At 41.2% G+C, this 49,582-nt stretch carries 60 protein-coding genes; 17 read left to right on the forward strand and 43 right to left on the reverse strand.

From position 1 onward, the window contains the following. The first annotated feature begins 114 nt into the window (after positions 1–114). Together ACFQ3S_RS15185 and ACFQ3S_RS15190 are read left to right on the forward strand one after the other, a co-directional pair. Complete coding sequence (locus ACFQ3S_RS15185; RefSeq protein ID WP_377165956.1) at positions 115–1,884, forward strand: DUF885 domain-containing protein; 1,770 nt, start codon at positions 115–117, stop codon at positions 1,882–1,884. Between the two features lie 5 nt (positions 1,885–1,889). Continuing rightward, the gene (locus tag ACFQ3S_RS15190) at positions 1,890–2,606 is read left to right on the forward strand and encodes a DUF2071 domain-containing protein (RefSeq protein WP_377165958.1); all 717 of its coding nucleotides are present in this window, start codon (positions 1,890–1,892) and stop codon (positions 2,604–2,606) included. A gap of 80 nt (positions 2,607–2,686) precedes the next feature. Here the strand turns inward: ACFQ3S_RS15190 and ACFQ3S_RS15195 are convergent, their stop codons facing one another. Together ACFQ3S_RS15195 and ACFQ3S_RS15200 are read right to left on the reverse strand one after the other, a co-directional pair. Continuing rightward, the gene (locus ACFQ3S_RS15195) at positions 2,687–2,878 is read right to left on the reverse strand and encodes a hypothetical protein (protein ID WP_377165960.1); all 192 of its coding nucleotides are present in this window, start codon (positions 2,876–2,878) and stop codon (positions 2,687–2,689) included. Positions 2,879–3,012: 134 nt separating this feature from the next. Next, positions 3,013–3,462: an SRPBCC family protein gene (locus ACFQ3S_RS15200; protein WP_377165962.1), complete on the reverse strand. Its 450-nt coding sequence runs from the start codon at positions 3,460–3,462 to the stop codon at positions 3,013–3,015. Between the two features lie 116 nt (positions 3,463–3,578). On the opposite strand from ACFQ3S_RS15200, the gene ACFQ3S_RS15205 reads away from it, so the two are divergent. Next, a complete protein-coding gene (locus tag ACFQ3S_RS15205; RefSeq protein WP_377165964.1) occupies positions 3,579–5,417 on the forward strand; it encodes a UbiD family decarboxylase in 1,839 nt (612 codons plus the stop codon). A gap of 326 nt (positions 5,418–5,743) precedes the next feature. Continuing rightward, positions 5,744–7,858, forward strand: coding sequence for a gliding motility-associated C-terminal domain-containing protein (locus ACFQ3S_RS15210; protein WP_377165966.1), 2,115 nt, complete (start codon positions 5,744–5,746; stop codon positions 7,856–7,858). Between the two features lie 76 nt (positions 7,859–7,934). Here ACFQ3S_RS15210 and ACFQ3S_RS15215 read toward each other — a convergent pair whose 3' ends face one another. The 8 genes from ACFQ3S_RS15215 to ACFQ3S_RS15250 form a co-directional block, all read right to left on the reverse strand. Further along, the gene (locus ACFQ3S_RS15215) at positions 7,935–8,258 is read right to left on the reverse strand and encodes an FtsB family cell division protein (protein WP_377165967.1); all 324 of its coding nucleotides are present in this window, start codon (positions 8,256–8,258) and stop codon (positions 7,935–7,937) included. Positions 8,259–8,299: 41 nt separating this feature from the next. Beyond that, the gene (locus ACFQ3S_RS15220; protein ID WP_377165969.1) at positions 8,300–9,619 is read right to left on the reverse strand and encodes a DEAD/DEAH box helicase; all 1,320 of its coding nucleotides are present in this window, start codon (positions 9,617–9,619) and stop codon (positions 8,300–8,302) included. Between the two features lie 161 nt (positions 9,620–9,780). After that, positions 9,781–10,455, reverse strand: a complete 675-nt coding sequence (gene can / locus ACFQ3S_RS15225; RefSeq protein ID WP_377165971.1) for a carbonate dehydratase — start codon at positions 10,453–10,455, stop codon at positions 9,781–9,783. Positions 10,456–10,519: 64 nt separating this feature from the next. After that, a complete protein-coding gene (locus ACFQ3S_RS15230) occupies positions 10,520–11,974 on the reverse strand; it encodes a TolC family protein (protein ID WP_377165973.1) in 1,455 nt (484 codons plus the stop codon). Between the two features lie 22 nt (positions 11,975–11,996). Next, a complete protein-coding gene (locus ACFQ3S_RS15235; protein ID WP_377165975.1) occupies positions 11,997–13,367 on the reverse strand; it encodes an HlyD family secretion protein in 1,371 nt (456 codons plus the stop codon). Further along, complete coding sequence (locus tag ACFQ3S_RS15240) at positions 13,360–14,364, reverse strand: ABC transporter transmembrane domain-containing protein (RefSeq protein ID WP_377165977.1); 1,005 nt, start codon at positions 14,362–14,364, stop codon at positions 13,360–13,362. Before ACFQ3S_RS15240 ends, ACFQ3S_RS15235 begins: the two co-directional genes overlap by 8 nt. A gap of 356 nt (positions 14,365–14,720) precedes the next feature. Continuing rightward, positions 14,721–16,328 (reverse strand): SulP family inorganic anion transporter, encoded by a 1,608-nt coding sequence (locus ACFQ3S_RS15245; protein WP_377165979.1) that lies wholly within the window; start codon positions 16,326–16,328, stop codon positions 14,721–14,723. A 60-nt stretch (positions 16,329–16,388) separates the two neighbouring features. Beyond that, the gene (locus ACFQ3S_RS15250; protein ID WP_377165981.1) at positions 16,389–16,673 is read right to left on the reverse strand and encodes a hypothetical protein; all 285 of its coding nucleotides are present in this window, start codon (positions 16,671–16,673) and stop codon (positions 16,389–16,391) included. Positions 16,674–16,823: 150 nt separating this feature from the next. Here ACFQ3S_RS15250 and ACFQ3S_RS15255 point away from each other — a divergent pair, with 150 nt between their 5' ends. The 3 genes from ACFQ3S_RS15255 (at position 16,824) to ACFQ3S_RS15265 (ending at position 19,540) form a co-directional block, all read left to right on the forward strand. Continuing rightward, positions 16,824–17,240, forward strand: a complete 417-nt coding sequence (locus ACFQ3S_RS15255) for a GNAT family N-acetyltransferase (RefSeq protein ID WP_377165983.1) — start codon at positions 16,824–16,826, stop codon at positions 17,238–17,240. Between the two features lie 204 nt (positions 17,241–17,444). Further along, positions 17,445–18,563 carry a M42 family metallopeptidase gene (locus ACFQ3S_RS15260; RefSeq protein WP_377165985.1) on the forward strand — a complete coding sequence of 373 codons (1,119 nt, stop codon included), beginning with the start codon at positions 17,445–17,447 and terminating at the stop codon, positions 18,561–18,563. Between the two features lie 80 nt (positions 18,564–18,643). Continuing rightward, positions 18,644–19,540, forward strand: a complete 897-nt coding sequence (locus tag ACFQ3S_RS15265) for a nucleotidyltransferase family protein (RefSeq protein ID WP_377165987.1) — start codon at positions 18,644–18,646, stop codon at positions 19,538–19,540. 52 nt (positions 19,541–19,592) lie between these two features. Here ACFQ3S_RS15265 and ACFQ3S_RS15270 read toward each other — a convergent pair whose 3' ends face one another. Beyond that, the gene (locus ACFQ3S_RS15270; RefSeq protein ID WP_377165989.1) at positions 19,593–20,264 is read right to left on the reverse strand and encodes a hypothetical protein; all 672 of its coding nucleotides are present in this window, start codon (positions 20,262–20,264) and stop codon (positions 19,593–19,595) included. 136 nt (positions 20,265–20,400) lie between these two features. On the opposite strand from ACFQ3S_RS15270, the gene ACFQ3S_RS15275 reads away from it, so the two are divergent. Both ACFQ3S_RS15275 and ACFQ3S_RS15280 read left to right on the forward strand, forming a co-directional pair. Continuing rightward, a complete protein-coding gene (locus ACFQ3S_RS15275) occupies positions 20,401–21,720 on the forward strand; it encodes a hypothetical protein (RefSeq protein ID WP_377165991.1) in 1,320 nt (439 codons plus the stop codon). A 98-nt stretch (positions 21,721–21,818) separates the two neighbouring features. Beyond that, positions 21,819–24,080, forward strand: coding sequence for a glycoside hydrolase family 31 protein (locus tag ACFQ3S_RS15280; protein ID WP_377165993.1), 2,262 nt, complete (start codon positions 21,819–21,821; stop codon positions 24,078–24,080). Positions 24,081–24,262: 182 nt separating this feature from the next. On the opposite strand, the gene ACFQ3S_RS15285 is transcribed toward ACFQ3S_RS15280, so the two are convergent. Next, positions 24,263–25,273, reverse strand: coding sequence for a glutamine synthetase beta-grasp domain-containing protein (locus ACFQ3S_RS15285; protein ID WP_377165995.1), 1,011 nt, complete (start codon positions 25,271–25,273; stop codon positions 24,263–24,265). Positions 25,274–25,634: 361 nt separating this feature from the next. After that, positions 25,635–27,536 carry a molecular chaperone DnaK gene (dnaK, locus tag ACFQ3S_RS15290; protein ID WP_377165997.1) on the reverse strand — a complete coding sequence of 634 codons (1,902 nt, stop codon included), beginning with the start codon at positions 27,534–27,536 and terminating at the stop codon, positions 25,635–25,637. Positions 27,537–27,804: 268 nt separating this feature from the next. Between dnaK and ACFQ3S_RS15295 the strand changes: the two genes are divergently transcribed. The 6 genes from ACFQ3S_RS15295 (at position 27,805) to ACFQ3S_RS15320 (ending at position 31,064) form a co-directional block, all read left to right on the forward strand. Next, positions 27,805–28,002, forward strand: a complete 198-nt coding sequence (locus ACFQ3S_RS15295; RefSeq protein WP_377165999.1) for a hypothetical protein — start codon at positions 27,805–27,807, stop codon at positions 28,000–28,002. Between the two features lie 204 nt (positions 28,003–28,206). Then, entirely contained in the window at positions 28,207–28,743 is a 537-nt protein-coding gene (locus tag ACFQ3S_RS15300; protein ID WP_377166001.1) for a GNAT family N-acetyltransferase, read from the forward strand. 39 nt (positions 28,744–28,782) lie between these two features. After that, complete coding sequence (locus tag ACFQ3S_RS15305; RefSeq protein WP_377166003.1) at positions 28,783–29,355, forward strand: Crp/Fnr family transcriptional regulator; 573 nt, start codon at positions 28,783–28,785, stop codon at positions 29,353–29,355. Positions 29,356–29,481: 126 nt separating this feature from the next. Next, positions 29,482–29,925, forward strand: coding sequence for a carboxymuconolactone decarboxylase family protein (locus ACFQ3S_RS15310; protein ID WP_377166005.1), 444 nt, complete (start codon positions 29,482–29,484; stop codon positions 29,923–29,925). Positions 29,926–30,006: 81 nt separating this feature from the next. Continuing rightward, positions 30,007–30,285 (forward strand): hypothetical protein, encoded by a 279-nt coding sequence (locus ACFQ3S_RS15315; RefSeq protein ID WP_377166007.1) that lies wholly within the window; start codon positions 30,007–30,009, stop codon positions 30,283–30,285. Further along, the gene (locus tag ACFQ3S_RS15320) at positions 30,276–31,064 is read left to right on the forward strand and encodes a GTP pyrophosphokinase (RefSeq protein WP_377166009.1); all 789 of its coding nucleotides are present in this window, start codon (positions 30,276–30,278) and stop codon (positions 31,062–31,064) included. Before ACFQ3S_RS15315 ends, ACFQ3S_RS15320 begins: the two co-directional genes overlap by 10 nt. Positions 31,065–31,120: 56 nt before the next feature. Here the strand turns inward: ACFQ3S_RS15320 and rplQ are convergent, their stop codons facing one another. The 29 genes from rplQ to rplC form a co-directional block, all read right to left on the reverse strand. Further along, a complete protein-coding gene (gene rplQ / locus ACFQ3S_RS15325) occupies positions 31,121–31,696 on the reverse strand; it encodes a 50S ribosomal protein L17 (RefSeq protein WP_377166011.1) in 576 nt (191 codons plus the stop codon). 152 nt (positions 31,697–31,848) lie between these two features. After that, a complete protein-coding gene (locus tag ACFQ3S_RS15330) occupies positions 31,849–32,841 on the reverse strand; it encodes a DNA-directed RNA polymerase subunit alpha (protein WP_377166013.1) in 993 nt (330 codons plus the stop codon). 95 nt (positions 32,842–32,936) lie between these two features. Continuing rightward, a complete protein-coding gene (gene rpsD / locus ACFQ3S_RS15335) occupies positions 32,937–33,545 on the reverse strand; it encodes a 30S ribosomal protein S4 (RefSeq protein ID WP_377166015.1) in 609 nt (202 codons plus the stop codon). A 64-nt stretch (positions 33,546–33,609) separates the two neighbouring features. Further along, positions 33,610–33,999, reverse strand: a complete 390-nt coding sequence (gene rpsK / locus ACFQ3S_RS15340) for a 30S ribosomal protein S11 (protein WP_377166018.1) — start codon at positions 33,997–33,999, stop codon at positions 33,610–33,612. Positions 34,000–34,132: 133 nt separating this feature from the next. Next, positions 34,133–34,510 carry a 30S ribosomal protein S13 gene (gene rpsM / locus ACFQ3S_RS15345; protein WP_377166020.1) on the reverse strand — a complete coding sequence of 126 codons (378 nt, stop codon included), beginning with the start codon at positions 34,508–34,510 and terminating at the stop codon, positions 34,133–34,135. Positions 34,511–34,582: 72 nt separating this feature from the next. Continuing rightward, positions 34,583–34,699 carry a 50S ribosomal protein L36 gene (gene rpmJ / locus ACFQ3S_RS15350; RefSeq protein ID WP_157539780.1) on the reverse strand — a complete coding sequence of 39 codons (117 nt, stop codon included), beginning with the start codon at positions 34,697–34,699 and terminating at the stop codon, positions 34,583–34,585. A 4-nt stretch (positions 34,700–34,703) separates the two neighbouring features. Further along, positions 34,704–34,922, reverse strand: a complete 219-nt coding sequence (gene infA / locus ACFQ3S_RS15355) for a translation initiation factor IF-1 (protein WP_022833270.1) — start codon at positions 34,920–34,922, stop codon at positions 34,704–34,706. A gap of 71 nt (positions 34,923–34,993) precedes the next feature. Continuing rightward, on the reverse strand, positions 34,994–35,779 hold the full coding sequence (map, locus tag ACFQ3S_RS15360) for a type I methionyl aminopeptidase (RefSeq protein WP_377166024.1): 786 nt from the start codon (positions 35,777–35,779) through the stop codon (positions 34,994–34,996). Between the two features lie 8 nt (positions 35,780–35,787). Beyond that, the gene (secY, locus tag ACFQ3S_RS15365) at positions 35,788–37,146 is read right to left on the reverse strand and encodes a preprotein translocase subunit SecY (protein ID WP_377166026.1); all 1,359 of its coding nucleotides are present in this window, start codon (positions 37,144–37,146) and stop codon (positions 35,788–35,790) included. Positions 37,147–37,152: 6 nt separating this feature from the next. Continuing rightward, positions 37,153–37,599, reverse strand: coding sequence for a 50S ribosomal protein L15 (gene rplO / locus ACFQ3S_RS15370; RefSeq protein ID WP_377166029.1), 447 nt, complete (start codon positions 37,597–37,599; stop codon positions 37,153–37,155). A 4-nt stretch (positions 37,600–37,603) separates the two neighbouring features. Then, positions 37,604–37,783, reverse strand: coding sequence for a 50S ribosomal protein L30 (gene rpmD, locus ACFQ3S_RS15375; RefSeq protein WP_377166032.1), 180 nt, complete (start codon positions 37,781–37,783; stop codon positions 37,604–37,606). Between the two features lie 6 nt (positions 37,784–37,789). Beyond that, the gene (rpsE, locus tag ACFQ3S_RS15380; RefSeq protein ID WP_377166036.1) at positions 37,790–38,308 is read right to left on the reverse strand and encodes a 30S ribosomal protein S5; all 519 of its coding nucleotides are present in this window, start codon (positions 38,306–38,308) and stop codon (positions 37,790–37,792) included. Positions 38,309–38,319: 11 nt separating this feature from the next. Then, positions 38,320–38,670 (reverse strand): 50S ribosomal protein L18, encoded by a 351-nt coding sequence (gene rplR, locus ACFQ3S_RS15385; RefSeq protein ID WP_377166039.1) that lies wholly within the window; start codon positions 38,668–38,670, stop codon positions 38,320–38,322. Between the two features lie 5 nt (positions 38,671–38,675). After that, the gene (rplF, locus tag ACFQ3S_RS15390) at positions 38,676–39,230 is read right to left on the reverse strand and encodes a 50S ribosomal protein L6 (RefSeq protein ID WP_377166041.1); all 555 of its coding nucleotides are present in this window, start codon (positions 39,228–39,230) and stop codon (positions 38,676–38,678) included. A gap of 20 nt (positions 39,231–39,250) precedes the next feature. Next, entirely contained in the window at positions 39,251–39,649 is a 399-nt protein-coding gene (gene rpsH / locus ACFQ3S_RS15395; protein ID WP_377166043.1) for a 30S ribosomal protein S8, read from the reverse strand. Between the two features lie 168 nt (positions 39,650–39,817). Beyond that, positions 39,818–40,087, reverse strand: coding sequence for a 30S ribosomal protein S14 (gene rpsN / locus ACFQ3S_RS15400; RefSeq protein ID WP_377166045.1), 270 nt, complete (start codon positions 40,085–40,087; stop codon positions 39,818–39,820). Then, on the reverse strand, positions 40,080–40,649 hold the full coding sequence (gene rplE, locus ACFQ3S_RS15405; RefSeq protein ID WP_377166047.1) for a 50S ribosomal protein L5: 570 nt from the start codon (positions 40,647–40,649) through the stop codon (positions 40,080–40,082). The genes rpsN and rplE overlap by 8 nt, the downstream gene beginning before the upstream one ends. Further along, on the reverse strand, positions 40,649–40,978 hold the full coding sequence (rplX, locus tag ACFQ3S_RS15410; RefSeq protein ID WP_377166049.1) for a 50S ribosomal protein L24: 330 nt from the start codon (positions 40,976–40,978) through the stop codon (positions 40,649–40,651). Before rplX ends, rplE begins: the two co-directional genes overlap by 1 nt. A 2-nt stretch (positions 40,979–40,980) precedes the next feature. Beyond that, complete coding sequence (gene rplN / locus ACFQ3S_RS15415) at positions 40,981–41,349, reverse strand: 50S ribosomal protein L14 (RefSeq protein ID WP_377166051.1); 369 nt, start codon at positions 41,347–41,349, stop codon at positions 40,981–40,983. A gap of 1 nt (position 41,350) precedes the next feature. Beyond that, entirely contained in the window at positions 41,351–41,608 is a 258-nt protein-coding gene (gene rpsQ, locus ACFQ3S_RS15420; RefSeq protein WP_377166053.1) for a 30S ribosomal protein S17, read from the reverse strand. A gap of 17 nt (positions 41,609–41,625) precedes the next feature. Next, positions 41,626–41,835 carry a 50S ribosomal protein L29 gene (gene rpmC / locus ACFQ3S_RS15425; protein WP_377166055.1) on the reverse strand — a complete coding sequence of 70 codons (210 nt, stop codon included), beginning with the start codon at positions 41,833–41,835 and terminating at the stop codon, positions 41,626–41,628. A 133-nt stretch (positions 41,836–41,968) separates the two neighbouring features. After that, entirely contained in the window at positions 41,969–42,391 is a 423-nt protein-coding gene (gene rplP / locus ACFQ3S_RS15430; RefSeq protein WP_377166057.1) for a 50S ribosomal protein L16, read from the reverse strand. 48 nt (positions 42,392–42,439) lie between these two features. Then, positions 42,440–43,366 carry a 30S ribosomal protein S3 gene (rpsC, locus tag ACFQ3S_RS15435; protein ID WP_377166059.1) on the reverse strand — a complete coding sequence of 309 codons (927 nt, stop codon included), beginning with the start codon at positions 43,364–43,366 and terminating at the stop codon, positions 42,440–42,442. A gap of 6 nt (positions 43,367–43,372) precedes the next feature. Next, complete coding sequence (gene rplV / locus ACFQ3S_RS15440) at positions 43,373–43,801, reverse strand: 50S ribosomal protein L22 (protein WP_377166061.1); 429 nt, start codon at positions 43,799–43,801, stop codon at positions 43,373–43,375. Between the two features lie 4 nt (positions 43,802–43,805). Continuing rightward, positions 43,806–44,072 carry a 30S ribosomal protein S19 gene (gene rpsS / locus ACFQ3S_RS15445; RefSeq protein WP_377166063.1) on the reverse strand — a complete coding sequence of 89 codons (267 nt, stop codon included), beginning with the start codon at positions 44,070–44,072 and terminating at the stop codon, positions 43,806–43,808. Next, complete coding sequence (gene rplB, locus ACFQ3S_RS15450) at positions 44,072–44,896, reverse strand: 50S ribosomal protein L2 (protein ID WP_377166065.1); 825 nt, start codon at positions 44,894–44,896, stop codon at positions 44,072–44,074. Before rplB ends, rpsS begins: the two co-directional genes overlap by 1 nt. 2 nt (positions 44,897–44,898) lie before the next feature. After that, entirely contained in the window at positions 44,899–45,189 is a 291-nt protein-coding gene (gene rplW / locus ACFQ3S_RS15455; RefSeq protein ID WP_377166067.1) for a 50S ribosomal protein L23, read from the reverse strand. A gap of 2 nt (positions 45,190–45,191) precedes the next feature. Further along, a complete protein-coding gene (rplD, locus tag ACFQ3S_RS15460) occupies positions 45,192–45,821 on the reverse strand; it encodes a 50S ribosomal protein L4 (protein ID WP_377166069.1) in 630 nt (209 codons plus the stop codon). Position 45,822: 1 nt separating this feature from the next. Then, positions 45,823–46,440 (reverse strand): 50S ribosomal protein L3, encoded by a 618-nt coding sequence (gene rplC / locus ACFQ3S_RS15465; RefSeq protein WP_377166071.1) that lies wholly within the window; start codon positions 46,438–46,440, stop codon positions 45,823–45,825. A gap of 217 nt (positions 46,441–46,657) precedes the next feature. Here rplC and ACFQ3S_RS15470 point away from each other — a divergent pair, with 217 nt between their 5' ends. Further along, on the forward strand, positions 46,658–47,275 hold the full coding sequence (locus tag ACFQ3S_RS15470; protein WP_377166073.1) for an energy transducer TonB: 618 nt from the start codon (positions 46,658–46,660) through the stop codon (positions 47,273–47,275). An 11-nt stretch (positions 47,276–47,286) separates the two neighbouring features. On the opposite strand, the gene ACFQ3S_RS15475 is transcribed toward ACFQ3S_RS15470, so the two are convergent. Continuing rightward, the gene (locus ACFQ3S_RS15475; RefSeq protein WP_377166079.1) at positions 47,287–48,588 is read right to left on the reverse strand and encodes an NAD(P)-binding domain-containing protein; all 1,302 of its coding nucleotides are present in this window, start codon (positions 48,586–48,588) and stop codon (positions 47,287–47,289) included. 155 nt (positions 48,589–48,743) lie between these two features. On the opposite strand from ACFQ3S_RS15475, the gene ACFQ3S_RS15480 reads away from it, so the two are divergent. Beyond that, positions 48,744–49,391, forward strand: coding sequence for a hypothetical protein (locus ACFQ3S_RS15480; protein ID WP_377166075.1), 648 nt, complete (start codon positions 48,744–48,746; stop codon positions 49,389–49,391). Positions 49,392–49,582: the final 191 nt, after the last annotated feature.

The following is a 49,582-nucleotide window of genomic DNA, read 5'->3' on the forward strand; positions in this document are numbered from 1 at the left end:
AATCAACCATCACTTGGTTGCAAGCATCCAAATAATTACGAGCCCGATGATTAGCATTTGCCAATTATCGCAGTAATTGCGTACGTTTATATCCAAAGCAAATTACACTGATTCGTGGTTGAAAAATTATTAACAGCAATAGTAGTACTGGCAGCAATGCTCATCGGCTGTAAAAAAGATGGCGGCAGCCCTGCCGAAATGAATAAAAACGATGCTGCCTTTGGAGGTTACAAAGAGCACTTCTTAGAATCGTTATGGAAAATGGATCCTGACCGGGCCACGCAAACCGGCTATCACCAATATGATAGTTTACTGCTGGTGCCCAGCGCATCCAACCGGGATAAGCTGATCACTTTTGCTAAAGTAGAAGCTGACTCACTGTTGCATTACGATCCTAATACGCTATCAGAATCCAATAAAATGGATTATCAGCTCATTCAAAACGAGGTGCAGGAGATACAGTTTAACCTGCAAAGTCTTAAAGCCTGGGAATGGAACCCTAATACTTACAACATCATCAGCACGTTCGCTTACATTTTAAACGAACATTATGCCCCGCTTGACAAGCGCTTGCGTAACTTTTATGAAAAAATGGAGAACATACCCTCGTATTTTAAAGAGGCGCAGAAACAGATCAAAAACCCGGTTCCTGAATTAACCAGCCTGACCATAGATCAGATCAATGGCGGCCTGAGCGTATTTGAAAAAGACTTTGCCGATTCGCTAAAAAAGACCAAGATACCTGAAGCACTCCAAAAACAAATGCTAACCCGCGCCAAGCTATCGGGCGTAGCCATTAAGGCTTTTGCCGACTGGCTTAGTAATCTTAAAAGCGCAAAGCCCCGCAGTTTCCGTTTAGGGCAGGATTTATACCAGGAAAAATTCAAGTACCAGATCCAGTCGGCCTTTACGGCACAGCAAATTTTCAATGCTGCCAACAACCGTAAAAAGCAATTACACCAGGAAATGGGCAAACTCAGCAGGCAGCTTTGGCCAAAATACTTTGGCAAGCAACCTATGCCTAAAGACTCTCTGGAATTAATTAGCCGCGTGATAGACACCTTATCTACCAAACATGTAAAACCCGATGATTTTCAAACCGCTATAGAAAAGCTGATCCCAAAACTGGTGGATTTTGTAAAAACCAAAAATCTGCTCAAGCAAGACCCCAGCAAACCGCTCATTGTGCGCAAAGAACCGGCCTATATGGCCGGTGTGGCGGGCGCGTCGGTAAGTTCGCCCGGGCCGTATGATAAAGGCGGTAACACTTACTTTAACGTAGGCAGCCTGGCTGGCTGGGCACCCGAACGTGCTGAAAGCTACTTGCGTGAATACAACCAGTATTTGTTGCAAATCCTTTGCATTCACGAAGCTATACCGGGGCACTATACGCAACTGGTATATTCCAATAAAACGCCAAGCTTAATTAAATCGGTATTGCAAAACGGTGCGATGATAGAAGGCTGGGCAGTGTATAGTGAAGAAATGATGCTGGATGCAGGTTATGGCAACAACGAACCCGAGATGCGCCTGATGTGGTATAAATGGAACCTCCGCTCGGTATGTAACGCCATATTAGATTACAGCGTGCATGTAAGCAACATGAGCAAAGAGCAAGCCATCAAACTGCTCAACCGCGAAGCATTTCAACAACAAGCAGAGGCCGAAGGCAAATGGAAACGGGTAAGCGTAAGCAGTGTGCAACTCACCAGTTATTATACCGGCTACAAAGAAATTATTGACCTACGCGATGCCTATAAAAAGAAAGCCGGCGAGACTTATTCCGTAAAGGAATTTAACGAGAAGTTCTTGAGCTACGGCAGTGCACCAGTTAAGTTAATTAAAGAACTAATGATGGGCAAAGCAGTGAAACCGGCTAAGTAAATTATATGAGGATTCCAACCATTACAGGTATTATTGAAAGGCGCATGCTTGTTAACTTTACAGTTGACCTCGATGTAGCCAAAACTATTATACCATTCCCATTCGCCCCTAAAGTATTCAAGGGTAAAGCCATCGCTGGTATATGCCTGATCAGGTTAAAACAAGAGCGCCCCAAAGGTTTCCCGGCGTTTGTTGGCATTGGTTCAGAGAATGGTGCTCATCGTATCGCGGTTGAATGGATGGAACACGGTGAAATAAAGGAAGGAGTTTATATCCCCAGAAGAGATACTTCTTCGGGCTTTAATGCGATGGTTGGTGGCAGGGCATTCCCTGGCAGGCATTATCATGCAAAATTTGATGTGAAGGAAACTGCGGATAACTATCACATTGCTTTTGCCAGTTCAGATGCCACTATAATTAGTGTGAAGGCAAAAATTGCCAACTCATTTGGATCCAACTCCATCTTTAATGATCTGGAGGAAGCTTCTGCATTTTTCCAGGCAGGTGCCATAGGTTACTCTCCTAACGGCAATAAATGTGATGGATTGCACCTTAACACATACCGATGGGAAATGAAGCCATTGGAAGTAAGCCATATACGGTCAAGCTATTTTGAGAATGAAAACGTATTTGCTAAAGGCTCTGTGAAGTTTGATAACGCTTTATTAATGACGAATATTGAACATGATTGGTCGTCAGTTCCAGACAAGCTTTGTTATTAGGGTATTTAATAATGATTACAACCGTTCATAATCCCAAACAGCTTTAAACCATAATCTGTCTTACATTTGGACAAAATGCTTTATGCTTTCGAGTTGGCCTTCAGCATTACTTTACCTTTTTTTGTTAAGCTGTAAACGGGAACTTTCTCGGATTCGTCGATATTAATCAAATTATACTTTTTTAATTCCTGTACGTCTTCTTTACTTACACCTTTGGCTGCCGTGGTTTCGGCAATAATTTTAAGGGCGGCAACTACTTCTTCATGTTTCATCGGGCAAAAATAAGCATTTCAATTGGGCTCGCCCAGTAGGCATAGTTAACTTACAAGGTTGCCGGTTGAACTTGCCGAAGATCTAACAGCGTAGAGTGCTTCGACAAGCTCAGCAAGACATGCAGATAAAAATCCTAATTGCTCAAATAGGCATGCAGATCGTTTAACGCCTTTTCCCAACCTTCCTGGTGTGGGTTAATCGATTCGTTGTCTAAAAAATTTTCTTGCGTTACTTTAAGCGTACTGCCATCGCCGTTGCCGGTAAATAATATGGTAAGTACATGTTCGCTGGGTTTAACAGCATTTGCAGGTACGCTCCAGTTCCAGCTGTAAACTAATTTTTCGTTCTCTTGTACTTCCTGGTACTCACCTGTAATTACTACAGATATTTCACCGTCGCGGCCTTCAAATTCGTACTTAAATTTACCACCTTCTATAACTTCCAATTCAACGGTTTTTAAATGGCTTTCAGATGGTTTCCACCACTGTTTCAAATCCTCCGGCGTTGTCCAGGCCTTGTATAATTCTAATACGGGTACGGCAAATTCCTTTTCGGCACCCAATTTCATCGCTGTACTTTCCATAATGTTAATTTATTTTCTTTACACTACACACAATACATGCCAAGATTTGACAAACAGGTGGATTAAGGGCACATAAAGTTTATTATTTTTGAACCATTACTAAACATACACCTTAAATGGGTTACCCAAGTTTACAAGCCTGCATTACCGATCTCGAAAAAAACGGTCACCTCATTCGCATTCAAGAAGAAGTTGATCCTTATTTGCAAATGTCCGCTATTCACCTGCGCGTATATGAGCACCAGGGACCAGCGATTTTATTCGAAAATATAAAGGGCAGCAAGTTTCCGGCAATAAGTAACTTGTTCGGTACTTTAGATCGCTCACGCTTTATTTTTAGAGATACACTGGATAAGATTAAAACGCTGGTCGACCTTAAAACCGACCCTATGAAAGCCTTTAAGCGACCGTTTAGCTATGCCAATGTAGCTTTGACTGCGCTATCGGCCCTGCCTATGAAAACCGGAAAAAGCGCCCCTGTCAATTTCGGCCGCACGCAAATTAGTGCCCTTCCACAGGTAATTAACTGGCCTATGGATGGTGGCCCATTTGTAACCATGCCGCAAGTTTATACCGAAGATGCCGACAAGCCGGGCATCATGAACGCTAACCTGGGTATGTACCGCATTCAGTTAGGAGGTAACGAGTACGTATTGGATAAAGAGATAGGTTTACATTACCAGTTACACAGGGGTATTGGTGTGCATCAAACCAAAGCAAATGCTAAAGGCCAGCCTTTAAAAGTGAGCATATTTGTAGGCGGACCGCCATCGCACCCGGTGGCGGCGGTAATGCCGCTACCCGAAGGTTTATCGGAAATGACCTTTGCCGGAGCATTGGGTAATCGTCGGTTCCGGTATTTTTATGATGCCGAAGGCTTTTGCATATCGGCCGATGCCGACTTTGTGATAACCGGCACGGTAATGCCGCACGAAAACAAGCCCGAAGGTCCGTTTGGTGATCATTTAGGTTATTACAGCTTACAACACCCTTTCCCGTTGATGAAGGTACATAATGTGTATCACCGTAAAGATGCTATCTGGTCCTTTACAGTAGTGGGTCGCCCACCGCAGGAAGATACCAGTTTTGGAGCACTGATCCACGAGATTACCGGATCGGCCCTGCCATCGGAAATACCCGGACTGCATGCGGTAAACGCCGTAGATGCGGCCGGGGTTCACCCGTTGTTATTTGCCATTGGCAGCGAGCGGTACACACCTTATTTAAAGGAACGCCGCCCGCAAGAGATTTTGACCATTGCCAATCACATCTTAGGCAAGAACCAGTTGAGCCTTGCTAAATACCTGTTTATAGCCGCTAAGGAAGATGATACTACTTTGGACATCAACAACATAGCCGCGTTCCTGAAACATGTTTTAGAGCGCATTGACCTCACCCGCGACCTACACTTTTACACCCGTACCACCATCGACACGCTGGATTACAGCGGCAGCGGTTTAAACAGCGGCAGTAAAGTAGCCATAGCGGTTGCAGGTGAAGTTAAACGAGAATTGTGGACTGAGTTGCCGTCGGGTTTTAGCCTGCCGCGCCCGTTCAATATTTTCAAAATGGCGATGCCGGGTGTGCTTTGTATTGAAATACCCAAATTTATTCATGAAGATGATATTGTTGATGCACTGGGCATTTTAGACGATCACCTGAAAGATGTAGACCTGAGCGGCATACCACTAATGGTATTATGCGACGATGCCGGCTTTACAGCCCAAACCATAAACAACCTAATTTGGGTAACCTTTACCCGCAGCAACCCATCGCACGATATTTATGGCATTCGCAGCTTTACCGAGCATAAACACTGGGGCTGCCACGGTCCGTTAATTATTAACGCCCGTATTAAACCGCACCATGCACCCGAACTAATTAAAGACCCAGAGGTAGAAAAATTAGTTGACAAGATGGGCGAAAAGGGTGGAAGTTTGTATGGCATAATTTAACATAGATAATTGTTCTATGTCGAATTAGCTATGTATATTTAGCTGCCTTATCATATCATGTATTAATGAAGAAATATGTTCTTGTTGTCCTATTTTTTTTAATTTCAACAACCCTTTACAGTCAGCGCTTTTACGCAACCATTGGTAGCCAAATTAAAAGGGTTACAGTAACCCCTACCGGTGCTAAAACCGAGGACATGACTAACTGCACCATTGCAACTTTCAACACTATTGCCGTATATAAAAATGTAATATATTACAGTAATGGTTCTCAATTGTATAGTGGAGACATCATTGGCAAAACAATAACAAATTGTAAGTTTGTTATGAGTATCCCATACTCAAATGGATTAACCGTTAATAGTGAGGGCATGTTGTATCTCGAATCAAACAGTCAACTCTACAAAATTGACCCTGTCGCCAAAAAATCAACAAATTTAGGTAACTGTCGTTTTCAAACATCGGGGGATGTCATTATTTATAAAGGCAACCTTTTTATGGCTTCAACCAGTGGCGGAATAGCTAAAATAGACTTAGCCGATCCTTCCAAAAACTCCCTGGTTATTCCAATGAGCGGTTCGGTGTTCGGCCTGGCAAGTTGCGCATTTAGCAGTACGCAAAATAAAATTTATGCTTTTGATAATGTTGGCTTTGGCTCAACTAACGTTATTGAATTAGATCTTGATAATTACAAAACCTTAGGAACATCATTTACTTTACCGTACAGTGTAGGCGACGCGGCCAGTGAAGTTGAAGACGGCAGTTTACCCGAAATGGTAATTAACAATTTAAAAGAGAGTGCTGAATGCCCGTTTGTGGGAAAGGGCACTATACAAATAATTTGTGATAACGCCTTAGTTGATTATAAGTATACCTTAAATGGCATTACCAACTCCACAGGTTTATTTAGCGGCTTAGACCCCGGCACCTTTCAAATCAGCGTATCAACCGATAAGCAAAAGAAAGACACAGTTCTAACTATTTCCAAATTTACTATTCAAAAGCCGGTAACCACCATTACCTCGCAAAACCCAACATGCACTACCCTTGGGTCTGTTACGGTATCGAGCGCTAACGACGATGGCACTTATAAGATCAGATACGGCTCAAGCAAATTTGCGCTCAACCACAAATTTGAATTTTTGAATAGCGGTTATCAACGCTTTGAGATTGTTGACAATTCCGACTGTGTGGTTGACACTATTGGGAAGTTATTGGTTCGTGAAAAATGTACCATACAATATGATCGTTTGCAGATAACTCAAGAATGTAATACTATAAGAAAAGGAAACATTCAGGTTTTAACCAAAACCCACTTCGACCTTTATACCTACATACTAAATGATAAGATTAGTAATACAACCGGTAAATTTGATCATTTAAAAGCCGGCACCTATAATATTAAAATTGTATCGAACGATGATAAGAAGGAAATTACAGCCATTATTCCAGATTACAGTTTGACTGATCCGGCGGTGTCATACATTAAAACCAATCATTACTGTGCCCAAAAAGGCGAAATAACATTTAGCTTGCCCATTAATAGTGCTAACTATAAAATTGACTACAAAGGCAGCTTTTACAATTTTGATAATAAGTTTAATAACCTAACCGAAGGAAATTATCAGTTTGTTATTTTAAAGCCGAATGGCTGTGTTCTTGATTCGGTAATGATTAATGTTGTGTACGAGCCCTGTATTGTAGAAATTGCTTCTTCCTCTGTAAACCAAGAATGCAATGTACTGGGCAAAGGTGTAATACAGGTTACTGGCATGCCTATACCCGAGCAGTACACTTATTATCTTAACAATGATATTAGTAATAGTACAGGTATTTTTAATATGCTTGAACCAGGCACCTATACGGTTAAAGTGGCAGCATCGGGGGGAAACAGCAAGCAAGTAACTATTGAGATACCCAATTACGATTTAATGCGGCCCAAGTTTTCAGTAACCACCAAAAAGCCGTTGTGCGATATACCGGGAAATATTCGCTTACAAGTTTTAACTGATCCAAGTCTTTATAGCATTGAATATAAATCTTCGGTTTACCCATATAATTTTACGTTTGAAGACTTAGCTCCGGGCGACTATAACTTCCGAATACTTAAAAAAGACGGCTGCATTGCCGAAAAAGTTACCGTGAAGCTGGAACGCGAAAGCTGCAATCCGGTTACTTTTCCAAATACATTCACACCCAACGGAGATGGAATAAATGATATATTCAGGCCTAATGAAGATAGCAGGGCTACAAACTACCAACTTCACATTTACAATCGCTATGGAAGCCTGCTATATGCATCTAAAGATCTTCATTGGGGTTGGGATGGCAAAATGAAAGGTTATATGATGCCGGTTGGCACTTATTACTGGTTAGTAAGTTATACTGATGAAATTGGAAAAGCTACTGTACAAAAAGGTTTTGTAACATTAATTCAATAAATTATTTTGAGCTTAACGTACGTATACAAGAAAGCCATTGCTTTTTCAAACAATGGCTTTCTTGTATATATAATTCTTATTCTTCCTTCTTCTTTTCTTTAACAATCACAAACACATCTTCGTTCGCTTTTTTCATGAGGTATTTCTCGCGGGCGAACTTTTCCAGTTTGGCTGGGTTGGAGGTTAACTCGTCGAGGTCTTTGCTTACCTGGGCGGTTTCCTTAGTATAAAAATCGCGCTCCTGCTCCAGTTTGATACGTTGCTGGCGTTGCTCGTATTGCGAGTACAGATCGTTCTTATCAAAAAACAGCATCCATACCACAAATACTACGGCTACCAGGAAAAACTTATTCTTCAACAGATCAACAGCGCGTTTCATATTCAATAATTTGAAATTCATTATAAATGTATGCGGAATAAATGAACCTTACAAATGCTTAATTAACTTTTTGCAGCCGGACGACGACCAGAACCTGATGGCTTGCGGTTACCACCGCCTCCACCAAAGCTGCGTTTGCCACCGCCGCCGTTAGGGTTGCCACCGCCTGAACGACCGCCACCCGAACGACCACCGCCACCCTGATTCTTCATTTCCTCACGTACCTTATCCAGATTGTTCATCTGTTTCATAGGGTAAGGATGTGCATCGTTTACCGGTATCACAATGGTAATCAGCTTTTGGATGTCTTTTAAAAATTCACGCTCTTCATGATCGCAAAACGACAGGGCTATACCACTGGCACCTGCACGGCCTGTACGGCCAATACGGTGTACATAGGTTTCGGGTACGTTAGGCAGCTCGTAATTGATTACGTGCGTCAGGTCGTCTACATCTATACCGCGTGCGGCAATATCGGTAGCTACCAATACGCGGGTAGTACGATTTTTAAAATTAGTTAACGCGCGCTGACGTGCGTTTTGCGATTTGTTGCCGTGTATGGCCTCGGCTATAATACCTTCACGGCTCAGGTCTTTTACCACCTTATCGGCACCGTGTTTGGTGCGGGTAAATACCAGTGCCGTTTTAATATTCTTATCCTTCAGGATGTGGGTGAGGAGGTTCCTCTTATCGCCTTTATCCACAAAGAACATTTCCTGTTGTATAGTTTCGGCGGTTGATGATATTGGTGTTACCTCTACCCTTTCCGGCTTGTTTAAAATAGTATCGGCCAGTTGCTTAATTTCGTTAGGCATCGTAGCCGAAAAGAACAGCGTTTGGCGTTTGGCAGGCACTTTGGCAATAATCTTTTTTACATCGTGCACAAAGCCCATATCCAGCATACGGTCGGCTTCATCCAAAACCAAAAACTTCACATGCTCCAGGTGAACAAAGCGCTGATTCATCAAGTCGAGCAAACGGCCTGGTGTTGCTACTAATATATCCACTCCGCGACGCAGGGCTTCGGTTTGCGAGTTTTGCGATACACCACCAAAAATAACCAGGTGCTTTAAACCAGTATGACGGCCGTAAGCTGCCAAACTTTCGTCAATTTGGATAGCCAGTTCGCGGGTTGGGGTTAAAATAAGGGCCTTAATGGTTTTTTGTTCTTTATGCTGAGCACGTTCGTTATAAAGTATTTGTAATAACGGTATAGAGAATGCCGCTGTTTTACCGGTACCGGTTTGGGCGCATCCTAACAGATCTTTACGGTCTAATATAATAGGGATAGATTGTTCCTGTATGGGGGTGGGTTGAGTATATCCTTCGGTTTTAAGGGCTTTAAGGATAGGCTCAATTAAATTTAAATCTTGAAATAACATGTAAAATGGATAACGTATATGTAAAAGCTGTACGGACAGTACAGTATTGTGATGAGTTTTAACGATCCGGGATTAATTATGTGGATCGATGCTGCAAATATACGTTTTTATTATATACAAAAAAAGCGGGCCAAATACGGCCCGCTTCACTATAATTAACATTACTTTTCAAACTTGTAAATGCTGTCCATTTGAGAACTATTGCTTGCGTTTGCTTTCAGATCGGTAATTAAGCCACTATCTAAAGCGTAAACCCAACCATGTACATGCAACTCTTGGTTACGTGCCCATGCACCTTGAACAATAGTTGTTTTGCACAAATTGTTAACACCTTCAATAACATTAAACTCAACCATACGGTCAAATTTCTTTTTCTCGTCGGTAATAGCGTTTAGCTCGTCGGTATGTTTTTGGTAAACATCTTTAATGGCGCGCAGCCAGTTATCAATTAAACCAAATTCTTTATTACCCATAGCTGCCTGTACACCGCCGCAACCGTAGTGTCCAACTACAATTACATGTTTTACTTTGAGTACGTTAACGGCATAATCGAGCACCGATAACAAGTTAAGATCGGTGTGTACTACCACATTGGCTATGTTACGATGTACAAATATTTCGCCCGGGTTGGTATGGGTAATTCTATCGGCGGGTACGCGGCTATCGGCACAACCTATCCACAATACAGGAGGCGTTTGCCCATTCGCCAGTTTTTTAAAAAATTCGGGGTCTTCTGCCAGTGTTTCTTCCACAAACTTCCGGTTTCCTTCCATTAAACTTTCGTAAGTGATGTGGCTGGTATCGTGTACGCTTAATTGATTTGAATTATTTTCCATGATTTTATTTAGTTACTAAATAGTTAGATATTGGTTATCTTGTAAATCTCTATAAATTAAACACTTATAAAACCTGTCTTGTTCCGGCTTTATAATATAATTCGGCAAGTGTTTTCTGATACCCGGATATCATACTTTCCAGCTTAATCCGCATGTCTATCAATTTGGTTTCACGGGTATTTATCAAAAATAAGGTACTCTCTCCAAGTTCAAATTTCTGATTCTCCCCTTGCAATAACAAGCTTTGGTTTTTAATAGTTTGCACCTGTACTTCCAGCTGCGATCTATACGCCTCCAAATCGTTGTATGACGTACGGATATTGTTATTGATCTCGCGCCCCGACTGCTGCAAATCGTAGCTAAGTTCTTGCTGCTTAATTTTTACTTCCCGCAACTTGCCGCGCTCCGCACGTAAAAACAATGGAAATGCAAAGTCGAGCCCTATTTTATGATTATTCCAGTTAAAGTCGTAATTATCGGGAACATAACTACCCAACGACCGGCGATTGGATATTAACGATCCGCTGATATTGATCTTGGGTTTAAGCATTTCCTGACGGTAAGCCCTTTCAATGGCAAGCTGCCCGCTTTTAAATTGCAGCTTTAATATTTCGGGGTGTTGTACAGCGGCTTGCCTAACCAAGGTATCCAGCACCAGCTTACCTACACGTTCTACATTGCCGTCTACCAATTGTGGAATGGCGTCTTCGGGAAGTTCAAGTGGGTTTCCCTCCCCGTTCCATAAATGGTTCGATAAAACCAGGCGCGCGTTCAGCAGTTCTATCTTGTTTTTTTCCAGCTGTATTAAACGTTCCTGTACCGTAACGTAGGCCTCTACCGAGTCGATAGATGCTTTGTCGCCAATTTGGGTTTGCGTACTTACTGCTTTAAAGCGGCGCTGGGCTAACTCTACACCTTCGTTGGTTAAAGTCAACTGCCGGTAGGCATAATACCAGCTCCAATAATCTTTAGCTATTTGGTACCAGGTATTGTTAATTTGTTTTACCCTTTCGGCTTCAGCATACTGAACCATAATTCGGGATTGCCTCAGTGTGTTACGCCGCGCATCAATAATTAAGCCCTGGCCAAGCGGCACCGTTAAACCTAAACCGGTTAAACCAGCCAGGCTGGTACGTGTTTCGGGGTTGGTGTAATACCCTACATTACGGTCGTAACCTACTTTCAGGTCGGCCCCGGCCAGCCAAAGCGGCACTTTAAGTTCACTCGACCAATGGTTGTAATAATCGGTACCACCAAATAGCTTTCTGCCAAAATTGGCTTTGAGGTTAGGGTCGAAATACCCTAACGATTGCAAAACAGTAGCACGTGCAGCTTCGGTAAACAGGGCGGCCTGTTTAATAATCGGGTGGTACCTGAAAACCATCAGCTGCAAATCATCTAATGCAAAAACTTTACTGGTATCGATGGTTTGCCTGTTTTGAGCACCTGCTGATGTTACACACCACAGCATAGAACATAACAGGGCTACGATATAAAATCTTACTTTTAGTATCTTCATATATTATTCCCGTTAGGTGCAACTAACTTTTCTTATCTTGTTCCTTATCGGTATCCGGTTCTTTTTCTAAACTTGGCGGAAAACCGTTGAGCTGCCGCCATATTTCATACCATACTGGTACCGATCTTAAAATTATACGGCCATAAACTCCTGAACCCTGGCGCAGTTGCTTTGGCCACGGTTCATCATTAGTTGGAACCGGATTATCCTGTTTTACCAGTAACCGGTATTTGCCTCCCGAACTGCTCACTTTATCAATGGCAAATACTTTACCGGCAAAGGTGCCCACCGCAACCGACGGCCAACCCGAAAACTGGATAGATGGCCAGCCTTCAAACTGAAGCCTTACATTACTGGTATCTAACACCAACGGAACATCCATGGCGCTGATGTAAATTTCGGCAGCCACCTGCGGAGATTTAGGCTGCAGCGTGGCAACCGATTCTCCTTCTTTAATATTTTCACCTATACCCGCCTTCATCGTTTTAACCACAAATCCAGCTTGAGGTGCCCGCACCACGTATAAACCACGCCTCACAGAAATATTGGCTATATCGTTACGCAGCTTGGCTATTTCTCCCTGTACGCCGGCCCGGCCCGAAATAGCCGACCCTAAATCCGACTGTGCCTTCGCTACAGTTTCCTGATATTTGGCGCGAATGTTATCTAATTCAATACGGGCATTAATCAACCCCTGTACCGAATTATTCAGCTTATTTTGCTGACTATTAACTTTAGCCATATCTTCCTGAAGCTTCAATCGCCTGGTTTCAATATCGGTAAGTGAAAACAAGCCGTTACGGTACCCGGATTCGTAACGTGCCAATCGCGATTTACTGATGTCGTAAAAGTTTTGAACCGCTACCAGGTCGGCGCTATCAATATCCACATAGTTTTTTGCCTGCCTTACTTTGTTCACGGCTGCACTAAGCTGAAAACGCAAGCCGTTGCTAAGCGCGTTAATTTGAGCATTAGTAGCCTTAATTTTCTGAACGGCAGCAACCTCACTACCACGCTTGGCCGTTAATTGCTCATTCAAACGTTCCGGCAGTTCAGGATCGAAATAAGATTGACTGGTTTCGGATATTATCAGTATAGTGTCTCCTTTTTTCACTTCCTGTCCCTCGCGTACGGCCCAGCGTTCAATACGCCCGCCAATTTGATTTTGAACCGTTTGCGAACGGTCCTCCGGGCGCAATGCGGTTACTGTACCACGGCCTGGTATGGTTTGCCGCCAGGGCAGCAATAATATAATTATGAAAACAAATAATACAAATAGCAATATCCGTCCCAACAAACGCGAACCTTTACTGGGTAATATTTTTTGCGCCGATTTTACAGAAAGCTGCTCCCAGTTAACCAGCTGCTCTAAAAATACAGGTCCCTTATTCATAATCAAGTACTCCTTCCTCCAATTCCAAATCGGTGACTACGGCCAGTTTCTCGCTTCCGGTGGCCATATCAAATACCGTATTCATATTGGTCATTAGTTTTTCAATTGCATAGGTAATTTGTACAATAATAACTTCGGCAGCCACAAACTGCCCAAACGACATTTGGCGTGTTACCACAAAATAGGAACCCAATAACAACAGCCCGCCCATTAGTAACGTACGAATGAATATGGCGCTGGCAAAAAAACGTTTCAAAATAGAAAAGTGATCGTTTCGGGCCTGAAGATATTTAGCAGTGATCTCATCTGTATTTTTTATTACCGCGTTGCGTTTAATGGTACTATGGCGGTATGGTTCCAGGTCGGCAGCTACTTCTTCCAGGTAAGCTACCACCTCGTATTTATATTCAGATTCTTCAATACTGGTATCAACGCCTGGTTTAAAGTATAAGGTTATCATTAATACAATAAAAATAATAACCAAAATACCAAAGGCAATAAAAAACGGATGATAAAAAGATAGCAGTATAGCACTGAAAAATATTTGAACCGCGGCGGCAACAATATCAACCAACAATTTGGTTAATCCCTTTTGAATAGTAAGTATATCGAAAAACCGGTTTACAAGTTCTGGTGGGTTTTCATCAGCCAGGGCCTGCTTTTTTATGCGTGGCAGCCTGTAAGCAAACTCCAGCGCGGTTTTTGCAAATATTTTTTGCTCCACCACCTCTACTAACGACAATTGCCCTATCAGCAGTAACCCTCCTATTATTATACCTAATAGTATAACCGCAATTAAAACATAGGTTGAGCTGTATAGAGCTCCATTTGATAATAAGTTAAATACGGCAGTAGTACCCAATGGCAGTGTGAGGCCAATTAAACCTATGAGTACGGCATAAATAAATATATAATTGATAGTTGAACGCTCGTAATGCAATATGCGTACAAGCCTTTGCCAGGGTGTGAGTGTTTCTTGGTGATGATTTTTTTTCATTTTTTACTTGATTAACATAAAATCCGTTAGATGATTGCCGTGTAGTTAGCATATTGATGATGCGGGCCAAAAAAATTATTATAATAATAACCCACCATGCCTTGCTAACCTTGCTATTGTATCTACAATTATGTTATTTTAATATGTTCGCGGATATGTATTGTATTAAAAAGCCTATAGGTTAGCTTAGCCAATTATTACATTGCTTTTAATTTTTCTGGTTTATGATTTTACCGGAGAAGAACTTTACAGCTTTTTGTAGTATATTTAGCATACTACACCCATTCTTAAACAGTTATACTCTTTAAGCTGTATTCATCAAAAATTGATTGGTTAACACTACAAAACAACCGGCATTAATCTACCTGATTATTTTCCTTGTATATCAATTCTTTAAAAGCGGGTACATCGTACCTGTCTTTAATTTGATATAGCTCTACAATGATGCCTTTTGTAAAGGCGTTATGCCTGTAATTATGGATAGTTTCCAGCACGTCCACATCAATATAGCGGGAGTTCGATCCATCTATAATTACATGCGATTCGGCCGGCAAACTGGTTAAAGTAACTTGTATTGCGGCTTTATTTAAAAACGAAACTTCTTCGGCCAGCTTTATGCGGATCACTTCCTTATCGCCCTTGCAGTCAATATGATAAAAATACGGATTGCGCAGGTTGGTACGCAGTATATAAAATATACCCACCATCATCCCTATACCCACGCCGATCAATAAATCGGTTAACAATACGGCTACTATGGTTACCACAAATGGGATAAACTGGTTTAAGCCTTTATGCCACATATGGGTAAATAACGATAACCTGGCCAATTTGTAACCAGTAACCAACAAGATAGCTGCCAAACAAGACAAAGGTATCAGGTTAATAATTCCAGGTATAAACAAAAAGGACAATAGCAGCCAAAAGCCATGCAGCACAGCACTGGTTTTAGTACGGGCACCGGCGTTTACATTAGCCGATGAACGTACAATTACCGCCGTCATGGGCAGGCCGCCCAGCATACCGCTTATAATGTTACCGGCGCCTTGTGCAACCAACTCACGGTTGGTAGGCGAAATTCGCTTAATGGGGTCTATCTTATCTACTGCTTCGAGGCTCAGCAGGGTTTCTAAACTTGCAATTACGGCAATTGTAAAGGCGGTTATCCAAACTTCCTTATTACCTATAGCCGAAAAGTTGGGCGATTTAAAAAGTCCTAAAACCGAGTTAAAACCGTCCACCACCGGAATTTGCACAAACTGCTTATCGCGTAGGGCTATATCGGTACCGGCAAATAAAAGGCTCAGTAAAACACCTGATAATACTACCAGCAACGGTGCGGGAACAATAGCTACCTTTTTAATTTTTGGCCAATAGATCATTAATGCCAATGATACCAGGCTAATGATAACCGCACCGTAATTAATTTTTGACAGGGCGGTTAAAATACCCGAAAAGGTATTGTCTTTATCTACCTGCATAAAGGTTTCATCGCCTTCAAAATCGGCATCGAAACCTACCGCGTGCGGAAACTGCTTTAAAATAAGGATTAAACCTATGGCGGCCAGCATACCCTCAATTACGGCCGACGGAAAGTAGTTGCCAATGGTGCCCGCTTTAATGAGCCCCAGTATGATTTGGAACACACCAGCAATAACAATGCTCAGCAAAAAGGTTTCGTAAGAGCCTAACTTGGTAATAGCTGTTAAAACTATAACTGTTAAACCCGCCGCCGGGCCGGCTACACTTAATTGCGAACCACTGGCCGAGCCGGCTATAATACCTCCTATAATACCGGTTAATAAACCTGCAAAAAGCGGAGCTCCCGAAGCCAAGGCAATGCCCAGGCATAAAGGTAATGCCACCAAGAAAACGACAATACTGGACGGAAGATCCTTTTTTAGGTTTTTGGATAAGAAGTATTTTTGCAGATGCAAACCACCTGCAAGCCCGTTTTTAGCCATGAAGTAAATTTTCTATTAAATAAAAACACTATAGAGTTACCAAGAGCCATAAATACGGCTTTAAGCTAAACTGGCATTAGGCGGTGGGGTAAGTACCGATGGATGGTGATTAGGCTGATAAAGGGAATGCTCGAAGCCGAGTTGCAAAACTGTTTTAATAACTAAAGGAACCACTACAGCATGATAGATGTAAAAACAATCCTCGTCAAAAAACTTTTTGTCTTTATTTCCCTCCTTATCAGGGTTTTCTTTTTCGTTCTTGTTTTCCTGTTCCAGCTGCATAATTACAGCGTTTACAGTTTTATTGTTAAGCGATAAAAATGCAGGTGCAACAGCTATGATCATCTTTGAAATAAAGATCATCATAAACAATAAACACAACAATATTTTATATGGCCTAATTTTCATCAACTGCAATAATAATCTTTTTTTCTTACATAAAATCGCAAAATTCCTATAATTACATAACCATAACATTGTTTAACAAATTTTAATTTGGAAGACCTGCACATAGAACAAATAAGGCCCGAGCTTACCTGGCGTTTGAGACGCGATGTTTTATACCCTCACGAACCATTATATGTCATAGCCACGGAAGAAGACAATTACGGAATACATTTCGGGTGCTTTTATAAAGATAGATTGATTGGGGTTGTTTCCCTGTTTCAACACGTAAACGAGTTTCAGTTCCGCAAGTTTGCTGTAGCCCAGCAAATGCAGTATAAAGGTGTGGGCAATACCTTGCTCCAATACATTATCAACTTCGCTACCTTACAGGGCGGTAAACGTATCTGGTGTAATGCCAGGCTATCAGCCATTGGTTTCTATTATAAGGCCGGCTTTAGTTCCGCCGGGCAAACTTTCTCCAAAAATAATTTCGATTATGAAATACTCGAAAAACTACTCCCATAAAAAAACCGGATTGCCTTAACAAACCGGTTTTTCTGAAACTATTAACTAATGATATTTTACTCGTCACAAAACAACATCATGGTTATTAACTTAATATTAATACATTAACAAATTATATACTATTGTACACTATTTAAAAGTGTTTCACATATCGGCAGCTTTATTATATTTGCTACCTGAGTAACACGTTTTTTACGAATAATTATGTCTGAGAATATTAATGACAATAAGCCGCAGCACATTTCTGTGGTTACCGATACCTCCCTTTCATTTCTGGAAAAATACATTAACAACCCCTCGCCTACCGGCTTTGAGTGGAAAGGCCAGGAGTTATGGCTCGATTATTTAAAGCCTTATATCGATACTTACTATGTAGATAATTATGGCACCGCTGTTGGCATCATTAACCCTCAGGCCGAGTATAAGGTGGTAATTGAGGCTCATGCCGATGAAATATCGTGGTTTGTGAACTACATTACCAGCGATGGCTTAATTTATGTGATTCGCAACGGTGGTTCCGATCATCAAATTGCCCCTTCAAAACGGGTAAACATCCATACCGATAATGGCATTGTGAAAGCAGTATTTGGCTGGCCAGCTATTCACACCCGCCAGGGTGGCGATAAGGAAGAAGCTCCAACCCTTAAAAACATCTTTTTAGATTGTGGCTGTACCACTAAGGACGAAGTGGAAGCCATGGGCATTCATGTAGGTTGTGTAATAACTTATGAGGATGAATTTTCGGTATTGAATAACCGTTATTACATGGGCCGCGCGCTCGATAACCGTGCCGGTGGTTTCATGATTGCCGAGGTTGCCCGTTTGCTGAAAGAGAACAACAAACAACTACCCTTCGGTTTATATATTGTGAATGCCGTGCAAGAAGAAATTGGCTTGCGTGGTGCCGAAATGATAGCCCACAAAATTAAACCGCATGTAGCCATTGTTACTGATGTTACGCACGATACCCAAACCCCTATGATCAACAAGATCACCCAGGGCGATCTGGCTTGCGGTCGTGGTCCGGTGGTATCATACGCCCCGGCAGTGCAAAACAACCTGAACAAACTTTTGATAGAAACGGCGCAAAAAGCACAGATTCCTTTTCAGCGCCAGGCTTCGTCGCGCTCCACCGGTACCGATACTGATGCCTTTGCCTACTCAAACGACGGTGTGCCATCGGCTTTAATATCATTACCGCTGCGTTATATGCATACTACGGTAGAACTTATTCACAAAGAAGACGTAGACAATGTAATTCGTCTCATTTATGAAACCCTGCTTAATATTGAGCCCGGACATGATTTCCGGTATATTAAATAACTATTATTTTTAATTAAAACTATTAATTTTATTAATTAGCTATTAAGCTTCAACGCTTATTTTTTTATATTTACCCAACTATGAAACCAACATTACTGATATTGGCCGCAGGTATGGCCAGCCGTTATGGCAGCATGAAACAGGTTGATGGCTTTGGCCCTAACGGCGAAACTATTATTGATTACTCTATTTATGATGCCATTAAAGCCGGCTTTGGTAAAGTAAGCTTTATTATCCGCGAGGAGTTTTTAGACTCTTTTAAAGCCATATTTGAACCTAAACTTGCTGGTCGTATCGAAACCGATTACGTTTTTCAAAGCTATGACCTTACCCAGTTTGGTATTGATAAAACGGTTGAACGCGCTAAGCCCTGGGGAACCGCTCACGCCGTGTTGGCCGCCCGTAACCAAATTAATGAGCCATTTTGCGTAATTAATGCCGATGACTTTTATGGCTATGAAGCCTTTGAAAAAATGGCCGAATTTTTAACCACAGAAGTTAAAGATGATTTTTACTCCTTAATGGGTTACCAGATAGACCGTACCCTTAGCGATTACGGTTCGGTATCGCGCGGTGTTTGTAAGGTAGAAGACGGTAAAATGGTGGAAGTGAACGAGCGTACCGAGGTGTACTTTAAAGACAGCGGTGTGTTTTATAAAGATGCCAGCGGCGAACACCAATTACCTAATGATACTCGCGTATCCATGAACTTCTGGGGCTTTACCCCTGCCGTTTTCAAACAAAGCGAAGAAATGTTCAAAAAGTTTGTTGATGCTAACGAAAACAATCCTAAAGCCGAATTCTTCATCCCTTTAGTGGCCGATGAACTGATTAAAACCGGCGTGGCCGAATTTAAAGTCATCCCAACCGGTAACAAATGGTTTGGTGTTACTTACAAAGAAGATAAGCCTATTGTACAGGCCAGCATTTCAGAGTTAGTAGAAAATGGTACTTACCCAAGTAATTTGTGGTCGTAACTTTTTGGATCTCATTATAAATACAATCCCGTTCAATATTGAGCGGGATTTTTTATTGAACGCAAGTTACTTCGTATGTATCCCAACCATTAGGAAGGTCGGGGTCAGTTAAAGCATTTAGCTTAGTGAGCTTTATGCGCTTAGTTTCCTTTTTATCTGTATCTTTTCCTAACTCCCCGTATGTACATTCGGCCTTACGGGTAGAAAAATTGTAATCGCAAACCTTAATTTTGCCACCCGATACCCCTCCCTCTGTAGCTCCTATTAAATAAAACCCATCATTTTGATAGCGATATTTATAATAAGCATGGCTTCGTACATACTCGTAATTAATGTGCAATACTTTATTGGTAATTTTAATATTATCTAAAGGATCATTTACCATGCCGCCCTCTCCTTCCCTCGAAATAATAGTGTTGTTCTGCAATGCAAGCTGGTATCCGTTTACTGTTTTAAACCAAATTAACAGCATCCGCGGGTGCCTGGTATTAGTGTAGCTGTCTGGCCTATGCTCTTTAATCTTGTCACTATATTCCAGTATCAAAGCTAAGTCGGCAAATTTATCGCCGTTTAAATCACCAATGGCTTGTAGCTTTATCTTCCAATTGGTTGGCACCATACTTTTTAAAGAAACCACAGTTGGCTTAAATACCGGGAAGTTAAATTGCTGACACAAAGCAGGAGTTGCAATTAATAAGAACAGTAAAGTGACTATTGGTTTCAAATCTTAGATATTGATATAATCAAATCTATGCAATTTTTTTACGCTTATAGCGCCATCAAATCTATTATAACCTAATAGAACTTATCAAACCACTTACCTAATACAACATTTACTCCATATACTGGTTTAAATAATCATGCGGATCTTTAAATTTCATAAAGCAGCTTTTGCAATATTACTCACAAGCGCTTGCAGCCAGGCATGGGCACAAGTTGATGGTTCGGCCGTTGACTCGCTTAAAGCCGACTCCTTGCGTGCCAAACGCGAACGCGTAGTTAAGGCCGACGATTACAGCAAACAATATGATGTGGGCGACCTGGTGAAAGACATATTTCATCCCAAACGCCAGCCCGATTCCATTCTCAAAAAACCATCGGGTATTACTATCATTCCTAATATTGCGTCTAACCCTACCATCGGTTTTCAGGTTGGTATAAAAGCCGTGGCTGGCCGTAAACTGGGTACCGATCCAACCACGTTAATGTCGGTTGCAGCAACTTCGGCATCTATTACCACCAAGGGCATTATTTATTTCTATCTCAATCACAACATATTCACCCCCGGCAACAAGTGGAACTTTCAGGGGAGCTTAGTGGTGGCAAAAACTGTTACCCCCGATTTTGGGCTGGGCATTGGCCAAACCGCTGGCAGCAGTGCCGAAGACATAATCTTAAATAACCCATCGCGCAAAGGTTTTGTACTAAATTCCTACTTTTATAACTTTAGGGAAAAGGCTTATAAAGAGGTAGCCAAAAACCTGTTTGTAGGTGCAGGGATATCGTTTGATGTCCGCCGAAAGATTGAAGACAGGATATCAACATCCGAAGCAACCCCATACAATGTTTATAGTGACCGTTACGGATTCGACCGTGGCGGCTATTCATCCAATGGCCTGCTCTTTAATATACAATACACCTCGCGCGATAACCAGAACCGTGCTTATAAAGGTATTTATGCCGATGCCGGTTTCCGGGTAAACCAAACCTGGATGGGCAGCAGCAGGGGAGCGCTGCAGTTTGTCACCGATTTTAGAAAATACTGGAGCTTATCCAGCCGTAACCCCGAACATGTGATCGCTTTTTGGAACTGGGGTTCTTACCTGGCCAGCGGCGCATTACCTTACATCGAACTACCCGGACCGGGTAAAGATCCAAGTTTGCGTAGCGGCAGGGGTTATACAGTTACCTATTTTAAAGGTACACAATACAACTATTCCGAAGCCGAATACCGCTTTCCTATCACCAAAAACAAGTTCATCAGCGGCGTTACCTTTTTTAATTTGCAAACCGCTAACGATGAGTTAGGCACTAAATTGTTTGAACACTGGCAGCCAGGCGGTGGAGCAGGTTTGCGCGTACTGTTCAATAAGGCCACACGTACTAATTTATGCCTCGACTACGCCTTCGGCAAGTATGGGTCTAAAGGATTCTTTTTAGGTTTAAATGAAGCTTTTTAAAAGAATAGCTTCATTTATTTACTAAAAACCAACAACAATTTATTGCTGTTCTCTTAGTGGTTAGCGTTATATTTACCCTAACACATTCAACCCAACCCATGGAGTTTAAAACATTAAGCAATACACAAAGCATAGTACAGCAAGGTAATAAACTTATTATTAAAACCGCCGAGGCTGAGGCGTACGTTACGGTTTATAGTCCGAGTATTATAAGGGTAAACGTTACCCGCCAGCCTAATAACACCGATGCTTCCTTTGCGGTTATACAGGAGCCGTTGCTGGCCTTTGATTATAACGAGACCGATACGGAGGTGATCGTTAAAACATCGGCATTAACTTTACGCATTAACAAATCCCCTTTGCGCTTTGCTTTTTATACACCCGAAGGTGAATTATTGAGTCGTGATGACGAGCGTTTTGGGATCAACTGGCAAAATAGCCAGGTTATCAACTATCGTGAGCTGCAACCCGATGAAAAGTTTATTGGCTTGGGCGAAAAAGTGGGAAACCTTAACCGCCGCGCCAGCTCTTTTGTGAACTGGAACACGGATGCCTCAGACCATACGCCGAAGACCGATCCGCTGTATGAAACGTTCCCTTTCTTTATAGGCATACACAACCAATTAACTTACGGGTACTTTTTAGATAATACATATAAAAGCTATTTTGATTTTGGCGCCTCGTGCGATGACCAGTTTATTTGGATGGGTGCCGATGATGGTGACCTGAACTACTATTTTTTTGGCGCGCAAACCGTAACCGGCATTATTGAAGATTACACCTGGCTAACCGGTCGTATGGAAATGCCGCCGCTTTGGAGTTTGGGCTACCAGCAATGCCGCTGGAGTTACATGAGCGCACAAGAGGTATTGGACGTAGCTGCTAAGTTTCGCAAGCACAACATACCCGCCGATGTAATGTATTGCGATATTGATTACATGGAAGGCTTTAAGATATTTACCTGGAACAACGAGACTTTCCCTGACCCTAAAGCATTTATAGACAAGCTAAAGGCTATGAACTTTAAGCTCATTACTATTGTAGACCCGGGCATTAAGGTTGAAGAAGGATATCAGCAATACGACGAGGGTGTACAAAAAGGCTACTTCGCCACCTATCCTAATGGCGAAAATTACGTTGGAGAAGTTTGGCCAGGCCGCTGCCATTTCCCCGATTTTTTCAGGGAAGATGTGCGCGAATGGTGGGGAGCTGCCTTTACAGCCCTTACCGAACCTGGTGTAGAAGGTTTTTGGAACGATATGAACGAACCCGCCGTTTGGAACCAGAACATACCCTGGATAGTAAAATTTGGCGATAAGTTTATGCCCGAAGTACGTAACGTGTACGGTATGATGATGGCCAAAGCCACTTATGAGGGTACCCGTAAGATTTTAGGCAACAAGCGTCCGTTTGTGTTAACCCGCGCGGCTTATTCTGGCACGCAGCGCTTTTCGGCGGTTTGGACAGGTGATAACACTGCAACCGACGAGCATTTGCTGTTAGGCGCACGTTTGGTTAATAGCTTAGGCGTAAGCGGTATGGCCAACGTAGGTGTTGACATTGGCGGCTTTAGTGGCAACCCTACCCCCGAAATGATGGTGCGCTGGATGTCTTTAGGTACTTACACCCCCATGTACCGCAACCACTCCATTAAAGATTCGGACTTTAGAGAACCCTGGCAATATGGCGATGACAATATGGCTTTAATCAAGAAATCTATTGAAGACCGTTATCGGTTGCTGCCATACATCTATTCGTCGTTTTACCAAACCACGCAAACCGGTTTACCTTTAAACCGCACGCTGGCTATTGACTATACACACGATGAACTGGTTTACGCCGAAGATTATCAAAACCAATTTTTGTTTGGTGATGGACTATTGGTAGCGCCTGTAGTAAGCACCAATTTTACCGCTAAAATTTACCTGCCTACTGGTACCTGGTATCGCTTTGGTAGTGATGAAAAACACGAAGGCGGACAAGAATATATAGTAAACGCCCCGTTGAATGACCTGCCGGTATTTGCAAAAGCTGGTGCCATTATACCACTTCAAAATGTTATACAAAGTACGCAGGATGAGGGAGATGGTATTTTGGAACTGCATTTTTGGAATAATTCGGAGAGCAGTAATTTCGTTTATTATGAGGATGATGGTAATACTTATGATAACGAGCGCGGCATTTACCATAAACGGTTGATCAGCTTCGATTCGACAGCACCAACGATAACCTTATCTGCAGTTGAGGGTAGCTATACTTCTAAATATACCCAGTTACAAGTTGTATTACATGGTTTTGATGTAATGAGTGAGGTGAAGCCGGTTAAGAACAGCAATGAAGAGATTGTAATTAAGTATTGATATACCAATCAACCTTGTTGTCATTTCGAACGATAGTGAGAAATCATGATACTATTAAAAGTACACTACCTGCATGCTTAAACAAGATCTCTCACTGTCGTTCGAGATGACAGTTTTTTTTCTCACGAACAAAAAAGCCCCCTTACATTACTGCAAGGGGGCTTTCTTATATAAGCTATATCTTATAAAACTGCAGATTTTACAGTTTTAATGATACGTGCGGCAACTTTGTATGGATCGGCAGCCGAATTAGGGCGACGATCTTCCAGGTAACCGTTCCAACCTTTTTGTACAGTGTACAATGGGATACGGATAGATGCACCACGGTCAGATACACCGTAGCTATAATCATGAATAGAAGCGGTTTCGTGTTTACCAGTTAAACGTAATTCGTTATCGGCACCATAAACTTCGATGTGTTCTTTAACCACCGGACGGAAAGCTTCTAATATTTTATTGTAAGTTTCCTCGCTGCCCGCGGTACGTAAAGTAGTATTTGAGAAATTAGCGTGCATGCCCGAACCATTCCAGTCTAACGTACCCAATGGTTTGCAATGCCAGTTGATAGCTACATCATAGCTTTCGCCAATTCTTTCCAATAAATAACGGGCCACCCAAATTTGATCACCGGCATCTTTAGCACCTTTTGAAAAGATCTGGAACTCCCATTGACCGGCAGCAACTTCAGCGTTAATACCTTCAACGTTTAAGCCAGCCTCTAAACATACGTCTAAATGTTCTTCAACAATATCACGACCGTATGCGTTTTTTGCACCTACCGAGCAATAGTAAGGACCTTGTGGACCTGGGTAACCACCAGCAGGGAAACCTAATGGTTTGTTAGTTTCAGGATCCCATAAAAAGTACTCCTGCTCAAAACCAAACCAAAAGTCGTTATCATCATCTTCGATCAAAGCTCGTCCGTTCGATTCATGAGGTGTACCGTCGGAAGTTAAAACTTCGCACATAACCAGGTAACCTTCTTTACGCTGAGGATCAGGGCAAATAAAAACCGGTTTCAAGATACAATCAGAAGAACCGCCTGGTGCCTGCTCGGTTGATGAACCGTCAAAGCTCCAGTTAGGGCAATCTTCCAGCTTGCCTGAAAAATCTGCTTCAATTTTGGTTTTGCTACGTAAACTTTGGGTTGGTTTATAACCATCCAACCAAATGTACTCTAATTTTGCTGCCATTTTTGTAGGGTTGTTAACTATTTTAGGGAATTACCTGTATATATTTTGTTATTTGTAATAATTAAAGGCTAATATAAATCTTTCCGCATCAAATTTTTAAAATTTTTGCGAAAAAACAAACTTTATTTTAATATAAACGTAAATACATTGCAAAAATTTGGGCTAAAATGTTCAATTATAACAAACTCAATTATTGCTACATTAATTATCATTTGCAGCTAATTAATTATCCTATAGGCAAAATCTGTTTATACACTTTTTTATCTGTGCTGTAGTATAACCATACCATTTTCTAAAGTTTAACGCATAAAAAAACCTCCCAATTTTCATCGGGAGGCTGTGTATTGTATAGCTGAATTACTTATTTAACTTCTTCAAAGTCTACATCAGTAACTGTATCGCCACCGGCTTGTGGGTTAGCACCTGCATCAGGACCAGGCTGACCACCTTGCTGGCCTTCGGCCGAAGCTTTGTACATATCTTCTGAAGCTGCAGCCCATGCAGTGTTCAACTCTTCCTGAGCCGAATCAATGCTGGTCAGATCTTTAGAAGAATAAGCTATTTTCAGTTTTTCTAAAGCCGATTCGATAGGTGCTTTTTTATCAGCAGGTACCTTATCGCCGTACTCTTTCAATTGTTTCTCGGTAGAGAAGATCAAGGCATCAGCACCGTTCAGTTTTTCAACTTCTTCTTTTGCTTTTTTGTCCGAATCTGCATTGGCTTCTGCTTCAGCTTTCATTTTCTTGATCTCTTCGTCGGTTAAGCCTGATGAAGCCTCAATACGGATCTTTTGCTCTTTACCGGTTGCTTTATCTTTAGCCGATACGTGCAATATACCATTAGCATCAATATCAAAGGTAACTTCTACCTGTGGTACGCCACGTGGCGCAGGTGGAATGCTATCTAAGTGAAAACGACCCAAGGTACGGTTTTGAGCAGCCATAGGGCGCTCACCCTGTAAAATATGGATCTCTACCGAAGGCTGATTATCAGATGCGGTTGAAAATGTTTCCGATTTTTTACTTGGGATAGTTGTATTAGATTCGATCAAACGGGTCATTACACCACCCATAGTTTCAATACCTAATGAAAGTGGCGTTACATCTAATAGTAATACGTCTTTCACCGAACCATCTAACACACCACCTTGAATAGCTGCACCAATAGCAACAACCTCATCGGGGTTAACACCTTTTGAAGGCGCTTTACCAAAGAATTTTTCAACAGCTTCCTGTATAGCAGGGATACGGGTTGAACCACCTACCAAAATAACCTCATCGATATCTGAAGTACTGTAACCTGCATTTTTCAACGCAGTACGGCAAGGCTCAATAGTACGTTTAATTAAACTATCGGCCAGTTGCTCAAATTTAGAACGGCTTAATTGTTTAACCAAGTGCTTAGGCATACCGTCAACAGCGGTAATGTATGGCAAGTTAATTTCGGTAGTTGCAGAACTCGATAGCTCAATTTTAGCTTTCTCAGCAGCTTCTTTTAAACGTTGCAAAGCCATAGGATCGCGACGCAAATCGAAACCTTCGTCACTCTTAAACTCATCGGCCATCCAGTCAATAATAACCTGGTCAAAATCGTCACCACCTAAGTGGGTATCACCATCGGTTGATTTTACTTCGAACACGCCATCACCTAAATCTAAGATGGATACGTCATGTGTACCGCCACCGCAATCAAATACGGCAATTTTCATATCCTTGTGTGCTTTATCCAAGCCGTAAGCCAGGGCGGCGGCAGTAGGTTCGTTAATAATACGACGTACTTTTAAACCGGCAATCTCACCAGCTTCTTTAGTAGCCTGACGCTGCGCATCATTAAAGTAAGCTGGTACGGTAATAACCGCTTCAGTAACTTCGGCACCTAAAAAGTCTTCTGCGGTTTTCTTCATTTTTTGAAGAATCATGGCAGAGATCTCTTGAGGAGTGTATTTGCGGTCGTCAATTTCTACACGGGGTGTATTATTGTCGCCTTTTACCACGGAGTAAGGTACGCGTCCGGCTTCTGTAGTAACCTCGTTAAATTGGTTACCCATAAAGCGCTTAACAGAATAAACGGTTTTTGTAGGGTTAGTAATTGATTGACGCTTAGCAGGATCACCCACTTTGCGTTCGCCATTATCAACAAAAGCAACTACTGACGGTGTAGTGCGTTTTCCTTCGCTGTTGGCAATAACTACCGGCTCGTTACCTTCCATTACTGCTACGCAGGAGTTTGTTGTTCCTAAGTCGATTCCAATGATTTTAGACATATGATTGTTTTTTCCTTTTTATTAATTGTATTAACAATCACTATTTAACAAGGGTTGTGCCAACGTTTTAATGGCAGTTAATATTGTGAAACTTTGATACTGACAGTAAATATTAGTCAGTGAAATCATCATTCTGGTGACAGGTTGGCAGAAAGTGATTTTATTAAGTTTTAGCATAAGCTTCAATTGCTTTTGACTGGCAATCAGCAATCAAACTTTTACCTGTAAATTCTGTTACAAAATAAGCAATCTTAAAAAACGAAAACTTATGAAAAATGTCCTTTATTACAGTATTGCCATACTGCTATCTGCAGCCATTGCATCTTGCTCATCGGGTTCAACTACATCTGCCGATAGCGACACTACAACCGCCCTCTCTACCAAACCGGCAGAACAGGCACCCGTTAATACTACTACACCAAAAGCTGATAGTTTGACCAAAACAGATTCGGGTAGTACTCAATAGTAATTAGTAATGCAATATATATGGATAAATAGTATATTTTTATAAACTATGCTTTCCTAAAATTTAAGTATTCGGTTAATCATATCGTAATTAGGCAGGCATTATTGTCTGGAATAGAATAAACGTTGCCTACCTGCAGGTAAATTACAACTTGCTTAATTGAAGTTGAAAACAATTTCTATAGTTTATTCTAAATTTATATCCATGTTCTTTATCGAATCGGAACGTTTAAAACTGATACCCTTAAATTATACACAACTATTATTATTAAGTACTAATAGGCCCACGCTCGAACGCTCCTTAAATTTGAATGTATCGGCCATGCATATTGACGATTACAACGAGGCTGAATTAAAGGCCGCTTTTAAAAATCATTGGCTCCCTAATACACAAATGCACCCCGATCTGTATCAATGGTACACCAGTTGGGAAATAGTCTTAAAATCATCTAACACTTCTATTGGCAGCATTTGCTTCGGTGGCTATCCCGATGATTTTGGCGAAACTACTATTGGCTACCTGATAGACCAGCACCAATGGGGACATGGCTACGCAACCGAAGAGGCTCTTACCTTAATAAACTGGGGATTTAAGTTCAGCATTTTGAAAACTTTGAAAGCCGATGCCCAGTTAAATAATCCCGCATCGCAACGGGTGTTACTCAAAGCTGGCTTTGTACCAATTCACAAAGACAATACCCACCAACATTTTAAATTGCGTAACGCATCGGCCAGCTATTAAGCTTAAATTATTATATTCGATTTAACTAAACGCTTGCACATGTTCACTCAGCTTATTACACATATTCAAAAGTTCGTTCCGCTTAATATTGAAGAACAGAAATTGGTAATCAGCTATTTTAAATGCGAAGATATACCTAAAAAGAAGTATTTGCTAAGCGAGGGTGATACCTGCAATGCGCAATACTTTGTGGCGGAGGGCTGCGTGAGAATGTATTTTATTAAAGAGAACGGCGTTGAGCAAATTGTGCAGTTTGGTATAGATAACTGGTGGATCAGCGACTACACCAGTTTCACCCTGCATCAACCTTCCCAATTTTACATACAAACGGTTCAACGCAGCAAGATCATCACCCTTACCCAAACCCGTCAAGACGAGTTGCTTGATAAGTTGCCTAAGCTCGAACGCTATTTCCGGCGCATTTATCAACGCGCTTATGCTGCGGCGCAAACCCGATTGATCTTTTTTACGGATCTATCGGGCGAAGAAAAGTATCACCATTTCGCCAGCCGTTTCCCCGATTTTGTGCAACGCATACCGCAGTACATGCTGGCTTCGTACCTCGGTTTTACACCAGAGTTTTTAAGTAAGGTAAGGGCCAAAAACCAATAATATATTTTTCGCTGATCCTGTTTTCTTAATCATGATTAAGTTTTATGCCTGTATGCTTGTGCACCTTTGTTATGTACGAACGATACACGGACTTAGCAACATTCACAAATTTTAAACATACAAATCATGGAAACCAGAATTAACATCAACGAAATTGAACCTGCGGCTTACAAAGCCATGTATGCTTTAGAAGGATACATTCAACAAAGTGGCTTAGACAAAAGACTTTACGAACTCATCAAAATCCGCGCCTCTCAAATAAATGGTTGTGCTTATTGCCTTAGCATACATACCAAAGATGCCCGCAAATTAGGCGAAACAGAACAACGCATCTACGTACTCCCTGCTTGGCGAGAAACCAACTTTTTCAGCGAAGAAGAACAAGCTGCACTGGCCCTTACAGAAGAAGTAACCAACATACAAAGCCATGTAAGCACATCAACCTATAAAAAAGCTATTGAGGTTTTAGGTGACCGAAGAACCGCACAAGTTATAATGGCAGCTGTTACTATTAATGCCTGGAACAGAATTGCTATCACCACGCATTTGATGCCGGAGTTAACTAAATAAAAGTTAAACTTCTACTTATTGTTGAAACCCAGTTTATTAGCTGGGTTTTATTTTTGATAGTAAATATTTATATTGCCAGTGATGGCAAAGCTTAATAAAGAAGATACAGTACAATGGTATGCACAGAACAGAGGATTATATAAAAAGCTATCTACAAAAATTCATAACATACTTTTAGAGCTTTTAGAAAAGGAGAATATCACCGTTCATGCGATCAACAATCGAACTAAGGACGTCGACAGCTTCAAAAACAAAATAGACGGCCTAAAGTATGATGATCCTCTCAATCAAATAACTGATTTAGCAGGAATACGAATTATTGCCTATGTTGAAGATGATTTGAAGCCTATTTGCAAATAATAGAAGAAGCATTTTATATTGATTCTGATAATAGCTTAGACAAGTCAGAAGAATTAGGAACAGATAAAGTTGGATATCGTTCAATACACTATATTGCAAGAATTAAAGAGGATAGATTAATTTTAACCGAATACAAAAAGTTTGAAAGTTTAAGATTTGAAATTCAAGTTAGAACAATATTGCAACATGCTTGGGCTGAAATTGAACATGATAAAAATTATAAGTTCAACGGTGTATTACCACCTGAAATAAAGAGAAGATTCAAAATTTTAGCAGGAACCTTGGAATTAGCTGATAGAGAGTTTAATCAACTATCGCAAGAAATTGATAAAATATCAAATAATGTAAGCATTGCTGAAGCAGACAATAAATTGGAAACAATTACGCTAAATTCTACAACCCTAAGACGCTATTTAAGTGATAAATTTAATGATTGGATAGATCAAGGTATAATTGAACCGAACTTCAACGGGAAAGATGATTTAATATTAAAAGAATTAAATGATTTTGATATAAGGAATTTGGAAGATTTAAATAAATTAGTTCCATCCGATTATATAGAAAAAGCAAGACCATTTTATACTGAATTCCCTTCTACACCAAACAATTTTCTTGGCTTATTGAGAGACTTAATGATCATTGCTAATTCTAATAAATATTTTGAATTCGTTTGGAAAAAAGGCTGGAGTTATATCGAAGAGAAAACTAAAAATCTATATGAAAACCATAATATCGATGTAGATGAACTATCGTTAAAGTATAAATTTCGTTGTGATTAAAACAAAAGCGGCCTGCTCAAATGAGCAGGCCGCTTTCAGTAATATCGTAATTTAAATTACTCGCCTTTTTCAGCGTTGTCTTCGTTTTTTGCAGGAGCTTCTTCAACCGCAGGAGCAGCAGTTGCTTCTGGTTCGGCAACTACTGCATCATCAGCAGGAGTTACTTCAGCAGTTGCAGCCGGAGCAGCATCAGTAGTAGCAGCTTTAGAACCACCACCACGACGACGGGTAGCTTTCTTAACAGGAGCAGCAGTATCAGCAACACCATAAACAGTGTTATAATCTACTAACTCAATAATTGCCATCTCGGCGTTATCACCCAAACGATTTTCTAACTTGATGATACGAGTATAACCGCCCGGACGGGTAGCCACCTTTTCAGCAATTTCGCGGAACAGGATAGTAACTGCTTCTTTGTTTTGCAGGTAGCTAAATACTGTACGACGCGAGTGTGTGGTGTCGTTTTTTGATTTGGTGATCATTGGCTCAACATAAACACGCAGTGCTTTTGCTTTTGCTAATGTAGTTTGAATGCGCTTGTGCAGGATAAGCGATGAAGCCATATTACCTAACATTGCCACGCGGTGGCTTTTAGTACGGCCTAAGTGATTGTGTTTTTTTCCGTGTCTCATTGATTGTTAATTTTTGCACGTGCATACCGTTGGGCGGCTGTTTAAGTCAAGCCCGCGGAATTATGCCCTCGCTTATTGTATATTTATGAAGGCCTGGGATGCAGTGTTAAAGTGGAAGCTTAACACCTTATCCCAAACCTATTATTGGAGGATTACTCCTCGTCTAATTTGTATTTGGCCAGGTTCATACCAAAAGATAATCCTTTTGATTTAACCAGGTCCTGAATTTCAGTCAAAGATTTTTTACCGAAGTTTCTAAATTTTAACATATCAGCTACGTCATACGATACCAGGTCAGCTAAACTGCGGATATCAGCTGCTTTTAAGCAGTTTAATGCACGTACCGAAAGGTCAAGGTCAACCAGTTCAGTTTTAAGGATTTTACGCATGTGTAAAATTTCCTCATCAACTTCTTTAGTTTCTTCTTTAGCCTGAGCCTCTAACATCATGTTCTCATCAGAAAACAGCATAAAGTGTTGGATCAGGATCTTGGCAGCTTCTTTAAGCGCGTCTTCAGGGTGAATAGAACCGTCGGTAGCAATATCCAATACTAATTTTTCATAGTCGGTTTTTTGCTCAACACGGTAATTTTCAATAGTATATTTAACGTTTTTAATTGGCGTATAGATCGAGTCTATAGCAATTACGCCGATGTTGGCATCAGGATTTTTGTTTTCTTCACTTGGAACATAACCACGGCCTTTACCAATAGTTAATTCCACTTCTAATGTAACTGATGAATCCATGTTGCAAAGCAGCAAATCAGGGTTCAAAACAGTATAATTATTAGAAAACTGTGTGATGTCTCCAGCTTTAAAGCTATCCTGTCCATTAATTATGACAAAGACTTTTTCAGAATCACCCGAATCGCCGGTTTTTTTCAACCTTACTTGTTTCAGGTTTAAAATTATCTCTGTAACGTCTTCAACAACACCTTTAATGGTTGAAAACTCATGCGTTACACCCGAGAAACGTACCGATGTAATAGCAAAACCTTCCAATGACGAAAGTAGAATACGACGTAAAGCATTACCAATGGTTATACCGAAGCCTGGTTCTAACGGACGAAATTCAAACGTGCCTTCAAAGTCGGTAGACTTCTGCATGATAACCTTATCAGGTTTTTGAAATGCTAAAATTGCCATTTATATGCTTTGTTTATTGTTTACTGATGGATGATTTGTAACCACGAAAATGACTGACAGAATATGCCAATCATTTCGCAGTACGATATCATTATTTATTTTGAATATAACTCAACGATTAAGTTCTCTTTGATGTTTTCTGGGATCTCATCGCGGTTAGGGTAGTTTAAAAGGCGACCGCTCATATTAGCAGCATCCCATTCAAACCAGCTATATTTATTAACTCTGTGACCGGCTATCGAGGTTGTGATAGTTTCCAATGATTTTGATTTTTCACGAACTGCAATCACATCACCAATTCTGATAGTGTAAGAAGCGATGTTCACTACTTCACCATTTACAGTGATATGTTTGTGACCCACTAACTGACGAGCACCTGAACGGGTTGGAGCAATACCTAAACGATAAACTACGTTATCTAAACGTGCCTCTAATAATTGAAGCAAATTAGTACCGGTAATTCCTTCACGGGCAGAAGCACGGTGAAACAAGTTTTCGAAATAACGCTCTAATACACCGTAAGTATATTTAACTTTTTGTTTCTCCATCAGCTGTACGGCGTACTCTGATTGTTTTCCTCTACGTTTCGACACGCCGTGCATGCCAGGAGGATAATTTTTTCTTTCTAACACTTTATCAGGACCAAAAATTGGTTCTCTGAATCTACGTGCGATTTTGGACTTTGGTCCGGTATATCTTGCCATTTTGTTTGTTTTTAAAGTATCATACAGCCTGTAGCTGTAGAATCTTAGCTTTAAAATCTGTTAATTAAACTCTTCTTCTTTTTGCAGGACGACAGCCGTTGTGCGGCAGCGGAGTAATATCCTTAATAGTAGTAACCTCGATACCTGAAGTTTGCAGGGTACGGATAGCCGACTCACGACCAGAACCCGGTCCTTTTACAAATACTTCAACTTTACGCAAACCTAAATCGTAAGCTACTTTACCGCAATCGGCAGCAGCTTGTGAGGCAGCATAAGGAGTGTTCTTTTTAGAACCTTTAAAACCCATTTTACCGGCAGATGACCAAGAAATAGCTTGACCGCTGTTATTGGTAAGAGTGATAATGATATTGTTAAAAGTAGCATTAACGTGAGCCTGACCTATTGCCTCCACAATTACAATGCGCTTTTTGGTTACTTTTTTAGCTTTAGCCATTTTATTTTATTATTTAGTTAAATGGATTACTGAGTTAGCGAATAACCGGACCCATTAACCGTTTGATAATTTTATGTTCCTAATAAATAAAGGGTGTGAAGCCAGGCTGCAGTCTTTATTTATTAATCAGTTATTATTTAGTAGCTTTCTTTTTGTTAGCAACTGTTTTACGTTTTCCTTTACGGGTACGTGAGTTGTTCTTAGTACGTTGACCACGCAAAGGCAAACCTTTACGGTGACGGGTACCACGGTAGCAACCAATATCCATTAAACGTTTAATATTAAGCTGAACTTCAGAGCGTAAAGAACCTTCAACTTTAATTTCATCGTTGATAATACCACGTATAGCGGCTAACTGATCATCGGTCCATTCCTGTACCTTAACATCAAAGCTTATACCAGCCTGGGTTAAAATGCGTTGTGCGGTTGAACGGCCTACACCATAAATGTAAGTAAGTCCGATCTCACCTCTTTTATTTCTTGGTAAATCAATACCTGATATTCTTGCCATATTTATTTATTGCTTTTTAAGTGAATAACCGAACGGCGGGCCACCGTTGTACGATCATTCCAATTTTTTTGATTAACCCTGACGTTGTTTGTACTTAGGGTTCTTTTTGTTAATTACAAAAAGTTTTCCCTTACGGCGGATGATCTTGCAATCAGCGCTACGCTTTTTGATGGATGCTCTAACTTTCATGTTCTTATTTATATCTGTAGGTTATTCTGCCTTTGGTTAAATCATACGGGCTCATTTCCAATTTCACTCTGTCGCCAGGTAAAATTTTAATGTAGTGCATACGCATTTTGCCCGATATGTGTGCAATAATCTCATGACCATTTTCAAGTTCTACTCTAAACATCGCGTTAGATAATGCTTCCCTGATAGTACCGTCTTGCTCAATCGAAGATTGTTTGGCCATATTTTACTGATTATTACTTAATTATCCCGTCTTAATTCGGGATGCAAAAATAAAAATAATTTTTGTATTATTTAATTATTTTTTGCTAAAACTTCTTCTATGTATAAAAATGTGGAAAGAACATCTGGATGACCCTTTTTTATAGCTACGGTATGCTCGTAATGAGCCGATGGTTTACCATCTACAGTAGATACGGTCCATCCGTCTTTCCAAAACTTAACACCGGCTTTACCGGCGTTAATCATAGGCTCAATAGCTATCACCATTCCATCCTCCAGCTTAGCCCCCGATCCACGCTTGCCGTAGTTAGGTACTTCAGGTTTTTCGTGTAGCTTAACGCCCACACCATGGCCTACCAGTTCTTTAACTACACCAAAACCATGTTTCTCGGCATGCTCCTGAACCGCATAACCTATATCACCTACACGCATACCGGTAACAGCTTTCTCTATTCCTTTAATCAAGCATTCCTGAGTAACCTGCATCAACTTCTTAGTTGTTTCACTCACTTCACCAATGGCGAAGGTATAAGCGGAGTCACCATAAAAATCATTCAGGATCACCCCACAGTCAACCGAAATCAGGTCTCCTTCAACCAAAACATGTTGTCCTGGAAAACCATGAACTACCTGGTCGTTAAGAGAAATACAAAGGGAGTTAGGGAAACCATGAAAATTAAGAAAAGCTGGCACTCCCCCGTTATCACGGATGTAAGTTTCTGCCAGCTTATCTAATTCTATGGTTTTTACACCGGGCTTTACTATCTTGGCTACTTCACCTAAGGTTTTAGAAACCAGTAAAGCGCTTTGGCGTATCAGCTCTATCTCGTCGGCCGTCTTAAAAATAATCTTCGACATGCGTTTGGTTAGATAGCCGGTGGTACAGTACCTGCAGCTGTTGGTACAGCTGTACGTCCTTTAACTCTACCGGTTTTCATTAAGCCATCATAATGACGCATCAATAAGTGACTTTCAATTTGCTGCAAGGTATCTAAAACAACACCTACCAGGATGATCAATGAAGTACCACCGAAAAAACGTGCAAACTGGCTGTTGATATGAAATATGTTGGCCAGAGCCGGGAATATGGCGATGATGGCTAAAAAGATAGATCCAGGTAAAGTGATGCGTGAAATAACACCATCAATAAACTCAGAGGTAGCATTACCTGGTGCAACACCCGGTATAAAGCCGCCATTCTTCTTCATATCATCCGACATTTGTTTCGGGTTAACCGTAATGGCTGTGTAAAAGTAAGTGAACAATATGATCAGGATACCAAATACCAGGTTATGTAACCATGAAGTATAGCTTGATAAGGCTATTAATACACTGTTCGACTGTATATCTGGAAAAAAGGAAGATATAGTAGCCGGGATAAACATTAATGCCTGGGCAAAAATGATTGGCATAACACCTGCCGCATTTACTTTCAAAGGTATGTACTGCCTTACACCACCGTATTGTTTATTTCCAACTATACGTTTAGCATATTGTACAGCAATTTTACGAGTGCCTTGTACTACCAATATGGTAAACATAATTACACCAATTAAAGCCAATATCTCAATTACAAACACCAACGGACCACCAGATGCGTTAGCACCGCTTACACGGGCGCTAAACTCATCAATAATAGCTGCTGGCAATTGGGCGATAATACCCACCATAATAATTAATGAGATACCGTTACCAATACCTTTATCTGTAATTTTTTCACCCAACCACATTACAAACAGGGTACCCGCAGTTAATACGAATACAGAGCTTATAGTAAACCAGGCTGTACCTAAAACCGGGCTAATGGCGTTTGGCGTAATCTGTGAACGCACGTAACCTACCGCTTGCGCAGCAGTAATAATAATCGTTAAATAACGGGTCCACTGGTTAATCTTGCTACGGCCGCTTTCACCCTCCTTTTGCAGTTTAGCAAAGTAAGGAACTGCAATACCCAATAACTGCACCACAATAGAGGCAGAGATGTAAGGCATTACACCTAATGCAAATATAGATGCGCGAGAAAAAGATCCGCCGGCAAACATATTAAGCAAGCCCAGCAAACCTTCCTTAGCTGCCTGGTTGTTTAATACGTTGGCATCAACACCTGGCAAAGCCACGTACGAGCCTACACGGTATATTAAAAGAAATAAGAGTGTGTTTATGATACGCACTCTTAAATCCTCAATTTTCCAGATATTGGATAATGTGGTGAAAAATTTCTTCATCTAAAATTACAGCTTTACAATTGAACCGCCGGCAGCTTCAATAGCTTTTTGTGCCGTTACAGAAAATGCATGTGCCTGGATATCTAACTTTGCAGTTAGTTTACCACGACCTAAAATTTTAACAAGGTCATTTCTTGATGCTAAACCATGTTCTTTCAATGTATCGAAGTTGATGGTTGATACCGAATGCGTATCAGCTAATTGCTGCAATGCATCCAGGTTAATACCATTGTACTCTACGCGGTTAGGATTTTTAAAACCTACCTTGGGCACACGGCGTTGCAATGGCATTTGTCCACCTTCAAAACCAACTTTGCTTGATGTACCTGAACGTGAACCGGCACCTTTGTGACCACGTGTCGACGTTCCGCCACGGCCAGAACCTGTACCACGGCCAATTCTCTTTCTATTTTTAGTAGAACCTTCTGCAGGCTTAAGATTACTTAAATTCATAACATTAAATGTTTTCTACTGCTACCAAATGATTAACTTTTCTAATCATGCCAATGATTGCAGGATTAGCTTCAACTTCAACGCTATGGTTAATTTTCTTTAAACCTAAAGCCTCTACCGTTCTTTTCTGGCGCTCACTTCTATCGATCACGCTCTTAATCTGAGTTATTTTGATTGTTGCCATGACTGATTATCCGTTAAATACTTTGTTTAAGTTAACACCACGATGCTGGGCTACTGTGTAAGCATCGCGCAGTTGCGCTAACGCCGATACAGTGGCTTTAACCACGTTGTGAGGGTTTGATGAACCCTTAGATTTTGCAAGTACGTTATGCACACCAGCACTCTCTAATACAGCACGCATCGCACCACCGGCAATTACACCGGTACCATTTGCAGCTGGTTTTAAGAAAACGAAACCACCTGAAAACTTACCAATTTGCTCGTGAGGTATAGTGTTATTAATAATAGGTACTTTTACCAGGTTTTTTTTAGCATCGTCAATACCTTTGGCAATTGCCTCTGTTACTTCTTTCGCTTTACCTAAACCGTAACCAACAACACCGTTTTCATCGCCTACTACCACAATGGCAGAAAAGCTGAACGTACGGCCACCTTTGGTTACTTTGGCAACACGTTGTATGCTAACCAAGCGGTCTTTCAACTCAATCTCGGTTGTTTTTACTCTTTTAATATTTATAGTTGACATTACTCGTTCGGTTAAAAGTTTAATCCACCTTCACGTGCACCTTCAGCCAGTTGTTTAATACGGCCATGGTACAAGTATCCATTTCTATCGAAAACTACGGCTTCGATACCAGCAGCTTTAGCTTTTTCAGCGATCAGTTTACCAACGGCAACTGATTGTTCGCCTTTAGTACCTGTTGAAGAAAAATCTTTTGACAAAGATGATGCTGATACTAAGGTTTTGCCGGCTACATCGTCAATAATCTGTGCATAGATACCTTTATTGCTTCTGAACACTGACAAGCGCGGACGTTCTGCAGAACCTGAAAGACGCTTTCTGATTCCTTTTTTAATTCTGTCTCTTCTTGATAATTTACCTGTCATGACGATTATTTCTTAGATGCTGATTTACCTGCTTTTCTTCTTAATATCTCGCCAACAAACTTAATACCTTTACCTTTATAAGGCTCTGGAGTACGTAATGAGCGAATTTTGGCGGCTACCTGGCCAATTAACTGTTTGTCGATAGACTCCAGGATAATGGTTGGGTTTTTACCTTTTTCAGCAGTAGTGGATACTTTAATTTCTTTCGGCAATTCAAATACATAGTGGTGAGAGAAACCCAACACTAAATCTAATGTATTACCGGTATTGGTGGCACGATAACCTACACCTACTAACTCTTGTTGCAAAGTATAACCGGTTGTTACACCTGTTACCATGTTGTTAATAAGCGCACGGTATAAACCATGTAATGCTTTGTGACGTTTTTGATCAGTTGGGCGTACTACTGAAAGTACACCATCTTCTTGTGATACAGTAATATCACTGTCTATCGGCTGCTCAAGCTGACCTTTAGGGCCTTTAACTGTTACAATACCTTCATTGATGATAATGGTAACGCCTGATGGGATAGTAATTGGGGCTTTTCCTACTCTTGACATTTCTTAGTTTCTCCTTACAATTAATAAACGAAACATAAAACTTCGCCACCAATGTTTTGCACACGGGCTTCTTTATCAGTCATAACTCCTTTTGAGGTAGACAGGATAGCGATACCTAAACCATTTAATACTCTTGGCAAGGTAGCTGTACCTGCATATTTTCTCAAACCAGGTTTGCTGATACGGGTAATGCTGCGGATGGCAGAAACCTTTGTCACGGGGTGGTACTTTAACGCTACTTTGATGTTTCCTTGAGGACCGTTGTCTTCAAACTTGTAGTTAGCGATGTAACCTTTGTCGAAAAGCACTTTAGTGATTTCCTTCTTCAGATTTGATGCAGGAATTTCAACAACCCTTTGGTTGGCTTTAATAGCATTCCTTACTCTGGTAAGATAATCTGCGATTGGATCTGTATTCATTTGATGAAATTATGATAGTGGTTTCCTTCGCCTCCCGGCGACGACCTTCCATCGGTTAAAAATTCTTTTTGTAAAGCAAATGCAGGTATATGTTGCAAATTGCCGGCCGCAAAGGTAAGAATTAAATTCTTATCCTGCAACCGGCAACTTTTATACCTGTAACGCTGTTTACCAGCTTGCTTTTTTGATGCCTGGGATTTTACCGGCCAATGCCATTTCACGGAATGTTACACGTGAAATACCAAACTGGCGCATATAACCACGAGGACGGCCAGTAAGCTTGCAACGATTGTGCAATTTTACTGGTGATGATGCTTTAGGCAATTTGTCTAAACCTTCGAAATCACCAGCAGCTTTTAGGGCAGCTCTTTTTTCAGCATATCTTGCTACTAATTTAGCACGTTTTACTTCGCGTGCTTTTACACCTTCTTTAGCCATTGTTTACTGGAGTTTGATTTTTAAATGGTAAACCAAATTGTTTAAGCAATTCTAATGCTTCCACATCATTTGATGCTGAGGTTACAAAGGTAATATCCATACCTTGTATTTTATTGATTTTGTCAATATTGATCTCAGGGAAAATGATTTGCTCGGTAATACCTAAAGTATAATTTCCTTTTCCGTCAAAACCTTTATCATTAATACCTTTAAAATCACGGATACGTGGCAATGCTACGGCAATTAAACGATCCAGAAACTCGTACATGTTATTATCGCGTAAAGTTACACGTACACCAACCGGCATACCTTTACGTAATTTAAAGTTCGAAATATCTTTCTTTGATTTTGAAGCTACTGGTTTCTGACCGGTAATAGTTGCCAGTTCAGTAATGGTAGTATCAATCAGTTTTTTATCAGTTGTAGCTGCACCAACACCTTGGTTAATGGCAATCTTCTCCAACTTAGGAACCTGCATTACACTTTTGTACTGAAATTTATCTTTCAGTGCGGTACGGATTTCCTCTTTATATTTGGATTTTAATCTTGGAACGTAAGACATTATTTAATTTCCTCCCCTGATTTTTTTGATACTCTAACTAATTTACCGGCATCATTCTTTTTACGACCAACACGTGTGGTTTCGCCCGATTTAGGATCAACCAGTGCCAGGTTAGAGATGTGGATAGCGGCTTCCTTTTTTACAATACCACCGTTAGGGTTGGCTGCATTTGGCTTAGTGTGTTTCGATATCATGTTGACACCTTCAATCACTGCACGGTTTTTATCAATAATGATTTCGGTAATTTTACCCTGCTGGCCTTTTGAGTCGCCGGCAATAACCTTAACCGTATCACCTTTACGGATCTTTAATTTAATTTTCTTTTCCATTGTTACAATACCTCCGGTGCTAATGAAACGATCTTCATGAATTGTTTTTCACGTAGCTCTCTTGCAACCGGACCAAAGATACGTGTACCTCTTGGCTCATCCTGGTTATTTAACAATACAGCTGCGTTATCGTCGAAACGAATGTAAGAGCCATCTTTACGACGGATCTCTTTTTTGGTTCTTACTACTACGGCTTTTGAAACAGTACCTTTTTTTACGTTACCCGATGGGATAGCGCTTTTTACAGTTACTACAACTTTATCGCCAACTGATGCATAGCGTTTAGCAGTACCGCCTAATACGCGTATTACTAAAACCTCTTTTGCACCGCTGTTATCGGCTACATTTAATCTTGATTCCTGTTGTACCATCTTATTTAGCCCTTTCTAAAATTTGAACTAATCTCCAGTTTTTATTTTTACTCAGCGGACGGGTTTCCATAATCAATACGGTATCGCCAACACCACAGGTGTTAGTTTCGTCATGAGCCATGAACTTGGCAGTTTTGTTTACGAACTTACCATAGATCGGGTGTTTTACTTTCCGCTCTACTGCTACAACAATAGATTTATCCATCTTATTGCTAACTACCAGTCCGGTACGCGTTTTTCTTAAATTTCTTTCTTCCATTGTGTGTCGACGCTTAATTATTGCTGTTCAGAAGCTGACGCCGCTTTACGCTTTGTTAATTCAGTATTTAAGCGAGCAACCTCCTTACGTACATTTTTAATACGGATAGGATTCTCAATAGCCGAAACTGCATGGGCAAATTTCAGTTTGGTAAGATTACTTTTTTCCTCGCCAATTCTTGCATTCAACTCTTCAGTTGACAGCGCTGATATTTCTGAGCTTTTCATTTTTTTTGTGAGTTTTGAGCGGTGAGAGGTAAGTTGGAGGCTTACGTCACTCATCTTCTTTATTATTAATAATTATTGAGGTTACAGGTTGTAAGCATTAAAAGCAACTCACAACTTACAACCTGCAAATCCACTATGCTTCTACGTAATCTCTACGTACTACAAATTTTGTTTGTACCGGCAGCTTTTGTGCGGCTAAGCGAAGTGCTTCTTTAGCAACTTCCATTGGCACACCTTCTGCCTCAAAAATGATCCTTCCGGGGCGTACAACCGCTACCCAGTATTCTGGAGCACCTTTACCTTTACCCATACGTACCTCTGCAGGTTTTTTGGTAACGGGTTTGTCAGGAAATATCCTGATCCACACCTGGCCTTCACGTTTCATGAAACGTGTTACAGCAATACGTGCGGCCTCGATTTGACGGCTGGTGATCCAGGCCGCTTCAAGGGATTTTACGCCGAAAGATCCGAATGAAAGCTCAGCTCCGCGAGAAGCTACTCCTTTCATCCTGCCTTTTTGCATCTTTCTGAACTTCGTTCTTTTTGGCTGTAGCATTTTATTAGCTTTTAATATCTAAACGATGTCTGTCTCGACTTTGATTAATTATCTGTTTCCGCCTGGGCGCTGACCACCTTGGCCACCCGGACGCTGACCACCCTGGCCGCCTGGACGTTGACCACCTTGACCGCCCGGACGTTGACCGCCCTGACCACCACGGTTAGCACCACCACCCTGGCCACCCGGACCACGTTGGTTGGTTCCGCCTCTGCGATCACCGCCGCCACCGCTATTTCTGCGGTCGCCGCCACCACGTTGGTTATCACCATACGCTGCTGCACCTTCTGGGCGTCCACCTCTGCCGCTTGCGCTGCTGGTTGAGCCAATGTTAGGGCTCAGGTCACGTTTACCGTAAACCTCACCTTTGCAAATCCATACTTTAACACCTATTTTACCATAAGTAGTTAAGGCTTCGGCCAGTGCATAATCAATATCGGCACGAAAAGTATGCAAAGGAATTCTTCCTTCTTTATATTGCTCGGTACGTGCCATTTCAGCGCCACCTAAACGGCCTGATGTCATCACCTTAATACCTTCAGCACCCATACGCATGGTTGAAGCTATAGTGGTTTTCATCGCACGACGGAAAGAGATACGAGCTTCCAGTTGCTTAGCAATACCTTCGGCTACTAACTGAGCATCAAGTTCAGGACGTTTGATCTCGAAAATGTTGATCTGTACGTCTTTCTTGGTCAGTTTCTTTAACTCTTCTTTGATCTTATCTACTTCCTGACCGCCTTTACCGATAACGATACCCGGACGGGCAGTGTGAATAGTTACAGTGATGCGCTTTAAAGTACGCTCAATTACAACTTTTGATACGCCGCCTTTAGCAATACGTACAGAAAGATATTTACGGATTTTTTCGTCCTCAACTAATTTATCGGAGTAGTTGTTGCCACCGAACCAGTTAGAATCCCAACCACGGATGATTCCTAAACGGTTACCTATTGGATGTGCTTTTTGTCCCATTGTTAATTAGTTGATTTCGGTTTTACTATCCACAATTAAAGTAACGTGGTTAGAGCGTTTACGGATACGGTATCCGCGGCCCTGAGGAGCCGGACGCAGTCTTTTTAACTGACGGCCACCACCCACTGAAACTTCTTTTACATATAATGCGCTATTATCAATGCTCTTGCCTTCATTTTTGGCTTCCCAATTTTTAATGGCAGACAGCAATAATTTTTCAACACGGATAGCAGCTTCTTTATTAGTAAACTTTAATATACTAAGTGCTTTCACTACGTGCTCGCCGCGAATAAGATCTACCACTAAGCGCATTTTACGCGGTGAAGTGGGGCAGTTCTGTAATTTGGCAACCGAAGCTCCTCCCTGCTGAGCTTTCTCTTGCTCTTTGCGCTGTCTGATTAAGACAGACTTTTTCATTTTTGTTGTTGCTTCCATTGCCTTATTTTTTCTTTTCTGCGTGACCACGGAATGTACGGGTTGGGGCAAACTCGCCCAGCTTATGACCAACCATGTTTTCTGTTACGTACACAGGGATAAACTTGTTACCGTTGTGTACTGCAAATGTATGACCAACGAAATCTGGAGAGATCATGGAACGTCTTGACCATGTTTTTACAACCGATTTCTTACTTGATTCATTCAAAACCATAACCTTACGGTCTAAGTTGTGATCAATATAAGGTCCTTTTTTAATCGAACGTGCCATTATTTCTTCCTTCTTTCTATGATATAACGATCAGATGTTTTCTTTTTGTCGCGGGTTTTATAGCCTTTAGCTAATAAACCTTTACGTGAGCGTGGATGACCACCTGATGAACGGCCTTCACCACCACCCATAGGGTGATCCACAGGGTTCATAGCTACACCACGTACTCTCGGACGACGGCCTAACCAACGTTTACGACCAGCCTTACCTAATACTTCATTAGCTTTTTCGGCATTTGAAACGGTACCTATGGTTGCTAAACAGGTTGACAGGATCATACGGGTTTCACTTGAGGGCAATTTAATGATGGCATATTTGCCATCACGTGCCGAAAGCTGTGCGTATGTACCTGCAGAACGGGCAATTGTACCGCCCTGACCTGGGTTAAGTTCGATGTTATGGATGATAGAACCCAAAGGGATATTCTTTAAAGGCAATGTGTTACCCACCTCTGGAGGTGAGCCGGCACCCGAAAGAACGGTTTGACCAACGGTCAGGCCTTCTGGAGCTATCATATATCTTTTCTCGCCATCTACAAAATGTAAAAGGGCGATACGAGCAGAACGGTTTGGATCATACTCAATGGTTGCTACCGTTGCAGGTATATCGAACTTATCGCGTTTAAAGTCAATTAAACGGTATGATTGTTTGTGACCACCACCTAAATAACGCATGGTCATTTTACCGGTGTTGTTACGGCCACCTGATCTTTTATGAGATACTACTAATGATTTTTCAGGAACATTAGTGGTAATATCAGAGTTATCAGCACCTACCCTAAAACGGGTACCCGGAGTTACCGGTTTAAATCTTTTAACTGCCATCTCTATATTGTGCTATAAAAATCAATTGTTTCACCATCCTTCAAAGTGATGATCGCTTTTTTGAAAGTGGCGGCCCTTCCAGACACAACACCAGCTTTAGTAGAACGACTTTTCAATTTTCCGGCATATTTCATAGTGTTTACTGCAGTAACAGTAACACCATACATTGCTTCAACTGCTGCCTTGATCTGAATTTTGTTAGCTCTTGGATCAACCTTAAAAGCATAACGGTTCAATTTCTCTGTAAGCAGAGAAATTTTTTCAGTAAGTAGAGGTTTTTTTAAAATTTCCATAATTACTTAGCGAACGCTTCCTCCAGAGTTTTAACAGAACCTGTAGTTAATAACAACTTACCGGCGTTTAACACATCATAAGTGCTTAACTGATCGGCAGTGATAACCTTAGCTTTTTTCAGGTTTCTGCTTGATAAATAAATATTGTTGTTAGCAGCTGGCAGCACCAATAAAGTTTTTTCGTTGGTGAGCTTTAAATCAGCAACCAGTTTAATGAAGCTTTTAGTTTTTACAGATTCAAAAGTGAAATCTTCTAATACTACTATACTGTTGTCTTGAGCTTTATAGCTAAGGGCCGATTTACGTGCTAATTGTTTAAGCTTTTTGTTCAGCTTAAAACCATAATCGCGTGGTTGCGGACCGAATACACGGCCACCACCGTTAAACAAAGGTGATTTGATACTACCCGCACGGGCGCCACCTGTACCTTTTTGTTTATGTAATTTACGGGTTGAACCGGAAATTTCGTTACGTTGTTTCGATTTATGTGTACCCTGACGTTGGTTAGCTAAATACTGTTTAACATCAAGATAGATAGCGTGATCGTTAGGTTCGATTGCGAAAACCGTATCAGACAGTTGCACCTTGGCACCTGTTTCTTGTCCTGATACATTTATTACGTTGATTTCCATCTTATTTATCCACAATTACAAATGAACCCTTAGCTCCAGGGATGGAACCTTTAACAACAATAAGGTTTTGCTCTGCAAATACCTTCACTACCTCAAGGTTTTGAACCTTTACACGTACGTTACCAGTTTGACCCGCCATGCGCATACCTTTAAATACGCGTGATGGCCATGATGAAGCACCCAGTGAACCCGGCGCACGTAAACGGTTATGCTGACCGTGAGTTTGCATACCCACACCCGCAAAGCCGTGACGCTTTACCACACCCTGAAAACCTTTACCCTTAGAGGTACCAACCACATCCACATAATCGCCGGCTGCGAAAATATCTACAGTGATCGTATCACCCAGATTTTTTTCATCTTCAAAACCTTTGAATTCTACCAGTTTACGCTTTGGCGTAGTACCGGCTTTCTGGAAATGGCCTTTTAAAGGAGCAGAGGTATTTTTCTCTTTCTTCTCATCATATGCCAGCTGAACAGCTGCATATCCGTCTGTATCAACAGATTTAACGTGGGTTACCACGCAAGGGCCAGCTTCGATTACTGTACAAGGAATATTCTTCCCTGCTTCATCGAAAATGCTGGTCATTCCTACTTTTTTACCAATAATTCCTGACATTTTCTTAATTAATTTTGTTTTGCCCATCGAAGCAGTAGGGCTTCGTTCAAGGCATTTTCCCGGTTTAAGGGAGGGCAAAGATAGGAATTTTTAATTAGGTGTCAAATAGTTACGAAATTATTTTTCAAAGTTTTTGCAATTGATAATCAGATAGAACCGATGTTGATTTGGGGCTTTAAATTTCACTATATATCTTTGAAGACTAAATCATATTGACATGCGATTATTTTTTGCTTTTATTGCTGCTTTTTTAGCCGGTTCAATTGCTTACGCTCAAACACAAGAGAATAAGAGTGAGGTTAAAAAAACAACTGAAAACCAAGAACCTTTAGCCATACAAAAGATTCCATCTTATCCGGGTGGCATTAACGCATTTAATAAAATGATCCTCAGCAACTTGAAGTATCCAGAATTGGCACAATTAATAGGTATTAGTGGCCGGGTTGTAGTCAGTTTTGTTGTGGATACCACCGGACACTTAAGTAACATTACTCCTCTTAATTGTATTGGTGCAGGTTGCGAATCGGAGGCGGTAAAAGCTATATCTATGTCAAAAGTTTGGCTGCCCGGAATGCAGGATGATAAATTAGTTAGAGTACAATATTCAGTCCCTATAGCCTTTAACGCTAATAAATCTAAAGTATCTTTCAAAGAACTACGGAAATCCAAGTATGGTTTTATGTTTGAAATTAACGGAACCGAATATGCTATTGATGATGCCGAAAAGCAATTAGGTAAAACATTCCCAAGCTCTCAAATAGAAATTTCGATGCCCTATCTTGAAGCAGATAAATTTCCGGAGTTTTCGGGTAAAGAGGTTATCTTATCAAGATGAAGAAAAGCTGATCATCCCCTCATCAATCGTCTGATCATATCCCCGCTTTGTTTTTGCCCCTCGGCTAATCTATCACCGAAAAAAGCCTGAACCTGGCTAAAGTGCTTTTTGTAGCCTTCCATATCACCATAATTGATAATAGACGACCATTCGCGCACGGCCGAATGAAATTCCAGGTCATCGCCCCTAATGGATTTATCGTATAAAGCCGTTTGGATGGATTCTTCCAGCAGGTCTTCGTTCTTAAACAAATATTCGGCAATGCCTAAACGCAAGCGGAACGGCGGGGTTTGCCCTATCAGGTTATCGTACGGATTTACGCTTAAATGGTGCCAGGCATCAACCATGCTCAATATACTTAGGTGAGAGTTTGGCCGGCGTTCGGATTGATTACCATGAAAAGCAAATTCTTCCATTACGGTATCATTCAGCATTATGGGGGTACGGCTTTCGTGAAAAACAAAATCGCGGGCTTTGTACAAGCGTTCCCGAAAGGCTTTTTCCTCCTCCTGAATCATGAGTTTGAAAAGTTCCGATTCGGATTGCGCATAACGTTTTACCTGCTCACGGGCATAGGGATTTAAAATAGCTAACCCGGCATACACGTGTGCTTTGTAACTGAATATACGCAGTGTAATCAGTATCTTCACGTTATCTATTCCTCCCAAATAAGATGCATTTTCCCAGGGAAAAAATCCCGCAGCAGCCCAGGCGGTACCCATACTCTCGAAACCTACATGGGTAACAGCCTGTGTATCAGCTACTATCTGGTCGTGCTCGTGGTAATCGGCCAGCTCCACAATATCTGACCCAATGGCGATAAACAGATCCAGCATGCGTTGGTAAGCGGCGTCATCGGCCCGGTAACGTATCAGGATCAGTTTCTGTCCTACCGGCTCGAAACCACCGCCATGCATAGCGTGAAAGGTCACTATTTGAGCATCGGCTGGCAGATATTTATCGAATACAGCAATTTCGGGGTGCTTAACCGAGGTTTGTCCGGCAATAATAGCCCCGTACTTTGCCGATCCGCAGCTTTCGGCTACCACTTGCTCCATGCGGTCGGCTTCTACAGAATAGATTAACAGATCGCTAATGCGGGCTACCTGCTTACCATTATCCATTAATTGAATGCCCGATGGATACAATTCATTCTCCAGTGCTTCGCGGTTTTGAGGCAGATCGCAACCGTAAACAGCATATCCGGCCTTGGCAAATGCTTTGGCATACACCTTACCCATATCACCCAAACCTATAATTCCAATGTTCATGCGGCTAATATAAATATGGTTTGGTAATTTACACGATGTTATCCTATATTCGTTATTGGGGCTTCAACTAAACAACTATGCTTTTTGTTCCTGAAGATCAGGAGTTTAAGCAATTAAAACTTGCCAACTTTTTTTTACTATAACTGAAAACTGATTTTGAGCTTATGAATAACCGGTATATAACCAGCATTGTGGCAATGCTATTTTTAATTACTGTAAGCGTGCAAACCACCTTTGCACAAGACAGCGTAAAAAAAAGTAAACCTACTGCTTATAAGCCATGGGCTAAACCAGCGGCCCCTGCGTATGGCGCACAACCGGGAGTTGCAGCCCCCATCAATACCGATAAAAGCCTGAACGGCCAGTACCAGTACCTTTCTGGAAAATTTTACAACTATCAGAAACCTCAGTTGGCTGCATTTTACAAAAATGTAACCGATACCTTGCGTACCGAGAGAAAGAAAACCAAAGAATTACAAGTTAAGCTTTCAGCACAAGTGAAAACTGTGCAGGGTTTACAGTCGGACGCGACCATTAAGGAGCAACGTTTAAATGAATTGACCTCTAAGGTAGATGCGATAAGCTTTTTAGGAATACCAGTAACTAAAGCCATGTATAATACTATTATGTGGGGAATGGTTATTGTGTTTGGAGCCGTAGCCGCTATTGTAATTATGCAATCGGGTAGTGCGCGCCGCGAGGCCAAATATCGTATTAAACTGTACGAGGAACTGGACGAGGAGTATAAAGCCTACAAAGTAAAAGCCAACGACAAAGAAAAGAAACTGGCCCGCGAATTGCAAACTGAGCGCAATAAGCTGGATGAACTTTTAGGCCGGGGATAGCTTTTAGTTCTTAGTTCTTAGTTCTTAGTTCTTAGTTCTTAGTTCTTAGTGTGAATTGATGTAGCAGACCGGATGTTTTGACACGATGAAAACTACATAAGCATCAAAGGCCGTCTTTTTTGTGGTGTGACCCCAAAAAGTTAGACAGTTTACAAAATTAAGTTTTTTGTATCAGAGCTCGGTATACCACC

Origin of the sequence: Mucilaginibacter terrae (assembly GCF_042679325.1) — a bacterium.
GTDB classification, from domain to species: domain Bacteria; phylum Bacteroidota; class Bacteroidia; order Sphingobacteriales; family Sphingobacteriaceae; genus Mucilaginibacter; species Mucilaginibacter terrae.

Coding starts and splice junctions, on each gene's coding strand:
- rplP (WP_377166057.1), bottom strand. CDS start 42,391: ATGCTACAGCCAAAAAGAACGAAGTTCAGAAAGATGCAAAAAGGCAGG.
- ACFQ3S_RS15300 (WP_377166001.1), top strand. CDS start 28,207: ATGTTCTTTATCGAATCGGAACGTTTAAAACTGATACCCTTAAATTAT.
- ACFQ3S_RS15310 (WP_377166005.1), top strand. CDS start 29,482: ATGGAAACCAGAATTAACATCAACGAAATTGAACCTGCGGCTTACAAA.
- ACFQ3S_RS15470 (WP_377166073.1), top strand. CDS start 46,658: ATGCGATTATTTTTTGCTTTTATTGCTGCTTTTTTAGCCGGTTCAATT.
- rpsC (WP_377166059.1), bottom strand. CDS start 43,366: ATGGGACAAAAAGCACATCCAATAGGTAACCGTTTAGGAATCATCCGT.
- ACFQ3S_RS15215 (WP_377165967.1), bottom strand. CDS start 8,258: ATGAATTTCAAATTATTGAATATGAAACGCGCTGTTGATCTGTTGAAG.
- rplN (WP_377166051.1), bottom strand. CDS start 41,349: ATGGTACAACAGGAATCAAGATTAAATGTAGCCGATAACAGCGGTGCA.
- ACFQ3S_RS15280 (WP_377165993.1), top strand. CDS start 21,819: ATGGAGTTTAAAACATTAAGCAATACACAAAGCATAGTACAGCAAGGT.
- rplE (WP_377166047.1), bottom strand. CDS start 40,649: ATGTCTTACGTTCCAAGATTAAAATCCAAATATAAAGAGGAAATCCGT.
- ACFQ3S_RS15265 (WP_377165987.1), top strand. CDS start 18,644: ATGAAACCAACATTACTGATATTGGCCGCAGGTATGGCCAGCCGTTAT.
- rpsQ (WP_377166053.1), bottom strand. CDS start 41,608: ATGGAAGAAAGAAATTTAAGAAAAACGCGTACCGGACTGGTAGTTAGC.
- ACFQ3S_RS15220 (WP_377165969.1), bottom strand. CDS start 9,619: ATGTTATTTCAAGATTTAAATTTAATTGAGCCTATCCTTAAAGCCCTT.
- rplC (WP_377166071.1), bottom strand. CDS start 46,440: ATGTCAGGAATTATTGGTAAAAAAGTAGGAATGACCAGCATTTTCGAT.
- rplW (WP_377166067.1), bottom strand. CDS start 45,189: ATGGAAATTTTAAAAAAACCTCTACTTACTGAAAAAATTTCTCTGCTT.
- ACFQ3S_RS15190 (WP_377165958.1), top strand. CDS start 1,890: ATGAGGATTCCAACCATTACAGGTATTATTGAAAGGCGCATGCTTGTT.
- rpsE (WP_377166036.1), bottom strand. CDS start 38,308: ATGTCAACTATAAATATTAAAAGAGTAAAAACAACCGAGATTGAGTTG.
- rplD (WP_377166069.1), bottom strand. CDS start 45,821: ATGGAAATCAACGTAATAAATGTATCAGGACAAGAAACAGGTGCCAAG.
- infA (WP_022833270.1), bottom strand. CDS start 34,922: ATGGCCAAACAATCTTCGATTGAGCAAGACGGTACTATCAGGGAAGCA.
- ACFQ3S_RS15235 (WP_377165975.1), bottom strand. CDS start 13,367: ATGAATAAGGGACCTGTATTTTTAGAGCAGCTGGTTAACTGGGAGCAG.
- ACFQ3S_RS15315 (WP_377166007.1), top strand. CDS start 30,007: ATGGCAAAGCTTAATAAAGAAGATACAGTACAATGGTATGCACAGAAC.
- rpsS (WP_377166063.1), bottom strand. CDS start 44,072: ATGGCACGTTCGATTAAAAAAGGACCTTATATTGATCACAACTTAGAC.
- rplO (WP_377166029.1), bottom strand. CDS start 37,599: ATGAATTTAAGTAATCTTAAGCCTGCAGAAGGTTCTACTAAAAATAGA.
- ACFQ3S_RS15200 (WP_377165962.1), bottom strand. CDS start 3,462: ATGGAAAGTACAGCGATGAAATTGGGTGCCGAAAAGGAATTTGCCGTA.
- ACFQ3S_RS15305 (WP_377166003.1), top strand. CDS start 28,783: ATGTTCACTCAGCTTATTACACATATTCAAAAGTTCGTTCCGCTTAAT.
- ACFQ3S_RS15275 (WP_377165991.1), top strand. CDS start 20,401: ATGCGGATCTTTAAATTTCATAAAGCAGCTTTTGCAATATTACTCACA.
- rplQ (WP_377166011.1), bottom strand. CDS start 31,696: ATGAGACACGGAAAAAAACACAATCACTTAGGCCGTACTAAAAGCCAC.
- map (WP_377166024.1), bottom strand. CDS start 35,779: ATGTCGAAGATTATTTTTAAGACGGCCGACGAGATAGAGCTGATACGC.
- rpmC (WP_377166055.1), bottom strand. CDS start 41,835: ATGAAAAGCTCAGAAATATCAGCGCTGTCAACTGAAGAGTTGAATGCA.
- rplX (WP_377166049.1), bottom strand. CDS start 40,978: ATGGAAAAGAAAATTAAATTAAAGATCCGTAAAGGTGATACGGTTAAG.
- rpsK (WP_377166018.1), bottom strand. CDS start 33,999: ATGGCTAAAGCTAAAAAAGTAACCAAAAAGCGCATTGTAATTGTGGAG.
- ACFQ3S_RS15295 (WP_377165999.1), top strand. CDS start 27,805: ATGAAAAATGTCCTTTATTACAGTATTGCCATACTGCTATCTGCAGCC.
- rplB (WP_377166065.1), bottom strand. CDS start 44,896: ATGGCAGTTAAAAGATTTAAACCGGTAACTCCGGGTACCCGTTTTAGG.
- ACFQ3S_RS15230 (WP_377165973.1), bottom strand. CDS start 11,974: ATGAAGATACTAAAAGTAAGATTTTATATCGTAGCCCTGTTATGTTCT.
- ACFQ3S_RS15330 (WP_377166013.1), bottom strand. CDS start 32,841: ATGGCAATTTTAGCATTTCAAAAACCTGATAAGGTTATCATGCAGAAG.
- ACFQ3S_RS15205 (WP_377165964.1), top strand. CDS start 3,579: ATGGGTTACCCAAGTTTACAAGCCTGCATTACCGATCTCGAAAAAAAC.
- dnaK (WP_377165997.1), bottom strand. CDS start 27,536: ATGTCTAAAATCATTGGAATCGACTTAGGAACAACAAACTCCTGCGTA.
- ACFQ3S_RS15240 (WP_377165977.1), bottom strand. CDS start 14,364: ATGAAAAAAAATCATCACCAAGAAACACTCACACCCTGGCAAAGGCTT.
- rpsN (WP_377166045.1), bottom strand. CDS start 40,087: ATGGCTAAAGAAGGTGTAAAAGCACGCGAAGTAAAACGTGCTAAATTA.
- ACFQ3S_RS15285 (WP_377165995.1), bottom strand. CDS start 25,273: ATGGCAGCAAAATTAGAGTACATTTGGTTGGATGGTTATAAACCAACC.
- rpmJ (WP_157539780.1), bottom strand. CDS start 34,699: ATGAAAGTTAGAGCATCCATCAAAAAGCGTAGCGCTGATTGCAAGATC.
- ACFQ3S_RS15210 (WP_377165966.1), top strand. CDS start 5,744: ATGAGTATCCCATACTCAAATGGATTAACCGTTAATAGTGAGGGCATG.
- rpsH (WP_377166043.1), bottom strand. CDS start 39,649: ATGAATACAGATCCAATCGCAGATTATCTTACCAGAGTAAGGAATGCT.
- ACFQ3S_RS15195 (WP_377165960.1), bottom strand. CDS start 2,878: ATGAAACATGAAGAAGTAGTTGCCGCCCTTAAAATTATTGCCGAAACC.
- rpsD (WP_377166015.1), bottom strand. CDS start 33,545: ATGGCAAGATATACCGGACCAAAGTCCAAAATCGCACGTAGATTCAGA.
- rplV (WP_377166061.1), bottom strand. CDS start 43,801: ATGGAAGCAACAACAAAAATGAAAAAGTCTGTCTTAATCAGACAGCGC.
- rpmD (WP_377166032.1), bottom strand. CDS start 37,783: ATGGCAACAATCAAAATAACTCAGATTAAGAGCGTGATCGATAGAAGT.
- secY (WP_377166026.1), bottom strand. CDS start 37,146: ATGAAGAAATTTTTCACCACATTATCCAATATCTGGAAAATTGAGGAT.
- ACFQ3S_RS15245 (WP_377165979.1), bottom strand. CDS start 16,328: ATGGCTAAAAACGGGCTTGCAGGTGGTTTGCATCTGCAAAAATACTTC.
- rpsM (WP_377166020.1), bottom strand. CDS start 34,510: ATGGCAAGAATATCAGGTATTGATTTACCAAGAAATAAAAGAGGTGAG.
- rplF (WP_377166041.1), bottom strand. CDS start 39,230: ATGTCAAGAGTAGGAAAAGCCCCAATTACTATCCCATCAGGCGTTACC.
- can (WP_377165971.1), bottom strand. CDS start 10,455: ATGGAAAATAATTCAAATCAATTAAGCGTACACGATACCAGCCACATC.
- ACFQ3S_RS15250 (WP_377165981.1), bottom strand. CDS start 16,673: ATGATCATAGCTGTTGCACCTGCATTTTTATCGCTTAACAATAAAACT.
- rplR (WP_377166039.1), bottom strand. CDS start 38,670: ATGACAGGTAAATTATCAAGAAGAGACAGAATTAAAAAAGGAATCAGA.
- ACFQ3S_RS15260 (WP_377165985.1), top strand. CDS start 17,445: ATGTCTGAGAATATTAATGACAATAAGCCGCAGCACATTTCTGTGGTT.
- ACFQ3S_RS15480 (WP_377166075.1), top strand. CDS start 48,744: ATGCTATTTTTAATTACTGTAAGCGTGCAAACCACCTTTGCACAAGAC.